This is a genomic window from Micromonospora sp. NPDC005171 (assembly GCF_040608575.1).
Taxonomy (GTDB): Bacteria; Actinomycetota; Actinomycetes; order Mycobacteriales; family Micromonosporaceae; genus Micromonospora.
This window is the reverse complement of record NZ_JBEXIM010000004.1, coordinates 259,207-314,680: the sequence shown is the minus strand read 5'-3', so window position 1 is coordinate 314,680 and position 55,474 is coordinate 259,207. Positions and strand designations below refer to the sequence as shown.

Sequence of the window (55,474 nt, the reverse complement as noted above, 5' to 3'; positions counted from 1 at the left end):
GCGCTTGGCCGCTTGGGCCGCTTGGGCCGCTTGGGCCGCTTGGGTCGCTTGCGTCGCGCTTGGGCGCTTGGGCGGCTGGGGCGGCTGGGCGGCGCTCGAGCCTCGCTCGTCGGTTTGGGCGGCCCATCCGCGAGGGCTGATGTCGCAAACGATTCAGCTCCAGACGCCATGGAACTGTCCGCCCGGCCTCGACGACGATGCTCCAACCCCGGACCCCCGGACTCCCGGACCCCCGGACCCCGGACCTCGGGACGCGCTGGGACCTCGGGACGCGCTGGGACCCCGGACCCCGCTGGGACCCCGGGACCCCGCCGGGACCCCGGGACCCCGCCCGGACCCCGGACCGCGCCGGGACCCCGAACCCGCCCGGGCGTCGGCGGCTCCGCCGCTGCCTGAGTGATCGACATTGCAGGGGGCGCGCCTGAGTTGGGCCGGGCGGCATCCCACCACTAAAGTCCCAGGAATGCCGGACATGGTGCAGCCCCAGGTCAAGTTGATCGCGTGGACCCAATTCGCCGCCCCGGACGACGTGCCGTGGTCGACCGACGCGGAGGGTGGTCAGGCGCTCGCCGAGTTCGCCGGCCGGGCCTGCTACCAGTCGTGGAAGAAGCCGAACCCGGCGACCGCCACCAACGCCGGCTACCTGGCGCACATTCTTGAGGTGGGTCACCTGAGCGTGCTGGAGCACGGGTCGGTCACCTTCTACTTCACCGGGGTGTCCCGCTCCTTCACCCACGAGCTGATCCGGCACCGGCACTTCTCGTACTCTCAGCTGTCCCAGCGCTACGTCCCGGAGCGGGACGCGGCGATGGTCGAGCCGGCGGTCATCGCTGACGACCCGGAGCTGCACAAGAAGTTCGTGGAGGCCGCCGAGGCGAGCGTTCGGGCGTACACCGAGTTGCTGGAGGGCCTCGAGCAGCGCTTCTCCGACGAACCGAACCCGACGCTGCGCCGCAAGCAGGCCCGGCAGGCGGCCCGGGCGGTGCTGCCCAACGCCACCGAGACCCGGATCGTGGTCTCCGGCAACTACCGGGCCTGGCGGCACTTCGTCGCGATGCGGGCCACCGAGCACGCCGATGTGGAGATCCGTGAGCTGGCCGTGGAGTGCCTGCGCCAGCTGCAGGGTGTCGCCCCGAACGTGTTCGCCGACTTCGTGATCTCCACGCTGCCGGACGGCACCGAAGTGGCGGCCAGCCCGCACGAGGCGTCCTGAGCCCTTCCCCGGCGGGCCCCGGCTGGTCGTCCGCTAGGTTGGAGGGTATGACGCACGACCACCTCGACGCCGCGGCCCGACCGGCGTCCCGCCCCTTCGGCCGGCTGCTCACAGCCATGGTGACCCCGTTCACCCCCGACGGTTCCCTCGACCTCGACGGCGTTGCCCGGCTGGCAAGCCACCTGGTCGACGAGCAGGGCAACGACGCGCTGGTGGTCAACGGCACCACCGGCGAGTCGCCGACCACCACCGACGCGGAGAAGGAACAGCTGATCCGGGCCGTGGTGGAGGCCGTCGGTGACCGCGCCAAGGTGGTCGCGGGCGTCGGCACCAACGACACCCGGCACACCATCGAGCTGGCCACCGCCGCCGAGAAGGCCGGCGCGCACGGCCTGCTGGTGGTCACCCCGTACTACAACAAGCCGCCGCAGAGCGGGTTGCTGCGCCACTTCACCGCGGTGGCCGACGCCACCGGCCTGCCGGTGATGCTGTACGACATTCCGCACCGCTCCGGCGTGCCGATCGACACCGAGACGCTGGTCCGGCTCGCCGAGCACGGCCGGATCGTCGCGGTCAAGGACGCCAAGGGTGACCTGACCGCCACCAGCTGGGTCACCAGCCGCACCGCCCTCGCCTTCTACAGCGGCGAGGACGCGCTCACCCTGCCGGCGCTGGCCGTCGGCAGCGTGGGTCTGGTCGGCACCTCGACGCACTTCACCGGGGCGCTGACCGTACAGATGATCGAGGCGTACGACACGGGGGACATGCCGACCGCGCTGGCCCTGCACCGGCGGCTGCTGCCGCTGTTCACCGGCATCTTCCGTACCCAGGGCGCCATCCTGGTGAAGGCGGGCCTGGCGTCGCTGGGCCTGCCGGCCGGCCCGGTGCGACCCCCGCTCGTGGACGCCACCGACGACGAGATCGCCCAGCTGCGCGCGGACTTCGCGGCAGCGGGCCTGGAGCTGCCCGAATGAACGAACGACACGATGGGCGCCGAGTGACGGCGTCGCAGAATGAGGTGGACGCGTGACCGAGGCGCACATCGAGGCGGAACTACCCCCGCCGCTGCCGGAGGGCGGCCTGCGGATCATCCCGCTCGGCGGGCTCGGCGCCATCGGTCGGAACATGACCGTCTTCGAGTACGACGGCAAGTTGCTGATCGTCGACTGCGGGGTCCTCTTCCCCGACGTCGAGCAGCCGGGTGTGGACCTGATCCTGCCCGACTTCGGTCCGATCCTGGACCGGCTGGCCGACGTCCAGGCGATCGTGCTGACGCACGGTCACGAGGACCACATCGGCGCGGTGCCGTACCTGCTCGCCCACAAGCCCGACATCCCGCTGGTCGGCTCACAGTTCACCCTCGCCCTGGTCGAGGCGAAGCTGGCCGAGCGGCGGATCCAGCCGTACACGCTCACCGTGCGGGAGGGCGGCCGCGAGCGGCTCGGCCCGTTCGAGTGTGAGTTCTTCGCTGTCAACCACTCGATCCCGGACGCCCTCGCGGTGGCCATCCGCACCCCCGCCGGCCTGGTGCTGCACACCGGCGACTTCAAGATGGACCAGCTGCCGCTGGACGGCCGGATCACCGACCTGGCCGGTTTCGCCCGGCTCGGCGCCGAGGGCGTCGACCTGCTGCTGTCCGACTCCACCAACGCGGAGATCCCCGGCTTCGTCACCCCGGAGCGGGAGATCGGCCCGGTTCTCGACTCGATCTTCGCGAAGGCCAAGGGTCGGATCATCGTGGCCTCGTTCGCCTCGCACGTGCACCGCGTGCAGCAGGTCTTCGACTCCGCCGCCGAGCACGGCCGCAAGGTCGCCCTGATCGGCCGGTCCATGGTCCGCAACATGGGCATCGCCCGGGACCTCGGCCTGCTCAACATCCCGGCCGGCCTGGTCATCGGGATCGAGGAGGCGACCACGCTGCCGCCGGAGCAGATCGTGCTGATGTCCACCGGCTCGCAGGGTGAGCCGATGAGCGCGCTGGGCCGGATGGCCAGCGGCGACCACCGGCACATCACCATCGCCCCCGGTGACACCGTCGTGCTGGCCTCCTCACTGGTGCCCGGCAACGAGACCTCGGTCTACCGGGTGATCAACCGGCTCGCCCGGGCCGGCGCGGTGGTCGTGCACAAGGACGTGGCCAAGGTGCACGTCTCCGGGCACGCCCCCGCCGGGGAACTGCTCTACCTGCTCAACGTGGTCCGGCCCAGCAACCTGATGCCCGTGCACGGCGAGTGGCGCCACCTGCGGGCCCACGCCCGGCTCGGCATCGAATCCGGTGTCGCCGCCGACCGGGTGGTGATCTGCGAGGACGGCGACGTGGTCGATCTGGTCGAGGGCCGCGCCAGCCTGGTCGGGCACGTGAAGAGCCGGTACGTCTACGTGGACGGCCTCGCCGTCGGTGACGTCAGCGAGTCGCTGCTCACCGAACGGCGGATCCTCGGTGACGGCGGTTTCATCGCCACCACAGTGGTCGTCGACTCGGTCACCGGCAAGGTGGTCGCCGGCCCGACGCTCTCCGCGAAGGGCTTCTCCGAGGACCCGGAGGCGTTCAACCCGGTGGTGCCGCTGGTCACCGAGGCGCTCAACCGTGCCGCGGCGGACGGCATCACCGACCCGCACCAGCTTCAGCAGATCGTCAGGCGGACCGTGGGGCGGTGGGTCAACGACAAGTACCGTCGTCGGCCGATGATCGTGCCCACCGTCGTCGAGGTCTGAGCAACTCCCGCTGACGCCGGTCCACCCCGAACGGGGTGGGCCGGCGTCAGCCGTGCCGGGGAGGTCAGGGCAGGCCGGCGACGGCCTCGGCGTACGCGACGCCGGTGGCGATGGCGGCTTCCATGAGGACCCGCAGCTGCGCCGGGGCGACCCCGTGCGCCAGGTCGGTGGCCAGGTCGCCGGCCAACACCAACTCGTCGCCGAGATCGTGCGCGTACGCCTTGGGCAGCAGCCGGTCGTGGTTCCACGCGTTGCAGAAGGCGTACGCCTCGGCGCGGCGGGCCGCCGGCAGGCGGCGGTTGGCCATGGCACGGGCGTGCAGCACCTCACCACGTTCACCGGCCCGCCGGAACTGGATCACCGCACCCTCCCAGTGGCCGACAACGGTCTCGCCCTCGTCCACCAGGTACCTGTCGCCGCGCCCGTTTAAAATCGCGGTGATCATGGCGAGGGAGAGCGCCGACAACTCGCGTTCACCCAGCTCGGCCTCATCGTCGGAGCGGTCGGCGTCGGAGGGGTCGGTGTCGGGCTCGTCGAGCCCGTCCGGTTCGTCGTCGGTGGGCAGCGGAACCGGCGCCGCGAGCGGGCGCTCGGCCAACCAGGCGGCCATCCGTCCGGAGTGGTGCCCGGTGCCGTTGCGCGCGTCGAAGCTGCCGGCCAGCTCGCTGGCCACCCCGACCAGCAGCGCCCCGAGCGTGGCGACGTCCAACTCGGTGGCCGTCCGCTCGCCGTACGCCGGGCGGGGCATCGTCCGCCCGCCCAGCCCGGCCTCCACGGCCAGCCCGCAGACCAGCGCCCCGGCGGCGGCGAACTCCATGGCGGCGAGATCGTCGGTCGGCCGGTCCAACCGGGGCAGCTGCTCGGCCAGGATGGCCAGCCCGCGTTCCAGGTGCCCGCCCAGCGCGCAGAACCGCAGGTGCACGGCGAGGTGCGGGAACGCCGCGCGCTCGTGCCGGTGCCGGCGGTACGCCCGCACGTGTGCCGCCGCCGCCCGCCCCGCCTCGCCGGTGCGCAGTGCGGGCAGCAGACCGGCGACCAGGTCCCGCTCGGGCTGGTCGGTGCAGGACAGCGGGTCGTCGTCGGATTCGGCGAGCTCGGTGAGCGCGTCGGTCCACTCGCCCCAGCCGGCCAGCAGCTCGGCGCGCCGGGCCGAGGCGCAGCCCGGGCAGCCGCCGGCCGGGCCGGGCCGTTTGCCGGACCATCGCTCGTACCAGTGCCGGGCGGTGGGCTCGTCGCCCAGGTGATCGGCGATCCGGCAGTGCAGCTCCGCGACGGTCGGTGTGTCCGGACCGTCCGCGCCGACCCGGTGGGCCAGGTCGTGCAGCAGGGCCCGGGTCTGGTCCAGCCCGACCCGGGGGGTGCCGAGCAGCGCCTCCACCGCGTACCGCTGGTAGCGCAGCAGCAGCCCGGTCTCCGGGTCGGTGAGCAGGTCGGGCCGGTGGTCGGCGGCGGCCCGGCAGCGCCGGACCGGCTCGACCAGTCGCCACCGCTCCCCGTGCAGCAGGTACGCCTCGATCAACGCGAACCGCGCGTCCATGCCGGACCGGACGTCGCCGGCCGCGTCGGCGCGCTCGGCGAGCCGTTCCAGTGCGCCCTGCCGGGCCGGGCCGTCGGGGAGGTCCCGGGCCTCGGCGAGCGCGGCCTCCAACGCCGGTACGCGGCCCCGCGCGAGACGGTCACCGGGGCCGGTGGGTGGCGTGCCGGTGCGGCTGCCGGTGAACTCGTCCCGGCTGGTCACGACGGCACCGCGCCGGGCAGTCGACGGACCGCCACCGCCAGCTGGCAGCCGGTGGAGATGCCACAGTCGAGCAGTTGGTCGAGTTGGTGTGGGGTCACTCCGCGTTCCAGGTCGGTGATCACCTCTCCGTACACCCGGGCCCGGCCGTTGTCGTCGACGTGCACGAACGCCTTCGGCCAGAGCCGGTCGTGGTTCCAGGAGTTGCAGAACGCGTACAGCTCGGGCACCCGTTCGATGCCGAAGGTCGGATCGACCATTGTGCGGATCTGGAGTAACTCCCCGTCGCCGCCGACGCGGAGGAACCAGATCAGGTTGTCGTCGAACTGGCCCACCAGCTCGCCGTCCGGGGTCGGGCCGACGGACCGGCCGCGGGCAGCGAGCACCGCGGCGACCAGTTCACCGGTCAGTGGACGCAGTGCGCCAGGGTGCCCGGCCAGCGGATCGTCCGGATCACCCTCGATTTCCGGCGACGCCATGGGGCATCCCTTCTGAGGCGGATATCACGACCGGCGGTGGGGTTCGTGTTACGACGCGCGGACACGACCCGGAAAAGCGGGGATCTGACCGGCCCCACCGTTACCGTGACTCTATGGCGGGCCGTACCTCTCAGGCGAGCCGGCGGCGCGGCGCGTCGCCGCGCGGTGGCACCAACAGTCGTGCCCGTCAACCGGCGAAGAAGACCACCCGGGCGCCGGTCCGACGTCGCACCACGCCGCCCCGGCCCGGCCCGGCGGTCTACGTGGGCCGTGCGGTAGGTGCACTGTGGATGGGGCTGGCGCACGGGATGGGCTGGGCGGTGCGTGCCGCCGGCCGGCAGGCCGCCTCGGCTCGTGACCTCGACCCTGAGCATCGTCGCGATGGCGCGGGTCTGCTCATGTTCGGGCTCGCCCTGCTCTCCGCGGTGGCGCTCTGGCTGTCCGGGGCGGGGCCGGTGGGCGCGCAGTTGGCGAGCACGATCCGGCTGTTCCTGGGCGCGATCTCGGTGGTCGTACCGGTGCTGCTGATGATCGGGGCGTGGCGGCTGATGCGTCAGCCGGCGGATCCGGAGCACCGGGGCCGTGGGTTGATCGGCTGGGGTTCGCTGCTGGTGTCGACCGCCGCGCTGCTCCAGATCGGTCAGGACCCGGCGGACCCGCTGGAGCGTGACTTCGCGGGCGGACTGGTCGGCGCGGGCGTAGGCGGGCTGCTGGAGCGGGCGGTGACCGCCTGGGTGGCGGTGCCGCTGCTCATCCTGCTGCTGCTCTTCGGCCTGCTGGTGGTGACCGCGACGCCGATCAACAAGATTCCCGAGCGGCTGGGACTGCTCGCCGGTGGGCTGGTCAGCAGCCCGGAGGCCGACGAGGAGGCGGACGAGCCGGCCGCCAAGCCGGCGCGCAAGCGACAGTCGAAGCGGATGCCTGCGCCACTGGACCCGGACGACTTCGAGGACCTGGACGGCGCGGACCTCCAGGAGACCATGGTGCTGCCGCGCAAGTCTCCGGCGAAGGTGCCGGCGAGCCGCAAGCCGCCGGCCGACCCGCCGGAGCACTCGCCCGCTCCGACCCGGGCCGAGCAGCTCGCGTTGACCGGGCTGGCCGGGGACTACACGCTGCCACCGGCCAACATGCTCAGCGCCGGGGCCGCCGCGAAGACCCGCAGCAAGGCCAACGACGAGGTGATCGCCGCGCTCACCGGCGTGTTCGACCAGTTCGATGTGGACGCCGCGGTCACCGGCTTCACCCGTGGCCCGACCGTCACCCGCTACGAGGTGGAGCTGGGGCACGGCGTCAAGGTCGAGCGGATCACCCAGCTGTCCCGCAACATCGCGTACGCGGTGAAGTCGCCGGACGTGCGGATCCTCAGTCCGATCCCGGGCAAGAGCGCCGTCGGCGTGGAGATCCCGAACACCGACCCGGAGAACGTCGCCCTCGGCGACGTGTTGCGCTCGCGGGCGGCGACCAGCGATCACCACCCGATGGTGGTGGCGCTCGGCAAGGACATCGAGGGCGGCTACGTGGTGGCCAACCTCGCCAAGATGCCGCACATCCTGATCGCCGGCGCCACCGGCGCGGGCAAGTCGAGCTGCCTCAACACCCTGCTGGTGTCCATCCTCACCCGGGCCACCCCGGACGAGGTACGGCTGCTGCTGATCGACCCGAAGCGGGTCGAGATGACCGGCTACGAGGGCATCCCGCACCTGGTCACGCCGATCGTGACCAACGCCAAGAAGGCGGCCGACTCGCTGGACTGGGTGGTCCGCGAGATGGACATGCGCTACGACGACCTCGCCGCCAACGGGGTCCGGCACATCGACGACTTCAACCGCAAGGTCCGCAACGGCGAGATCAAGGCTCCGCCGGGCAGCGAACGCGAGATGCGCCCGTACCCCTATCTGCTGGTGATCGTGGACGAGTTGGCCGACCTGATGATGGTCGCGCCGCGCGACGTGGAGGACTCCGTCGTCCGGATCACCCAGCTGGCCCGGGCCGCCGGCATTCACCTGGTGCTGGCCACCCAACGCCCCTCGGTCGACGTGGTGACCGGTCTGATCAAGGCGAACGTGCCGTCCCGGCTGGCGTTCGCCACCTCGTCCCTGGCGGACTCCCGGGTCATCCTCGACCAGCCGGGCGCGGAGAAGCTGCTCGGCCGGGGTGACGGGCTCTTCCTGCCGATGGGCGCCTCCAAGCCGGTCCGCATCCAGGGTGCCTGGGTCACCGAGCGCGAGATCGCCGACGTGGTGAAGTTCTGCAAGGACCAGCGTGAGCCGGAGTTCCGCAAGGACGTGCTGGCCCCGGCGCAGGAGAACAAGAAGAAGATCGACGAGGACATCGGCGACGACCTGGACCTGTTGGTGCAGGCGGTCGAGTTGGTGGTCACCTCGCAGTTCGGCTCGACCTCGATGCTGCAACGCAAGCTGCGGGTCGGTTTCGCCAAGGCGGGCCGCCTGATGGACCTGATGGAGACCCGGGGTGTGGTCGGGCCGTCCGAGGGGTCGAAGGCGCGTGACGTGCTGGTCAAGCCGGACGAGTTGGACGAGGTCCTGGCCGGCCTGCGCGGCGACGTGGACTGACCGACAGCCGACCCTGGACGCACGACGGGCCCGCCGGTGTCCGGCGGGCCCGCGACGGGGGAGTGGTCAGTTGTTGATCAGCGCGCCGATGATCACCAGGCTGATGATCGCGGCGACGACGCTGGCCGCGGCGGCGTACCAACCCAGCGGCTTGTCACCGAGCACCGCGCCGACGACGCCCGCGATGACGCCGAGCACGCCGAAGATGATCGGGTTCAGCAGCAGGGCCAGGACCGCGAAGACGAAGCCCACGATGGTGAGGATGCGGGCGGCGTTGCTGCGGGGACGGGCGGTGCTCGGCATGTCGGCCATGATCTTCCTCCGGGTGAGAGCCTGTCGTGACGAATCGATCACTACCCACTGTGGGTGCTGGTCACGCCTGCCGACGGGGCACCTCAGTGGAAGATCTTCAACCCGATCACGCCCGCCACCACCAGCAGGAGGCAGAGGATTCGGGGCAGGCTCGCCGACTCGCCGAGCGCCAGCATCCCGACCAGCGCGGTGCCGACCGCGCCGATGCCCACCCAGACCGCGTAGCCGGTGCCGACGGGGATGTCCCGGAGCGCGTACGACAGCCCGGCCATGCTCAGCAGCAGGGTCGCCACGAACACCACGGACGGGATCAGCCGGCTGAAACCGGCGCTGCGGTCCAGGGCGATCGCCCAGGCTGTCTCCAACAGTCCCGAGATCACCAGTACGAGCCAGGCCATCGGTTCACCTCACCGGAAGCGCCCGGGGCTGCCGCGCCGGGACGAGTCGAGTCTGCACGTCACGCGGGGCGTCTTGGCCTGACCGGGTACGCCCACCACTCGTCGGGAGCGGCCACGAGCACCCGGCCGCCGGAGCCGACGCTAGCACCGGCCCCGGCGGGGTGGCGGTGACCACCGTCACGGTCCGTTGACCTCTACTTGACTTCAACTTGCAGTATCGCCAGCATGACCATGCTCTACGCCGACCCCGAGGTCGCCGCCGCGCTGGACGCCGCCACCACGGTCGACGCCATGCGCGCTGCGCTCCTGGCCGCGTACGAGGGACGCCTGATCGCGCCGCCCCGGGCCGCCGCACCGCTGAGCGGCGGGCGGCTGGTGCTCACCGCCGGGCACCTGGTCGGCGAGTGGTACGGCTTCCGCTCGTACGACACCTTCGGCCACCCGCAGGGCGAGCAGTTGGTGGTGCTGCACGACGCCCGGACCGGGGCGATCCGGGCGGTCGCGGTCGGCGAGGAGCTGGGCTCCCGTCGTACCGGAGGGTTGGGGGGCCTCGCGGTCGACGCGCTGGCCCGTCCGGACGCCGCGACCCTCGGGGTGATCGGCTCCGGCCGGCAGGCGTGGACCCAGGTCTGGGCCGCCGCCGCGGTCCGCCCGCTGCGCGAGGTGGTGGTGCACAGCCGCTCCGCCGCCCGCCGGGACGCCTTCGTCGCCCGGGTCCGCGCCGAACTGAGCGTGCCGGCCCGTGCGGTGGCCGACCCGCGTTCGGCAGTCGCCGGGCGGGACCTGGTGGTGCTGGCGACCACCAGCCCGACCCCGGTGCTCTGCGCCGCCGACCTCAGCCCCGGCACGCACGTCAACGCGGTCGGCTTCAAGCAGCGCGACCGCAGCGAGTTCGGCACCGACCTGCTGGACACCGCCGACGTGCTGGTCACCGACTCACCGGCCCAGGCGGCGGAATACCAGCCGCCGATGCTCGCGGCCACACCCCCGTACGCCGGGCGGTTGCGGGACCTGGGCGGTGTCCTGGCCAACGCGGTCCCCGGCCGGACCACCGCGGACCAGATCTCCGTCTTCTGCTCCACCGGCCTGGCCGGCACCGAGGTGTTCCTCCTCGATGCGCTGACCCGGGTGGCCGCCGCCGCGCGCTGATCCGAACGCGGGCGGGACTGACCGAACAGTGGACCGTCGCATGGGCGACCGGGCGGGTCGCCGGTTGTGCGAACCGATCATGATGAGGGTGACCGTCGCGATCGCTGGCGGAGTAACCCGAACGTGAGGTGCCATGGTCCTCGGGCTGGTGCGGGTAACTGTTCCGTCGGTGCTCCTCGTCGCCGCGTCGACACGTGGTGGCCCATCGCCCGGCACCGTTGTCGCCGCGACCCGTGCCCTGACCGGCGGCGGGCGCGCCGACGTCTCCGTCCGGTTCTAGCCTCCCGCCGCGATGAGCGTTTCCCATCGGGTCATCGAGATCGGCCTGCCGGTCGCGGGTCTCGCCCTCTGGGCAGTGGTCTACGGGATCACCCGGCTGGCCAGCCGACCCTCCGCCGTGAGTCCGGCCCCGGCCGCCATGGACCTTCCCGGCGCCGAGCCTCCGGCCGTGGTCAGCCTGCTCGTCAACCGGTGGCGGTACACGGTGGACGCCGCCGAATCCACTCTGCTCGACCTCGCCGCGCGCCACTACCTGGATCTGCGTCAGGCCGACCCGGATCCCCGCCACACCACCGTGCATCTGACCGGACGCGCCACCGACGACCTCAACCCGTACGAGCGGCAGGTCTTCGACCGGGTGACCGCCCGGGCGGTCGACGGAATGGTGCCGCTGACCGCACTAAGCTTCTCCGACGCCGACCGGTCCGCAGCCTGGTCCAAGCGGCTGCGCCTGGCGGTCGTGGCCGACGCCCAGCGGCGCGGGCTCTCCCGCAGGCGGTTCTCCCGCCCGCCGGTCGTCCTGCTCACCGTGCTCGGGGTGGTCGTCGCCGCCGGGGTCGGAGTCGGCAGCTGGCACTACGTGACCCGGGTCGGCGAGGACACCTTCGGCAGCGTCGTCGCGTTCCTCGTCACCATGGCGGTGCTCGCCAGCCTCGCCAACCGGGACCTGGGGGAGCGCGACACCCCCGCCGGCCGGGCCGCCGCCGCCCGCTGGCTCGGGCTGCGCGCCTGGCTCGCCGGGCAGGAGGGCTTCGCCGACCTGCCGCCCGCCGCCGTCACGGTCTGGGGTCGCCACCTGCCGTACGGGGCCGCGCTCGGCGTCACCCGGGTGACCTCGCAGGTGATCGACCTCGGCATGGCCGACCGTCGGCGGCTCTGGTCGTCGTACGGGGGCCGGTGGCGGCAGGTCAGCGTCAGCTATCCGGGCGGGCTTCCCCGGTACGGCCAGCCGCTGGGCTGGATCGTCTTCTGGGCGCTCCTCGGCGGCCTGCTGGGCGGGACGTTCGCCCGGGTGATCGGGGGGTCGCCGATCGCCTGGACGCGGTTCACCGACGTCGGCCCGGTCACGCTCGGCTTCGCGCTGCTCGGCTTCGCGCTGCTCGTCCTTGCCGGATACCTCCTGCTCCGGGCGGTGCTCGACCTGGCCGCCCCGGCCACTGTCACCGGCGAGGTGCTCTGGCACGAGGTGTGGCAGCGGCACACGTCGGACGACGGGCCGGGCCGCATCATCAACCGATACCTCGTCATCGACGATGGCCACGCGGACCGGCTCCGCGCGTGGATCATCCCGGAGCAGATCGCGGGGGACTGCCGCCACGGAGACGTGGTCACCGCCCAGGTCCGGCCGTGGACCCGGCGGGTGCTCGGGGTGACCGTTCACCGCGCCGCCCCCGAGCCGGCCGACGACGCCGCGTACGCCGATGCCGACCTGCCGTCCGGCACCGCCCTGCCCGCCACCGCCACCCACGGCGCAATTCGGCCGGAGCGCCTGCTCAGCGCCGACGAGGTGGGCGCCGCGACCGGCCGTCGGGTCTCGCTTGTGCGACCGACCGGGAGCACCGGTCAGGTGCGGGGCATCGCCTCGTTCGTTGACGGTGGCGGAACGACAGTCCTCGCGCTCCAGGTCACCTGCGGGATGATGGCCCGGTTCACCCTGACCCTCGGGCGGGGCGGGGGAGTCCCGCTGCCCGGCGTGGGTGACGACGCGTACACCGGGCCGGACCGGGCGGTCGGCCGACGGGGTGACCTTGTGCTGCTGCTGGTCCGGGGGCCGGGCGCCCGCGGGATCGAGGCCGCCCAGCTCGGTGCGCTGCTCGCCACCGCACTGTCCCGGCTGCCGAGCGAGCCCGCGCCGCAGCGCAGCGGGGCGGGCTGACGGACGGTCGGCCCGCCCGCGTGCGTGGGCTTCCCCGGCAGGCCCGGTACCCTCGGATGGTGTCTGCCACCGCTCCTTCTCCGTCTGACAACGCCCAGGGCCGCCGCGTCGCCCTGCTGACCCTGGGCTGTGCCCGCAACGAGGTCGACTCGGAGGAGCTGGCCGCGCGCCTGCACGCCGACGGCTGGCAGGTGACCACCGACGGCGAGGGCGCCGACGTGGTGGTCGTCAACACCTGCGGTTTCGTGGAGAAGGCCAAGCAGGACTCCATCCAGACCCTGCTCGCCGCCGCCGGAACGGGCGCCAAGGTGGTCGCCGCGGGCTGCATGGCCGAGCGGTACGGCCGGGAGCTGGCCGACAGCCTGCCCGAGGCGCAGGCGGTGCTGAGCTTCGACGACTACCCGGACATCGCCGCCCGGCTGAACGCGGTAGTCGCCGGCGAGCAGATCACCGCGCACACTCCCCGGGACCGGCGTGAGCTGCTGCCGCTGACCCCGGTGAAGCGGCGTGACAGCGGGGTGTCGCTGCCCGGGCACGGCACCGTCGCGCGCGCCGTCGTCGACACCGACGAGCACACCCCGGCGCACCTGCGTCAGGTGCTGCGCCGGCGGCTCGACACTGGCCCGGTGGCCTCGCTGAAGCTGGCCAGCGGCTGCGACCGCCGCTGCGCGTTCTGTGCCATCCCGGCCTTCCGGGGGGCCTTCGTCTCGCGTACCCCGGACGAGCTGCTCGCCGAGGCGGAGTGGCTGGCCAAGACCGGCGTACGGGAGCTGGTGCTGGTCAGCGAGAACTCCACCTCGTACGGCAAGGATCTGGGTGACCCGCGTGCCCTGGAGAAGCTGCTGCCGCAGCTCGCCGCGGTGACCGGCATCGTCCGCGTGCGGGCGAGCTACCTCCAGCCGGCCGAGACGCGTCCCGGGCTGGTCGAGGCGATCGCCAACACCCCAGGTGTGGCGCCCTACTTCGACCTGTCGTTCCAGCACTCCAGCGAGCCGGTGCTGCGCCGGATGCGGCGCTTCGGCTCCACCGACCGGTTCCTGGAGCTGCTGGCGGGTGCCCGCGCCCTGGCCCCGGACGCGGGCGCCCGTAGCAACTTCATCGTCGGTTTCCCCGGCGAGACCCGCGCCGACGTCGACGAGCTGGTCCGGTTCCTGACCGAGGCCCGGCTCGACGCGATCGGCATGTTCGACTACAGCGACGAGGACGGCACCGAGGCCGCCGGCCTGCCCGGCAAGGTCTCCGCCGCGACGATTAAGCGGCGCTACGACCGGCTCAGTGCCCTCGCCGACGAGCTCTGCTCGCAGCGGGCCGAGGACCGGCTCGGCTCGACCGTCGAGGTGCTCGTCGACTCGATCGAGGACGGCGTGGTGGAGGGCCGGGCGGCCCACCAGGCGCCGGAGGTGGACGGTTCCACCACCCTGGTCGCCCCGGCCGAGGGTGGCGTCGACCTGGCCGCGCTGCGCCCGGGCGATCTGGTGCGCGCAACGGTGACCGGCACCGAAGGGGTGGACCTGCTCGCTGTGCCGGATGAGATGATCTCGGCGGCGCCCGGCGCGGCACGGTGACGGCGGGCCCGAGCGGAGCGGGGGACCCAGGTGGTGCGGTGCCGGGAACGCCACGGCGGCCCGAGCGGAGTGCGGCGGTGACCGGGGCGACGGAGTCGACGCCGGGCCGGGTGGTGGCCGTGGTGCCGGTGGTCAACGCGGCCAACGCGCTGACCGCCCTGCGGCTGGTGCTGGTGCCGGTCTTCGCCGCCTCGGTGATCATGTCCGGGATGACCCACAGCGGTTGGCGGATGGCGGCCTGCCTGATCTTCGCGGTGGCCTCGGCGACCGACCTGGTGGACGGCTGGATCGCCCGCCGCTTCGGGTTGGTCACCTCGGTCGGCAAGGTGGCCGACCCGATCGCCGACAAGGCGCTCACCGGCGCGGCGTTGGTGCTGCTCTCCTGGTACGACCAACTGCCCTGGTGGGTGACCGCGCTGATCCTCGTCCGCGAGCTGGGCATCACCGGGCTGCGGTTCTGGGTGATCCGGCACGGCGTGATCGCCGCCAGCCGAGGCGGCAAGGTCAAGACGGCGCTCCAGATCCTGGCCATCGCCTGGTACCTCTGGCCGATGCCGGCCGCGCTCGCCGCCGTCGGCCCCTGGATCATGGCCGCCGCCGTCCTGGTCACGGTCGCCACCGGCTTCGACTACATAGCCCAGGCCCTCCGCCTCCGCCGTCCCCGCTAACCCCCCACCCGCCCCCCGTTGATCATGACGTTATTGCGATCCGGGGCGGCGTGTCGTGACGCCAACTTCATGATCGACGCGATTGGGTCGGGGGTTGGGGGCAGTTGGGTTGGGGACTGGTGGGTGGGGAAGGACTGGTCGGGTGTCGGTGGACGGTGGCGAGGGTGGGTGGTGCTGGGGTGGGTGGTGCTGGGGTGAATGGCGCTGAGCTGGACGGTGCTGAGGTGGGTAGTGCGGCGGCGGGGGTCGTGCACCGGCTCGCCGAGCGGCACGAGACCCTGGCCACCGTCGAATCGCTCACCGGTGGGTCGCTGGCCGCTTCGATCGTGAACATCGCCGGGGTCAGTGGGGTCTACCGGGGTGGCCTCGTGGTCTACGCCACCGAGTTGAAGGCGACCCTGGCTGGCGTGCCCGCTGACCTGCTGTCCGAGCGGGGGCCGGTGGACCCGGAGGTGGCGGCAGCGCTCGCCGAGGGTGGCCGGCAGCGGTGCGGCGCGGACTGGGGGCTGGCCACCACCGGGGTCGCCGGCCCGGAGCCGCAGGACGGAAAACCCGTGGGCCTGGTCTACGTCGCGGTCGCCGGCCCGACCGGCGGTGAGGTCCGCCAGCTCGACCTGGGCAGCGGGCGGGACCACGTCCGCACGGAAGCGGTTGTCGAGGCGCTGCGGCTGCTCGCCGAGCGGCTCACCACCGCGACCTCCTGAACGCCAACGCCGGAGCTGTCAGGGCCGCGCAAGCCGACGCCGACGCCGCGCAAACAGCCGGAATCGCGCCCAGGACCATTCCGGGGCCGCTCCGGGACCGACGCCGCGCAAACAGCCGGAACCGTGGCCGGAACCCGCCGGAACGGGGGCGGGAACGGACGGCGGCGCGCCCCGGTGAGCCCGTCCCGGCGAACCGACGGGCGGGGCGGGATGTCGCCCGGGCCCGCAACGGGTACGGTTGCGGGAAGGCTCCGACGTTCGGGGCCGGCGCGGTCCGCCGCGACCGGCTGCCCAGCGGCGGGCGCGAGGTATCCCTCAGGGGGAGGTGCGATGATCCTGCTACGCCGGGTGATCGGTGACGCACTGCGAGCGCGCCGGCAGGGCCAGCAGCGCACGCTGCGTGAGGTCTCCACCGCCGCCAACGTCAGCCTCGGCTACCTCTCCGAGATCGAACGGGGGCACAAGGAGCCGTCGAGCGAGCTGCTCGCCGCGATCTGTGACGCCCTCGGTGCCCGCCTGTCCGAGCTGCTGCGTGAGGTGAGCGACACCGTGGCGCTCGCCGAGCAGATGCCCGGGGTGCTCGTCTCGATGCAGGACGAGCCGGCCGACGCCGCAGCCAAGAGCTCCAACCGGGGTGTCCGTCAGGTCACCTCCGACGGCAAGGTCGCTGTCTCGGTCCGCCAGGATTCGCCGCTCAAGGCCACCCTGCGCAGCACCCGGGTCCGCCCGACGGAGCGCGACCGGGACGTGGTCTGCGCGGCCTGAGCCGCCGATCCGGTTGACCATGGGCGGTCTGGCCCCGGCCGCGTAGGGTTGCTCACAGGAGCCGCCGGTGCTGTCGACAGCCCGGTACGGATGCCCCAGTGGCGTTCGGCTGGGACGATGGAGATCGGCCGGTCACGGTTGGTCGGTTCCGCCGGCCCGGCCGTGGTGGAGCGACGCTACTGAGGGGATACCACGGAGATGGCGAACCCGTTCGTCAAGGGTTGGAACTACCTGATGGCGCTCTTCGGTGCGAAGATCGACGAGCATGCCGATCCCAAGGTGCAGATCCAGCAGGCCATCGAGGATGCCCAGCGGCAGCACCAGGCGCTGGTTCAGCAGGCTGCCGCGGTGATCGGCAACCAGCGTCAGCTGGAGATGAAGCTGTCCCGGCAGATGTCCGAGGTTGAGCGGTTGCAGGGCAACGCCCGGCAGGCACTGGTGCTCTCCGACCAGGCCCGGGCCAAGGGCGACGAGGCCGAGGCGGTGCGGTTCGAACAGTCCGCCCAGACGCTGGCCAGCCAGCTCGTCTCCGCCGAGCAGGCCACCGAGGACCTGAAGACCCTGCACGACCAGGCGCTGGGCGCCGCCGCCCAGGCCCGCCGAGCGGTCGAGAACAACTCGATGATCCTCCAGCAGAAGCTCGCCGAGCGCACCAAGCTGCTCAGTCAGCTGGAGCAGGCCAAGATGCAGGAGACGGTGGCCCGCTCGCTGGAGTCGATGTCGTCGCTGACCGCGCCGGGCAACACCCCGTCGCTGGACGAGGTGCGCGACCGTATCGAACGGCGGTACGCCAACGCGATGGGGCGCGCCGAACTGGCCGGCAACTCCGTCGAGGGCCGTATGTTGGAGATTCAGAAGGCCACGATCGACTCGGCCGGCTCCGCCCGGCTGGAGCAGATCCGGTCCAGCATGGCGGGGGAGCAGCTCGGCGGCGCAGCCCAGCGACCGGCTGTGCCGCAGGCCGAGAAGACCGGCCCGGCCAACGACCCGACGGCCGCCGCCCGCCTGGACGAGCTGCGCGCCAGCATGGCTCGCGAGCGGGGCACCGGCGACCCGACCGCCGCCGGCTGAACGACCGGATCGAGGGGGTCACTGTGGCAGACGAGCGGACGCGGTACTTCCGGAGGCTGGGTCGGCTGCGCCGGTCGGCCCGACGGTGGAGTGTGCTTGCCGGTGGGCTCGGCGGTGCGGCGGTGGTGCTGACTCCGTACGCCGGCCTTGGTCTGCCGGACGCGGCCTGGGCCGGCGCCGCGGGCAGTGCGGTGGCGCTCGCCGCCTGGCGCTGGATCGATGTGCGCGCCCTGGCCGCCCAGCCGGCGCCTCCCGCGCTCGACCCGGCCGAGGCGGCGGCCCGGTCGCGGGCCCGGTTGATCGCCGCCGTCGAGCGGCTGCCGGTCGGCCCGGGCGTGCTGGCCGAGGTGCGTCGGGTCCGCTCCCGGATCGCTCTGCGCGGCACCAGCGCCGGGGAGCAGTGGGCCCGCCTGGACCGGGCGGCGCTCACCCTGGCCGGGATGGCCCCCCGGCTCACCGGGCTGGCCGAGCCGGCGGTGCTGGAGGCCGCCGCCGCCGACCGCTCGCTGCGCGAACTGGCCACACGGGTGGCCAGCGTCGAACGCGCGCTGCGGCTCGCCCCGACCGACGCCCGGCCCCCGCTGGCCGAGGCGCACGCCGCGCTCACGGCTCAACTGAAGGGCGGGGTGGCGGCGTACGAGCGGCTGGTGGTGGCCGCCGCCGGTTATCTGGCCGAGGACTCCCGACCGGAGACCGCCCACCCGGCCGCCGACCGGCTCACCGAGGCGACCGACCTGCTGCACGGGGTGGCCGGGGCCCTTGCCGAGCTGCGGGCCGTCGGCACCCCGCTGCGCGCGCCGACGCGCTGACGGCGCACGCCCCCGGGCCGGTCACTGTGGTGTCGTCACCAGGACCGGACCGGTGTACGGCGAGGTGCCCACGACGTTGAACGACCGGATCCGGTAGTGGTAGGTCACGCCCCGGGCCAGTCCCGTGTTGGTGAAGCCGCGGCCGGTCACCGTGAAGGTGGCCACCTCGCGGTCGAAGGCCGGGTCGAGCGCCCGCTGCACGGTGAACCCGGACCCCGGGCCGCCGGGTGTGCTCGCCGCCCAGGCCAGGATCACCGTCGCGGTGTCCGGGCCCGGTGCGCTGGCGGTGGCGCTCACCCCGGTCGGGGTGCCCGGCGCGGGAGGTGAGGTCACAGTGGCGACGGTCGACCACGCCGAGGCGGCGCCCAGGTAGGTGGTCCGCACCCGGTAGTAGTACGTGGTGTCGGGTGCCACTGTCGCGTCCAGGTGGTTGTCGCCGACCCCGATCGCCGTGGTGCCCGGGCCGCTGGTGAACGTCGGGTTGGTGGCCCGTTGCACGTCGATACCGGTGGCGAACGAGCGGTTCATCCAGCGCAGCGCCACCCGCAGCGGCGCGGCCGGCGGGAGCGTCGCGACCAGACCGCTCGGCGCGGCCAGGTGCACCGAGGCGGGCACGCCGTTCGACCAGGACGAGTAGCTGACCGCGTTCTCCGCCCGGATCCGGTAGTGGTAGGTCACTCCGGGGGTGACCGTCGCGTCGGTGTACCGGGTGGCGGCGGCCGCGACGGTGATGGTGGTGACCTCACCGCCGAAGGTCGCGTCGGTGGCCCGTTGCAGCAGGTGGCTGGTGGCGGGCGGTCGTCCACCGTTGCTGGTCCAGGCCAACGTGATCGCGGGTAGCGCGGTGGCGGAGCCGGGCACCGGTGTGGCGGTCAGCCCGGTCGGTGCCTTCGGCGCCACCCGCAGCACCAGCGGTCGGCTCATCCCGCCGTCGCGGTGGCCGGCGAGCTGGCTGTGCCAGCGGTACTCCCAGCCCAGGTTGACCAGTTGGTTGACCACAGTGGCGGGTCGCCCGTCGGCCGGGCTGACCGGCGTCGACCCGGTTCGCGCTCCGGCCGGCCGACCCGGGTCGAGCAGCCGGACGCTGTCACCCAGCTTGAACGGCAGGGGCGGCGCGACCGGGCGCAGCGCCACCACCACGTCCTCCCGGGGGTTGACCCGGATGATTGCCTTCCAGCCCAGCTCGGTGCCGTGCGGGAGGCGCAGCGTGCCGTCCCAGCCGACCCGGTTGATCACCTGCACGTCGCAGCCGCCGACGTGCAACGGCTCGGTCTGCCGGACGTTGCCGCTGATCCGCCAGAGCTGCGTTCCGTCGGTGGGCGCGCCCACCGGCACGGCGGGGTCGGTGGCGAAGAGCACCTCGGTGACCGGGTCGGTCGCACCGAGCGGCAGCGTCGTCGGGTTGAGCGGCCCGGCGTGCGGGTGCCCGACGCCGAGCCGGCCCGCCAGCCGGCCATGGTCGGGTTCGAAGATCTGCTGTGCGGCCTTGACCGCGATCGGCAGGGTCACCGGCCCGGTGCCGGCCGTCGGCGTGAATGTCACGGTGGTGGCGTGCACCGGCACCGTCGTCTGCGCCGCGGTCCGGGTGCCGAACGCCGGGTCGTACGCCGGCTGCGGGACGATCGGCGGGCGCTGGCTGGCCGCGTACGCCTGGGGGAGCCGTTCGCGTAGCCGGTTCAGGTCGTACGGCGGCGCGGGCGTCCCGGTGACCCGGAACTGGAGCAGGGTGCGGGTGTTCGGGCCGTACCCCGGTCGGGTCGGGGGTGGGCCACCCTCGGCGCTGCGGTCCGGGGCGTGGGTGTGCTGGTCGTAGCGGGGGTCGAAGCCGGGCAGCGGGGCCGGGGCGTCGTTGTACAGGATCAGCGTGCTGCCCGCCGGCACGGCGGAGAAGTCGACGAGCACGTCGGCCCGTTCGCCCGGGGCGAGCAGCAGGGTGTGCCCGTCGACGTTCAGCACGGTCGGGTCGAGCCGGTCGTAGCGGTAGCCGATCGGTCGGTTCGGCAGCACCACCGGCGCCGGCAGGAGGCCGGCCTCGTTGCCGATCTGGATGAACTCCGGGCCGGCGGCGCGGGGGTCCGGCACACCGCCGTCGCGTCCGTCGGTCGGCCACCCGTCCGGACGGTCCGCGGCCCGCGCGGCGGGCACCATCGGCACCTCACCGGCGTTGGGGTCGGCGAGCGCCCCGTCGGCCGTCCACATCGGCGCGTCGGAGCAGGCGCGGTAGAGCTGGAGGTTGAGGCTGCGGTCCAGGCAGGCGTTGAGGATCCGGAACCGGTACGCGCGTGGTAGCACCTCCAGGTACGGGTAGGCGACGCCGTTGACGAGTGGGGTGTCGCCGTACGCCTCGGGGACGGCCGACGGGTGCGGCACGCCGGGGCTCAGCGGCGGCTCGTCCGGGGCGCCGACCGGGTCGTGGTACGGGTTCGGCACCCAGCCGTCGGCGTGGGCGTCGTCCGGGGCGGAGTTGCGGGCCCAGGGGCCGTAGTCCCACCGGCCGGTCTGGTTGCGTCCGCCGGACCGGTACGGGTTCTGCCGGGGTTGGTAGACGTGCGGGTGCCAGAGGCTGCCCCGGGCGCCCCAGCGTTCCCGGTCCCAGGTCGGGTCCTCGGCGGCGAGTTGGGTGTCGTCCGGAACGAACGTCTTGTCCTCGATGACCAGGGGCAGCTGGTCGGCCGGCAGCACCGCGTCGGCGACGAGCTGGTCTTCGGCCGGGTCGGTGAGCAGGTAGAGCGCGAGCTGTCCGCCGTAGACGGTGAGGCGGGCCAGGCCGAGGGTGTTGTCGTGCAACCACAGCAGTCGGCCGCTCTGCTCGTTCGGGAAGTAGAGCGTGGTGGCCCCGGCGCCGGGCGCCGGCATGTCCGGCACGTGGGCCAGGCCGGGCCCGGTCGGGTACGGGGTGATCTCCCCGGCCGGCGTGATCCACTGCCCCGGGTTGCCCGCGCTGGTCCAGCCGGTCTGCGCCCCGGCCAGGTGCAGGACGGCCCGGTTCTGCGGGTACGGCGCCGGTCCGTCCAGTGGGCCGAGGCCGGCCCCTTCGACGGTGTCGTCGACAGGCAGGAACAGTTCGCCGGCCCGACCGGTGGGGAGCTGGTTGATGAACTTCACCCGGACCGGTCGACCCCGACGGGCGAGGATCACCGGCCCGAGGTGCCACTGTCGCTCCGGAGGCACCACAGTGTTGTGTCCGGCCGGGTCGGTGCCGAGGTTGAGCTGCCGGTAGCCGCGCAGTCGGGTGGCCGGCAGGTCCCGGTGCAGCCGCTGGGCGTACTCCTGGAGGCCGATCTCGTAGTAGTCGCAGCCCGGGTAGCTGATGGCGTCCGGCGTTGCCGCCGGCAGGTGGCTGCCGAGATCGCCGTGGCCCGGCTGGCCGGGCAGGGGCAACGGGTCGATGAACTTGCGCAGCCCGGTGCCGGCTGCGATCTGCCCGTCGGGGTCCCGCGCCGGGCGGGGGCTGTGGGCGAAGTTCGGCACCGGGCCGAAGTAGCGGGGCACGACGGCCGGGTCCAGGCTCGGCGTGACAACGGCCTCCTCGGCGGTACGCGCGGCCGGCACGGACGCCGCCCGGCCGTCGGCGTCGGTGTCGCGGGTGGTCCGCTCGAAGAAGGTGGAGCGGAGTCTGCGGAACATCGCCATGACTCTCCCCGGTTCGGGGCGCGAGGTCCGCCACCCCGGCGTGGGAACCTCGGCACTCTGCTGACGGTCGGTGAGCGCTCAACCGCAGCATGCGACTCCGGCGGCCGGTTAGGAATTACCCAATCGTCCGTTTCTGCCATGTGTCTCGTCTGGCGGGAGCCTGGTCAGCCGGATGATGCCGGACCTGGACGCTCGGGCTGGCAGACCGGGCACCAGTAGGTGACCCGCTCGCCCAGCTCCTCCTTGCGGATGGCGGTGCCGCAGCGGCGGCAGGGCTGGGCGCGGCGGCCGTACACGTAGCTGGTCTGCCCCCGGTGCAGCGAGCCGGTGCTGCTCTGCGTCCACCGGCCTCGGTTGGCGGCGAGCAGCCGTTGTGCGAGGGCCACCAGGCCCGGCAGGTCGGGCACCCCGCCGACCGGGGTCCACGGTGACACGCCGCGCAGGAACAGCACCTCGCACTTGTAGAGGTTGCCCACGCCGGCCAGGTTGCGCTGGTCGAGCAGCGCCTCGCCGATGGTTTGCTCCGGGTGGCCGGCGAGCCGACGGACGGCCTCGGCCGGGTCCCAGTCCGAGCCGAGCAGGTCGGGCCCGAGGTGGCCGACCAGTTGGTCCTCCTCGCCGGTCGGCACCAGGGTCAGGTCGTGCAGGTGGTAGCCGACCGCGACCGCGCCGGGGCTGCGCAGCACCACCCGGATCAGGTGCGCGGGCCGACCGCTCCAGCGTTCCCCCGGGGCGTACGCCCGCCAGGCGCCGTCCATCCGCAGGTGGGAGTGGAGGGTCCAGTGCTCCTCGGTCGGGGCGTCGAGCCGCAGCAGCAGGTGCTTGCCCCGGCTGGCCGACTCGCGGACGGTCCAGCCGGTGAGGTCCGTGGTCGCCAGTTGCGGCACCCGGAAGTCACTGCCGGTGATCCGCGCGCCGGCCAGCGCGCGGTGCAGCACGCGCGCGGTGTTCCAGACGGTGTCGCCTTCGGGCACCCTGCCATCCTCCCTCTTTCGAGCAAGATTCGCATGTGTCGCTATTTGTACTCAGGTTCCTCCTGATCTCCCGACATGCGAAGGTCAGGGGGTTCTGAGGAGAATGCCCATGACGCGACCCCGTTGTCGTATCCCATCCGTCGCCCTCATCGCCACCCTCGCCCTCCTGCTCGTCGCAGCACTCCTACCCGCCACCGGCCCCGTCCCGGTCGGGTCCAGCGGTGCCCCGCTCACCCTCGTCGCCGCCGCACCCGGCGACGAACGGTGGACCGCCGACCTCACCATCGTCGACCGCGACGACGTGAATGTCCGGCGCACCGCCGCCGGCCTACGTCTGCGGGAGGCCCGGTCCACCGGGCGCGGCGCCCGCAGCCCGCACAGCGCGCTCGCCGAGGGGATGCTGCTGACCGCTCCCCGCACCCTCGCCCGGCCGGCCACCCGGGTCCGGGCCGAGATCAGCGCCGCGGTCCCCACCGGGGCGACAGTGGAGGCGCAGGTCCGCGGCTGGCGGGCCGCCGGCTGGACGGAGTGGCGGGCGGCCACCGCCGGCGCGGTCTTCGACCGGCCCGTCACCCGGGTGCAGACCCGGGTGGTGCTCACCACCCCGAACGGCGGCGCCACCGCGACGGTCCGGGCCGTGCAGCTCACCGCCGACGCGAACGCCGCCGTGTCCGCCGCCACGCCCGGCCTCACCTACCGGGTGTACGCCACCCGCATCGGGCTGGTCGGTGAGGTGACCGCCAACGGCCGTACCGTGCAACCCCGGGACCACTTCGCGGCGTTGCCGTCGCGGCGGGGTCTCTCCCCGCTCAACACCGGCGACTACACAGTGCGGGTCTGCACCACCAGCGGCTCCCGCTGCGAGTACGCCCCGGTCTGGGACGTCGGGCCGTGGAACACCCGCGACGACTACTGGAACCCGTCATCGGTCCGGGAGAACTGGAAGAACCTGCCGCAGGGCCGGCCCGAGGCGCAGGCCGCGTACCAGTCCGGCTACAACGGCGGACGGGACCAGTTCGGGCGGACGGTGCTCAACCCGGCCGGCGTCGACCTGGCCGACGGCACGTTCTGGGACGGGTTGCGGCTGACCACCAACGCCTGGGTGGACGTCGCCTACCTGTGGACCGGAGGCGGGCCGCGCGGTGTGGTCGGCGACGGGCCGCTCAACATCCGCACCGGGGCCAGCACGGCGTACGCGACACGCGGCCTCGCCGCCCGGCTGGCCCACGTGCCGATCCAGTGTTACGTCACCGGCCAGTCGGTCGCCGGCCCCTACCGGACCACCACCCGCTGGAACCGCCTGGCCAGTGGCCAGTACGTCAGCCACGCGTACATCTCCACCGTGTACGGCGGCAGCGTGCCGGCCTGCTGAGCCATGCTCACCCCGTCGGGCGCCCCGCCAGCGTCAGGGGCGCTCGTCGGGGCGAGCCGTGCGCACCATGTCCTGGTAGCGCGGGTGGCTGGCGCCGTAGACGGCGTAGTTGAGGCGGGCGTGGGTGAGGCTCAGGTCGCCGTTCGGGCCACCGCGGACGGTGTCGGCGTCGGCGTCGGTCTGGCCGTCGTCGGTCCAGAAACAGACGGGGCAGGTCCCCCCGCCGGTCCGGGATGCACAGCAGGGACAGCCTACAGGAACCACATGCTCACCCACCGGAGAAGCATTCCACAGTCGAACATCAGCCCGATACCCGCAGGAGGTCTCCCGGGGACACCGCGAGGAGGTCCGCGGCCCGCCCGCCGTTGACCGCGACCGCCACCAGACCGGCCGAGTCGACGTACGCCACCAGGCCACCGGTCGGGGCGTCGCCGAACGTCCGCCCGTGCACCGCCGCACGGGCCGGCGTCGGTCCCGGCGGACCCACCCGGACGTCGGCCGGCAGCGGATCGAGCAGCTCGGCCGGTGCGGCGAGTTGGACGTTGCCGAAGTGGTCCACCGTCAGCACCTCGGCGGTGAAGCCCTCGGCGTCCCGGCTCACCGTCGGCTTCGGTAGCCGCACCAGCCCAGCCGGGTCGACCGGTGGGCCCGCCTCGGCCAGCGGCGCGCCGAGCGCCAGCCGGGCCGCCACCGGTGCGAAGACGTCCCGGCCGTGGAACGTGTCGGACACCCGGGTGGCCAGCCAGCGCGGCTCGGTCAGCTCGACCGCGTCGGTCACCCCGCCGAGCGCGGTGGCCGCGTCCAGCAGCAAGCCGTTGTCCGGGCCGACAAGCAACCCGCCCGGGGTGCCCAGCGCGACACCCCGTCGGGCGGTGCCCACGCCCGGGTCGACCACCGCCACGTGCACTCCCACCGGCAGGTACGGCACGGTCTGCGCCAGCACGGCGGCACCCCGCCGGACATCCGCCGGCGGCACCAGGTGGGTCACGTCGATCACCCGGGCGGCCGGCGCGATCCGGGCGATGGCCCCGTGGCAGGCGGCCACGAAGCCGTCGGTGAGGCCGTAGTCGGTGGTGAGCGAGATCCAGGGCACGGCGGACATGCCCGCAGGCTAGTAGAACCACGGGTGCTGGCGGATACGGGACAGTGCAGTGGCCGACCGGCCCCTCCCGTCGGCGGATGATGTTGGGCAGACTGCCCTGGTGACAACTCGGAACCTCCCCGCGCTCGGAATCCTGCTGGTCGCGGTCGCCCTGACCGCCGGCTGCGGCAGTGACGACGACGGCACACCGAACGCGACCCCGTCCGTCTCGTCCGAGGCGGCCCCGACCGGTCTGCCGACGCCGCAGGCCGCGCCCTCTGCCGACGGTGCGACTCCGCCCTCCGCCCCCACCGCGCAGGGCACGACGGAGCGTAGGCCGTCCAGTCCGCCGCCGGTGGTGCTGCCCAAGCGTCCGACCAGTGCCCCCGGGGCCAAGCAGGTCATCGAGGCGTTCCGGGCCGCCGGCCTGAAGGTGCCGCACCCGAAGGACCGCTCGGTCGACTGTGGGCCGGACGGCCTCGGCCTGGGCTGTTCCGAGCTGATGGCCACTGATGCCGTCACGGTCTACGTGTTCCCGGATGAGACCAGCGCCAGCGACATCGCGGAGACCTGGAGCGGCCAGTCGTACCAGCGCGGCGCGGTGGTGCTGAACTACCTGGAGGCGAAGACCCCCGCCGCCGACCGCCCGCGCTACGAGAAGGTGCTCAACGGCCTGCGCTGAGGGCGAGCAGGAGGGCGGGTCAGCCCCGCAGGCGTAGGCCGCGGGGAGTGGCCCGGAAGCCGGCGGTGGTCAGCGCGTCCCGCAGCGGCGAGGAGTGCACCGCCTCACCATCGGCCCGCTCCACCGACATCGCACCCAACGCCCCGGAGTGGACGGCGTCGGCGAGCGCCTTGCCGGCCGCGGCGAGGGTGTCGGTGTCGTCGGTGAAGGAGAGCAGCGTTCGGCCGCCGCGTTCGACGTAGAGGACGAGGTCACCGCCGACCTGCACCACCAGGGCGCCCGCCTTGCGCCCGGCCCGGTGCCCGGTCGCCGGGGCGGCGCCGTCGCCGGAGTCGACAACCCGTTCCGGCCAGGGCAGCGCCGCGCCGTACGGGTTGGCCGGGTCGGTCGCGGCCAGCACGGTGGCCACCGAGCCCCGCCCCCGGGCGCCGTCGGTCGGCTCGGCCAGCGCGCGCAGCCGGTCCACAGCACCGGGTACGGCGAACTGCGCCGCGCCGAGCCCTTCGACGAAGTAGCCCCGGCGGGCCGCGCCGCGCTCCTCCAGCGCCGACAGCACCGGGTAGACCGCCGAGAACCCACCGACCACCTGCTCGGCCATCACCGCCCCACGGGTGACCACCCCGTGCCGCTCCAGCAGCAGGTCGGCGAGCGCGGCGGCCCGCCGGGTCGGGTCGAGATCCCGCTCCGGGAGACGTGACCAGCGGCCGGCGACCGTCGGCGGGCCACCCCGGGTCGGCAGCGCCACCCGACCGGGCCGCCGGTAACGGGTGCGGGGGGCGGACGGCCGGGAACGGTGCGCGCCGCCCGCGCCGAGCACCGCGCGCAGCGGGGCGAGGGTGTCGTTGCTGAGGTGCCCCGCCCAGACCAGGTCCCAGATCACAGCGGTCAGCGCGGCGTCGTCGGTCGAGCCGACCCGGTCGGCCAGCGGACGGAAGAACAGCGCCTGCCCGTCGCCGAGCGCGTCGAGCACCGCGTCGTGCAGCGGGGTACGGGTCAACGCCTCGTCGGGCGGCGGAAGCAGCAGGGGCGCGGCGTCCGCGTACGCCAGGGTGACCCAGCCGTCGCCTCCGGAGATCGCGCCCGACCCCGCCCAGAGCACCTCCCCGCTCGCGCACAGCTCGTCGAGTTGGGCGGGGGAGTAGTCCGCGACCCGGGCGGGCAGCACCAACCGCTCCAGGGCGGACGCCGGCACCGCCGCGCCCTGCAACTGCTCCACGGTGGCGGCGAGCGCCTCGACACCTCGGGCGGACGAGCCGACCTGCTGCCAGCGGGGCAGGAACGTGGCCAGCGCCCGGGGCGGCACCGGCTCGATCTCCCGGCGCAGCGCCGCGAGCGAGCGGCGGCGCAGCATCCGCAGCACCTCGGCGTCGCACCACTGGGCGCCTGCCGAATCCGGGGTGAACTCCCCGGAGACCACCCGCCCGGTGGCGCCGAGCCGGCGTAGCGCCTGCTCGACGACGAACACGCCGAGGCCGAACCGGGCCGCGCAGCTGGCCGCGGCGAACGGCCCGTGGGTGCGGGCGTAGCGGGCCACCAGGTCACCGAGCGGATCGGCCACCGGGGCGAGGTACGCCTCGGCCACCCCCATCGGCAGCGCCACGCCGAGGGCGTCGCGCAGGCGGGCGGCGTCCTCGACGCCCACCCAGCGCTGCTCGCCCGCGATGCGGACCCGCAGCACCCGGCGGGTCGCCTCCAGCTCGCTGAGCCACGTCTGCGGCACCCCCCGCTCGGTCAGCTCGGCGTCGCTCAGGTCACCGAGCACCCGCAGCAGCTCGACGACGTCCTCGGCGTCGCGGGGGCGGCGCTGCTCGGTCAGCCACCGCAGCTGCCGGTCGGTCTCGGTGAGCACCGCCGGGTCGAGCAGCTCCCGCAGGTCGACCCGGCCGAGCAGCTCGCCGAGGAGCGTGGAGTCGAGCGCGAGTGCGGCGGCGCGTCGCTCGGCGAGCGGGGCGTCGCCCTCGTAGAGGAACGCGCCGACGTAGCCGAAGAGCAGCGACCGCGCGAACGGGGACGGCGCGCTGGTCTCCACCTCGACCAGCCGCACCTTCCGGGTGGCCAGGTCGCGCATCAGCCCGGCAAGCGCCGGCTGGTCGAAGACGTCCTGAAGGCACTCCCGGGCGGCCTCCAGGGTGACCGGGAAGTCCGCGTATTCGCGGGCGACGTCGAGCAGCTGCGCGGCGCGTTGCCGTTGCTGCCAGAGCGGTTGGCGGCGGCGCGGGTCGCGGCGCGGCAGCAGCAGCGACCGGGCTGCGCACTCCCGGAAACGGGCGGCGAAGAGGGCGGAGGTGCCGACCGACTCCTCCACGAGCTGGGTGATCTCGTCGGGCTCGAAGACCACCACGTCGGCGCCGGGGGGCTCGTCGGCGGTGTCCGGAAGTCGCACCACGATGCCGTCGTCGGAGGGCATCACCTGGGCGTCCACCCCGTACCGCTCGGCCAGCCGCCGGCCCACCGCGAGGGCCCACGGCCCGTTGACCCGGGCACCGAGCACGCTGTGCACGGCCATCCGCCAGTCACCCAGCTCGTCGCGGAACCGCTCGACCACGACCGTGCGGTCGTCGGGCAGCGAGCGGGTGGCCTCCCGCTGCTCGCGCAGGTAGGCCATCAGGTTGCCGGCGGCCCAGTCGTCCAGCCCGCCGTCGCGTAGCGCGGCCAGCGCTGCCTCGTCGGTCTGTCGCAGCAGGGTGCGCACCCGGGCGCCGATGGCCCGGCCCAGTTCCACCGGCCGACCCAGCTGGTCGCCCTTCCAGAACGGCATGCGCGCGGCCTGCCCGGGGGCGGGCGAGACCAGCACCCGGTCAGGAGTGATTTCCTCGATCCGCCAGGAGGACGAGCCCAACAGGAAGACATCCCCGACCCGGGACTCGTAGACCATCTCCTCGTCCAGCTCGCCGACCCGGGCGGCCCGCTCGGCGCCGGCCAGGAAGACCCCGAACAGGCCCCGGTCGGGAATCGTGCCGCCGCTGGTCACCGCGAGCCGCTGCGCGCCGGGCCGGCCGGTGAGCAGGTCGGTGGCCCGGTCCCAGACCAGGCGGGGGCGCAGCTCGGCGAAGGCGGTGGACGGGTAGCGGCCGGAGAGCATGTCCAGCACGGCGTGCAGCGCCGAGTCGGGCAGCTCGGCGAAGGGCGCGGCCCGGCGGACCAGCACGGCCAGGTCGCCGAGCGCCCACGGCTCCAACGCCACCATCGCGACGATCTGCTGGGCCAGCACGTCCAGTGGGTTGCGCGGGTAGTGCAGCTCCTCGATCGCGCCGTCGGTCATCCTTTCCGCGACCACCGCGCAGGAGAGCAGATCGCCGCGGTGCTTGGGGAAGACCACCCCACGGGAGACGGCGCCCACCTGGTGCCCGGCCCGGCCAACCCGTTGCAGCCCGGCGGCCACGCTCGGCGGGGCCTCGATCTGCACCACCAGGTCGACAGCGCCCATGTCGATGCCGAGCTCCAGGCTGGAGGTGGCCACCACCGCCGGGAGCTGACCGGACTTGAGCGCCTCCTCGATGTGCTTGCGCTCCTCCCGGGAGACGCTGCCGTGGTGGGCGCGGGCGATCACCGGCGCCGCGCCGGTGGCCGCGCCGGACTGGGCCATCACCTCGGCCGGCGGCCTGTTGCGCACCGGACCGGCGGGGCCACCCCAGCGCTGCGCGCCGGACGCCGGGTCGCCGTGGCCCGCCGGGTCGTCGCCCGCCGGCAATCCCTCGGGTACGCCGATCGCGCCCTCGTCCGACGCGGATGCGGCCACCGCCTCGGCGGCCAGCTCGTTGAGCCGGGCGCAGAGGCGCTCGGCGCTGCGCCGGGAGTTGGTGAAGACGATTGTCGAGCGGTGCTGCCCGATGAGGGTGAAGACCCGCTCCTCCACGGCCGGCCAGATCGACGCCCGACGTGGGCCGGGGCCGCCGAGGTCGTCCTCCGGTGGCTGCTCCTGCTCGTCGAGGCGGGTCATGTCCTCCACCGGGACCTCGACGCTGACCTCGATGGTCTTCGGGGTGGCCGGCTGGACCACGTCGACCGGGCGGGCGCCGCCGAGGAACTGCGCGCAGGCGTCGATCGGCCGGACGGTGGCGGAGAGGCCGATGCGTTGGGCCGGGGCGGGCAGCAGCTCGTCGAGGCGTTCGAGAGAGAGGGCGAGGTGGGCGCCGCGTTTGCTGCCGGCCACCGCGTGCACCTCGTCGACGATCACCGTCTGGATGCCGCGCAGCGAGTCGCGCGCCGCGGACGTGAGCAGCAGGAACAGCGACTCGGGTGTGGTGATGAGGATGTCCGGCGGGGTGCGGGCGAAGGCTCGTCGCTCGTCGGCGGGGGTGTCGCCGGTGCGCATCCCGACGGTGATGTCGGGCGGCGCGACGCCCAGCCGGGTGGCCGCCTGCCGGATGCCGGCGAGTGGGGCGCGCAGGTTGCGTTCCACGTCGACGGCGAGGGCCTTGAGCGGGCTGACGTAGAGCACCCGGCACCGCTGGCGGGCCTCGGTCGGAGCCGGCTCGCGGGCGAGTCGGTCCAGTGACCAGAGGAAGGCGGCGAGCGTCTTGCCCGAGCCGGTGGGCGCCACCACGAGCGCGTTGCGACCGGCGGCGACCGACCGCCAGGCGCCGGTCTGCGCGGCGGTCGGGGCGGCGAAGGCGTTGTCGAACCAGGCGCGGGTGGCCGGGCCGAACCCGGCGAGCACCGCGCCGGCGTCTGCGTCTGCCCCGGTCACCGATCCATCGTGCCCCGCCGGTCCGACATCCACGAGCGACCTCACGACGGAATGAACCAGCAAAAGGCAAAAAGCGTGGAACGTGCGCTTAATACGTTAAGTCTCACTTAACTGCTTGCTTCCAAGGAGCAACATAAAGTAACTTCACTCGCAACGCGAACCGGGGTGAGGGGATTTGATGGCCGGCGAGCCGCGCACCGTCGAACCGGGCACCGACGTGCTGATTCGCAAGGTCGACAGCCACCTCGCCGCGCTCCGCACCGGCCTGCACGGCCCCGAGCTCGAGCTCGCCGAACGCCTCGCCCGCTGCCTGCGCGAACTGGTCCTCTGCACCGCCCAGGCCAGCGCCGCCGACCGGGGTCAGGTCCGCGTTGCCGTCCACTACTTCGTGTTGCGTCGTGAGAGCCGTGGCCGCCTGCTGTCGGTGCGGTCGCTGACCGCCGCCGAGCGGGTGGTCGACCGGGTCGCCCGCCAACTCGGCCGCCCCGACCTGCTGGCCGAGCTGCGCCACGACCGCCCCGCACCCGACGACGCGCAGCCCCTCAACAGCGCCCTGCTGCGCTGACCCGCCCGCCCTGCCGCGTCGATCAAGGGCTTCGCGTCGGAAAGGCGGGCCTGGACGCGCACATCTGTTGATCAAGGGCCTTGGGTCGGGCGGGGCTCTGGCGAATTCCGGCAAAACCGCCCGGTGTGGAGCGAACTGGCGTCTGATCGCTGCTAGGCGCCACCGCTGCCACGGGCGTCGGCCATGTCGATCGGGAGTGCAGGTGCTGGTACTGCTCATCCTCCATCTCGTGGCGGCCCTCGCCGCGCCCCTGCTCGTCCGCTGGTGGGGTCCGCGCGCGTGCTACCCGCTGGCGCTCGCGCCGGCCGCCGCCTTCTGCTGGGCGGTGGCCCGCACCCCGGCCGTCGCCCACGGCGGCGCGGTGGTTGAGACGTACCCGTGGATCCGGCAGTTGGATCTCGACATCGCGTTCCGGCTCACCACGCTCTCCTGGTTGATGACGTTGCTGATCGGCGGCGTCGGCGCGCTGGTGCTGGTCTACAGCGCCCGCTACTTCAGCGCCGGCTCCACCGGGCTGGCGCGGTTCGCCGCGGTCCTGGTCGCCTTCGCCGGCGCGATGCTCGTCCTCGTCTTCGCCGACGACCTGCTGCTGCTCTACGTCGGCTGGGAGCTGACCACGATCTTCTCGTACCTGCTGATCGGGCACAGCACCGAACGGCGGTCCAGCCGCTGGGCGGCGGCGCAGGCGTTGACCGTCACCACGCTGGGCGGCCTCGCCATGCTTGTCGGCTTCATCATGCTGGGCGAGCACGCCGGCACCTACCGCTGGTCGGAGATCAGCGCGCAGCAGCTGCCCGGCGGTGGGTACCTGGTGGGCGCCGTGCTGCTGATCCTGGCCGGGGCGCTGTCCAAGTCGGCGGTGCTGCCATTCAGCTCGTGGCTGCCGGTCGCGATGGCGGCGCCCACGCCGGTCAGCGCCTACCTGCACGCCGCCGCCATGGTCAAGGCCGGCGTCTACCTGGTCGGGCTGCTCGCGCCGGTCCTCGCCACGGTCGGCCCGTGGCGGCCGGTGGTGCAGGTCGCCGGTGTGGCGACCATGCTGCTCGGCGGTTGGGCCGCGCTGCGTCAGACCGACCTCAAGCTGCTGCTGGCGTACGGGACGGTCAGTCAGCTCGGCCTGCTGGTCGCGGTGACCGGGTCAGGCACCCCGGACGCCGCGCTGGCCGGTACCGCGATGCTGCTGGCGCACGCCCTGTTCAAGGCGGCGCTGTTCCTGGTCGTCGGCATCATCGATCACGGTGCCGGCACCCGTGACCTGCGCGAGCTGTCCGGGCTGCGGCACTGGTCCCGGCCGCTGTTCGTGGTCGCCGTGCTGGCCGCGGCGTCGATGGCCGGGGTGCCGCCGCTGGTCGGCTTCGTGGCCAAGGAGGCGGTGTTCGGGGCGTTCACCGAGCAACCGGTGCTCCTCACCGGCCTGGTCGCCGGGACGGTGCTCACCGTCGCGTACAGCGCCCGTTTCCTCTGGGGCGCGTTCGCCGACCGGCCGGGTGTGGCACCGGTCCCGCCGGGCTCGATCGCCGCGTCGCTGCTGGTCCCGCCCGCTGTCCTCGCCGGTGTCGGCCTGCTCGCCGGTCCGGCCGCGAGCGTGCTGGACCACCTGCTGCGCCCGTACGCCGATCTGCTCGGCGGGGTCGACGCGCACCTGGCGCTCTGGGCCGGACCGACCCCGGCGCTCGGCCTGTCCGTGCTGGCGCTCGTCGGCGGCGGCGTGCTCTTCGCGGTGCGCGGGCCACTCGCCCCGGTGCTGGAGCGGCTTCGGTCACCGGTGGGCGGCAATCGGGGGTACGAGTGGATCATCGGCCGGTTCGACCGGCTGGCCATCGAGGTCACCAGCGCGACCCAGCGCGGCTCCCTGCCGCAGTATCTGGGCATCATCCTGGTCAGCCTGGTGCTGGTGCCCGGTACGGCGATGCTTTCCGCCAGCCCCTGGCGGGCGCGGATTCCGCTCTGGGACAGCGCGCTGCAACCGGTGGTCGTGGTGGTGATCGCGGTGGCGGCGGTGTTGGCGGTCGGCGCCCGTCGCCGGCTGACCGCGATGTTGCTCGTCGGCATGACCGGTTACGGCACGGCGATGCTGTTCGTGCTGCACGGAGCACCCGACCTGGCGCTCACCCAGTTTCTCGTGGAGACCTCGACGATCGCGGTCTTCGTGCTGGTGCTGCGTCGCCTGCCCCAACGGTTCTCGGCCCGCCCGCTGCGTCGTACCCGGTGGGCCCGTCGAACGATCGGTGTGGCGGCGGGGGCGGTGGCCGCCGGGTTGGCCCTCACCGCCGTCGGCGCCCGCCGGGCGCCGGACATCTCCACCGTCTTCCCGGATCTGGCGGTGGCGCAGGGGTACGGCCGCAACGTGGTCAACGTGACCCTTGTCGACATCCGGGCCTGGGACACGATGGGTGAGTTGGCGGTGCTCGTGGTGGCCGCGACCGGGGTGGCGAGCCTGATCTTCGAGCGTTCCCGCACCGGGCCGCGGCCGCGCCGGCCCGAGTCGGACCAGCGGGCGGGTGGGGGCGGCCGGCCGGTGTGGCTGCGCGGTGGTCCCACCCTCTACGAGGAGCGCCGCTCGATCGTGTTGGAGGTGGTCATCCGGCTGATCTTCCACACCGTGGTGCTGTTCTCCCTGTTCCTGCTCTTCTCCGGGCACAACGCGCCGGGCGGCGGGTTCGCCGGCGGGCTGGTGGCGGGTCTCGCCCTGGTGGTCCGTTATCTGGCCGGCGGCCGGTACGAGCTGACCGAGGCGGCGCCGATCGGTGCCGGCGCGATTCTCGGCGCCGGGCTGGCCGTGTCGGTGGGAAGCGGCGTGGTGGCGCTGCTGGTCGGTGGGTCGGTGCTGGAGAGCGCGAAGATCGACCAGGCCCTGCCACTGATCGGCGACGCCCACCTGGTCACGTCGATCTTCTTCGACATCGGCGTGTACCTGGTCGTGATCGGGTTGGTGCTGGACATCCTGCGCAGCCTCGGTGCCGAGGTGGACCGGCACATCGAGGCCACCGGAACGGCCACCGGCGGGTTGGCCGTCAACAAGGGGGACCGGGCATGACGGCGAGCGGTGCGGGGCCGACGTTGGTGCTGGTGGTGGCCGTCGCGGTGCTGGTCGGGTGCGGGGTGATCCTGCTGTTGGAGCGCAGCCTGACCCGGATCCTGCTCGGGGTGATCATGCTCGGCAACGGGGTGAACCTGTTGATCCTGTTGGGCGGGCGGTCGGGCGGCGCGCCGATCGTCGGCACGGGGCCGGTGGAGCGGATGAGTGATCCGCTGCCGCAGGCGATGGTGTTGACCTCCATCGTGATCACCTTCGGGTTCACCGCGTTCCTGCTCGCGGTGGCATACCGCAGCTGGTATCTCTCCGGCGACGACGAGGTCCCCGACGACCTGGAGGACCGGCAGATCATCGGCCGGGCCGAACGCAACGAGGTGGGTGCCGTCGATCGCGGTGGGGAGGGTCCGAACGGTGACCCGGAACAGGTCGATCCCGAGCCGGCCCGCCGACGGCTACGACGCGGGGATGATTCGTGATCAACACGTTGGTGCCGCTGCCGGTGGTGGTGCCGCTGCTCGGTGCGGCGCTGACCCTGCTGCTGGCCGGCTATCCCCGACTCCAGCGCGCGACAAGCGTGCTGTGTCTGAGCGGCACGCTCACAGTGGCGGTGCTGCTCCTGGTGCAGGCGTACCGGCACGGGCCGGTGGTGGTGGCGGTCGGGGCGTGGCCGCCGCCGGTCGGCATCGTCCTGGTGGCCGATCAGCTGGCCGCGCTGATGCTCGTGGTCTCCTCGGCGGTGACCCTCTGCGTGCTGCTCTACTCGATCGGGCAGGGGCGCAGCGACACGAGCGAGAGTTCGCCGGTGTCGATCTTCCACCCGACGTACCTGGTGCTCACCGCCGGCGTCACCAACGCGTTCCTGGCCGGTGACCTGTTCAACCTCTTCGTCGGGTTCGAGATCCTGCTGGCCGCCAGCTTCGTGTTGATCACCCTTGGGGGCACCGAGACCCGGATCCGGACCGGGTCGACGTACGTGGTGGTCAGCATCCTCTCCTCGATGATCTTCCTGGCCTCGGTGGGTCTGGTGTACGCGGCCACCGGCACGCTCAACCTCGCCCAGCTCGCTCAGCGCCTCGACGACCTGCCCGGCGGCGTCCGACTGGCCCTGGAGCTGATGCTGCTGCTGGCCTTCGCGATCAAGGCGGCGGTCTTCCCCCTGTCGGCCTGGCTGCCGGACAGCTACCCCACCGCGCCGGCCCCGGTCACTGCCGTCTTCGCGGGTCTGCTCACCAAGGTGGGCGTCTACGCGATCATCCGCACCGAGACGTTGCTGTTTCCCGGTGGGCGTGCCCACGTGCTGCTCATGGTCCTCGCCGGGTTGACCATGGTGATCGGCATCCTCGGTGCGGTGGCCCAGTCCGACCTGAAGCGCCTCTTCTCGTTCACCCTGGTCAGTCACATCGGCTACATGATCTTCGGGGTGGCGTTGAGTACCGCCGCCGGCCTGTCCGGCTCGATCTTCTACGTGGTGCACCACATCACCATCCAGACCACGCTGTTCCTCGTCGCCGGGCTGGTCGAGGAGCGCGCCGGCAGCACCGACCTGCGCCGCATCGGCGGCCTGGCCCGGGTGGCGCCGCTGCTCGGTGTGCTCTTCTTCGTCCCGGCCATGAATCTCGCCGGAGTGCCACCGTTCTCCGGTTTCCTCGGCAAGCTCGGCCTGCTCCAGGCCGGGGTGGCCGTCGGCGGGCCGCTGCCCGGTGTGCTGGTCGCGGCCGGCACGCTGACCAGCCTGCTCACCCTGTACGTGGCGTCCCGGGTGTGGAACATCGCCTTCTGGCGTGCGCCCCGGCTGGCCACCAGCGCGCCGGTAGTCCAGTTGCCGAGGCTGATGGTGGGCGCCACCGTTGCCCTGGTCGCCCTCGGGCTGGCGTTGACCGTGCTGGCCGGTCCGCTCTTCGACGTCACCGCCGACGCAGCTGCGGACCTGCGCCTGCGTACCCCGTACGTGCGTGCCGTGCTGCCCGGCGGCGTGCCGTGACCGGCCCCCCTGAGCCGGCTCCCGACGCCCCCAGGCCCGCGGTCGTTGGGCGCGGCCGGCTCGGGCGCTGGCGGGACCAGGCGGTGGCGCTGGGCTGGCTGGTGCTGGTCTGGAACCTGCTCTGGGGCGACATCACCTGGGGCAACCTGGTGGGCGGCCTGCTGGTGGGCGGAGCCGTGCTGGTGTTCTTCCCGCTGCCGGCGGTCAGCTTCGGCGGCCGGCTGCGACCACGGGCGCTGCTGGTGTTCGCGGGCCGGTTCGTCGTCGAGTTGGTCAGCGCGAGCCTGCACATCGCCCGGATCGCCGTGCAGCCCGGCTACCGGCCGCGCGGGGCGATCATCGCGGTCCGGTTGCGGGTGCCCACCGACCTGAACCTGGCGCTCACCGCCGAGGTGGTCTCGTTGGTGCCGGGCACGCTGATCCTCGAGGTGGATCGGGACGCCGGAACGCTCTACCTGCACGTCCTGGACACCCACGGCCCGGCGGACCTGGACGTGTCCCGGGACCGCACGCTCGCCGTCGAGCGGCGGATCGTCCGGGCGGTGGGCTCCACCGCCGAACTGCACCGCGTCGAGACCACGTCACCGCAGAAGGGAACCCGCCCGTGACCACGTTGCTGGCCGTCGTCCTCACCGTGCTGCTGTCGGTCACCGCGCTCCTCGCGCTGGCCCGCCTCTACCGGGGCCCGTCGCTGCTGGACCGGGTGATCGCCGCGGACATGCTGCTCGCCACGATGGTCGGCGCGGTGGGCGCCGAGGCGGCGGTGAACCGGCACGCCAGCACCCTGCCCGTGCTGGTGGTGCTCTCCCTGCTCGGCTTCGTGGGCTCGGTGTCGCTGGTCCGCTTCGCCGTCCGGGAGCAGCAGTGATCGCCACCATCGCGGACTGGCTCGGCGCCGGCTGTCTGGTGGCCGGCGCGCTGCTCAGCCTGGCCGCCGGGATCGGCGTGCTGCGCTTCCCGGACGCGCTGTCCCGGATGCACGCGGCCACCAAACCGCAGGTGCTCGGGGTGCTTCTGCTGCTGCTGGGCATCGCGTTCAGGCTGCGGTCCCCGACGGACCTGGGCATGATCCTGCTGGTGGCGATCTTCCAGTTGTCGACAGCGCCGGTCGCGGCGCAGATGATCGGCCGGGCCGCGTACCGGTCGGGGCGGCTCGACCGGAGCCTGCTCGACGCGGACGAGCTGGCCGAACGCGGACCAGGCGGCGGGTCGGCGGGGCCGGCGTGACGACCGGTGAACCGGACGATCCGCTCCTTCGGCCCACCCCCAGCGGAGTCCCAGCCAACGCCGATAAAATGACGGCATGATCGACTCTTCTGCCCAGGAGGGCAGCAGTAGCCAGCCGGGTCGTGCCCGGCATATTCCCGTACCGACGACCCCGGGAGCCCTGAGCAACCCGTGTTGATCGTCGTTGGTCTCCTTCTGATCATCATCCTCACTGCCGCCACCGGATACTTCGTGGCGCAGGAGTTCGGCTACGTCGCCGTGGACCGGGGCAAGCTGCGCCAGCTCGCCGATGACGGCGACCAGGCCGCCGCCCGGGCCCTGACCGTCACCAGCCGGCTCTCCTTCATGCTCTCCGGCGCCCAACTCGGCATCACCGTCACCGCGCTGCTGGTCGGCTACGTCGCCGAGCCCTACCTGGGCGGTGGCCTCGCCGACCTGCTCGGCGTGGCCGGCGTCAGCGAGGCGGTCAGCCTGCCGCTGTCGGTGGCGTTGGCCCTGGTCATCGCCACCATCGTGCAGATGGTCCTCGGTGAGCTGGCCCCGAAGAACCTGGCCATCGCCCGGGCCGAGCGACTGGCCCGGGCGCTGAGCCGATCCACCCTGATCTACCTGGCCGTCGCCGGGCCGCTGATCCGGCTGTTCGACCGGGCCTCGGTCCGGCTGCTGCGCCGCATCGGCATCGAGCCGATCGAGGAGCTGCCCAGCGGCGCCACCCCGGCGGACCTGGAACAGATCATCGCCGAGTCCCGCGAGGAGGGCAGCCTCGACGCCGAGATGTCCACGCTGCTCGACCGAGGTCTGGACTTCCGCGAACTCACCGCCGGCGAAGCGATGGTGCCGCGGGTCGACGTGCACACCGTCCGGGCGCACGAGCCGGTCAGCCGGGTGGTCGAGCTGCTGGACACCGGCCACTCCCGCTTCCCGGTACGCGGCGCGGAGGGCGTCGACGACCTGCTCGGCATCGTCGGCATCGCCGACGTGCTCGGCGTACCCCCGGCGGAGCGGGCCACCACCCCGGTGAGCGCGGTGGCCGGGCCGCCGCTGCTCGTACCGGAGACGTTGCCCCTGCCCACGGTGCTCGACCGGCTGCGGTCCGGGCACCGGCAGATGGCGTGCGTGGTCGACGAGTACGGCGGCTTCGCCGGCGTCATCACGCTGGAGGACATCGCCGAGGAACTGGTCGGCCCGATCCGCGACGAGGACGACCCACCGGAGCGGGCACCGGCCCGGCAGGACGACGGGTCCTGGGTGGTGCCGGCCCGCTGGCGGATCGACGAGGTCGCCGACAGCACAGGCATCGCCCTGCCCGAGGCCCCCGAGTACGACACCCTCTCCGGGTTGGTGATGCGGGAGCTGGGCCGGGTGCCGGAGGTCGGCGACCGGCTGGAGATCAGCCTGCAACCCGAGGGCGCGGACGGCGAGGAGAACGAGGCGGAGCCCCGGGCGCTGGTCGAGGTGCTGGCCGTGGACCGGCACGTGGCGGACTCGGTGCGGCTGCAGCTGACCAAACCCGAGGTGACCGCATGAGCCCCGGGATCGCACTGTTCAGCTCGGTGATCCTGCTGGCGCTGAACGGGTTCTTCGTGGCCGCCGAGTTCGCCCTGGTGGCCAGCAAGCGCTACCGCCTGGAACAGGCGGCGGCGAACGGCGGCCGGGCGGCCCGGGCCGCACTGGACGGCGTCCGCGAGCTGTCACTGATGCTGGCTGGCGCACAGCTCGGCATCACGCTGTGCACCCTGGGCCTCGGCGCGCTGGCGGAGCCGGCGATCGAACACCTGCTCAGCCCCCTGCTGCACGCGGTGGGCCTACCGGACGCGGCCAGTCACCTGATCGCCCTGATCTTCGCCCTCGGGGTGGTGACCTTCCTGCACCTGGTGGTGGGGGAGATGGCGCCGAAGTCGTGGGCGATCACCGACGCGGAGCGCTCGGCGACGCTGCTCGCGCTGCCGTTCCGCGCCTTCGCCCGGGTCTCCCGGCCGGTGCTCTCCGCGCTGAACGCCCTGGCCAACGCGATCCTGCGGCTGTTCGGCGTCAACCAGCAGGACCAACTCGCCCAGGTGCACGGCCCGGACGAGCTGCGGATCCTGCTGGAGCAGTCCCGTGAGCACGGGCTGCTCGGCGCCGAACAGCACCAGCTGCTGACCAGCATGCTGGAGTTGCAGGGCACGTCGGTGGCGCAGGTGATGGAACCGTTCGCCACCATGGTCACCGTCCGCCGGGACGACTCGGCCGGGCGGATCGAGGAGGTCAGCCGGGACAGCGGCCGATCGCGGCTCGCCGTGCTCGACGAGGCGGGCGACGTGTGCGGGCTCGTGCACGTCCGGGAGGCGGTACGGGTGGTCACCACCGGCCGGGTCGCCACCGCGGGCGAGCTGATGACGCCCGCGTTCACCCTGCCCGCGACGTCGTCGGTCACCGAGGCGGTGGCGGCGATGCGGGCCCGGCAGTCGCAGCTCGCGTTGGTCCGCAACGGCGGTGGCCCGGCACGGCCGATCGGTTTCGTGGCCCTGGAGGACCTCCTGGAGGAGGTCATCGGGGAGTTCGACGACGAGACCGACACGGTGCCGCGCGGGCGGCGGTTGCGCTGACCTGCCGACCCGGCCGCACTGACGACGTGCGGCCGGGTCGACGCTCGGCATGGCGGCGCGGTTCGGCGTCGGCGGGCTTGAGACCACCTCGACGGGGTAGGCGCGGCTGGTGCGGGGCGTGCTGCCCCCGTTCCGGGAGGGGGCGCGCGGTGCGGTTGACGGGGGTGTCACCGGAGTCCGGCGGGACTGGGCTGTCCGTGCAGACCACGCTCCCCAACCCGAGCACCCGGCCGGGCCTGCGCCTGCCCGGGCGGGTGACCCTCGCGGCCGGCCCGGAGGACGTGCTGGTGCGGCACATCCGGCTGGGCCTCGTCACCACTGTCGAGCCGGACGATCCGGCCGCGGCCCGACGTCTCGTGCAGTTCCACCACCTGCCGATCGCCGGCCGGTTCGTCGTACCGGCCGGTCGGCGACGGGCTGTCGACTTCGCGTTCCCGCTGCCCTGGGAGACCCCGGTGACCACCTTCGGCGGGGTGCCGCTGCTGAGCCTGCGGATGGGCCTGCGGACCGAGGTGTCGCTCGACCCCGACCTTGACCAGGGGGCCATGGTGCCGGTCTTTGTGCACCCGATCCCCACCCAGCAGCACGTGCTGGCGGCGTTGGACACGCTGGGCTTCATGATCCGCCAGTCCGGGTTGCAGGAGGGCGGGTTGCCGGGTGTGGAGCACACCCTGCCGTTGCACCAGCGCTGGGGCTACTGGGTGGGGCCGCTCTACGCCGGCCCGATCACCGAGTTGGAGGTGATCTTCGTGACCAACTCGGCGGGCCTGGAGGCGATCCTCTGGGTCGATCGCCGGCTGGCGTTGGCCGGAATCACGCACCAGAGCATCAGTCGGTTCCGGATCTGGCACGAGGACGCCGGGCGGCGGGACTGGGTGGCCACCGTGGACGGCTGGATTCGGCAGACGATCAACCGGCACGCGGCCGCGGCGGCGCACGCCGACTGGTCCGCGCAGATCGGGGGGTCGGCCCACGTCAGCCGCCATCCCGACGAGCCGATCCGACCTGGCTACGGCCTCGGCGGCACCGCCGGCGGCGCCGGGGTAGGTGGCGGCGGCTCCGGCGGCGACGGCACCTAACCACCCCCCCCCGGGCCCAACGGGGGTGGAGCGGGGCCGAGCGGGGTAGGGGGTCAGCCGGCGCTGGCGGTGGCCAGTTTGAGGCTGAAGGCCAGGAACAGGGCGGCCACGGCGGTGGTGCCGCCGGCCGCCAGGCGGCGGCGTTGGCGGAACTGGGCGGCCAGGAAGGTGCCCGCGAAGATCAACGCGGTCAGGTAGAGCGCGCTCGTCACCTGCGCGATCAGGCCGAGCAGCAGGAACGACAGCGCCGGCCAGGCGTAACCGGGGTCGACGAACTGGATGAAGAACGAGATGAAGAACAGGATCGCCTTCGGGTTCAGCAGGCTGATCACCAGCGCCTTACGGAACGGGCTGCGCATCGCCGCCGGCTCTGCGGCGTCGATGAGCCGCGGCGTGCTCGGGTCGTTGCGGTCGCGCCAGCGCCGCACGGCGCCGAGCAGCATGGTCACCCCGACATAACCGAGGTACGCGGCACCGGCGTACTTGATCACCAGGAACAGCGGCGGGTACGCCTTGAGCAGCGACGCCACCCCGGCGGCGGAGAGGAACATCAGCACCCCGTCGCCGACGAACACGCCACCGGCGGCCCGGTAGCCCACCGCGACGCCCCGCTTGGCCGCTGTGGAGAGCACGAACAGTGAGTTCGGCCCGGGCAGCAGGATGATGGCCACGGTGCCCAGCACGTACGTCCAGATGTCGGTGATCCCCAGCACGCCCGCCATCATCACGCCACCGGTGCCGTCCGCCGAAGTCTTTCTCGCAGCCTGGCCTGTGCGTTCGGCCACTCGTCGACGGTCATCGCGTACTGCACGGTGTCCCGCCAGGAGCCGTCCGGGCGTTGCCGGTGCATCCGCAGCACCCCTTCCCGGGTCGCGCCGAGCCGTTCGATGGCCGCCTGGGAGCGAACGTTGCGGATGTCGGTGTGCCAGGCGACCCGCACCGCGCCCAGGTCGTCGAAGGCCCGGCTGAGCAGCAGCAACTTCGCCTCGGTGTTGATCCCGGTACGCCACCACGGCCGACCGAGGAAGGTGTGCCCGATCGCCACGGCCCGTCGCTCCGGGTCGATGTCGTAGTAGGACGTGCTGCCCACCACCGCCCCGGTGGCCGCGCACCGCTGCACCCAGGCCACCCGTTCGCCCCGGTGCTGGGCGGTCAGGGCGGCGCCGATCACCTCTGCGGTTTCGGCGGGGGCGGTGGGCGGCGCGACGCTGAGGTGCCGCCACACCTCCGGGTCCGCCGTGGCGGTGTGCAACTCGTCGGTGTGCGCCAATTCCAGCGGCTCCAGCCGAACGTGCTCGCCGTGCAGCGGCACCGGCTCGTGCCAGGGTGTGCGGGGCGTCCGCAGGTACGCCGGCAGCGGCGCGGTGACCCCGGCGTCCGGCTCGGGCGCCCCGGCGGTGAGTCGCAGCGGCAGCACGCCGGCCCAGTGCGGCAGGTGCAGGTCGGCCTCGTCCTCGCGGACGCCGCCGGTGCGGGCCCGGACGGACACCTCACGCAGTGGCAGCGCCAGTACTGAGGTCTCGGCCAACTCGCGACGGCTGGGCGGACGGGTGGCGGTGCTACGTCCGGCGCCGACCTTCTCGACAAGCGCGGTGAGCATGGCGAGCTTCTCCCGCTCGTCGGTGACCAGTCGGGCGGTGCCGTGCGCGACCACCGAGCGGTAGTTGGCGCTGTGGTGGAACTGGGAGCGGGCGTAGACCAGCCCGTCGAGCAGTGTCACCGCGACGCAGACCGGCAGCCCGTCGTCGCCCCGGGCGGCGAGCAGCGGCCGACTGCCGGTGGAGCCGTGCAGGTAGAGCGTGTCGCCGATGCGGACGTGCAGGGTGGGCAGCACCCGGGGCTGGCCGTCGACGGTGAAGCTGAGCGCGCAGTCGTACGCCTCGTCGAGCACGGCGTGGGCGGCTGCCTGGTCGTAGCTCATCTTGTCGCGGGAACGGTGGGGTGTGGTCCGGGCGGTGGGTGGATACATGCGCGCGCCCCTTTGTTCTAGTACAATCTCGTATTTGTGTCAGCACACTATCAGCTCACCGGTACGACAGCCGTCGAGATTTCGGCCAGCATCGAGTCGGGCATCCGTACCGGCGCCCTGCCACCGGGGGCCGCCCTGCCACCCGTGCGGGCACTCGCCGCGCAGTTGGGAGTCAGCCCCGCCACCGTCGCCCGCGCCTACCAGGAGCTACGCCAGCGCGGCCTGCTCGCCACCGCCGGTCGGCACGGCACCCGGGTACGCCCCCGCCCGCCGGTGGCCGCCCGCCGCTCCGCGCTGCGCCCCCCGCCGTTGCCCGGCGCCCGAGACCTGTCCCGGGGTGAACCCGACCCCCGGCTGCTTCCCCCGCTGGGCCCGCACCTGGCGGCGCTCGCCACCGCCGGCGGTCCTTCGGTCGGCTACTCCGACGCCGGAGTGCTGCCCGAACTGGCCGAGGCGGCCCGCGCCCGGCTGCGCGCCGACGGCGTACCGGCCGGGGAGTTGACCCTCACCGGCGGTGCGCTGGACGGCATCGAACGGCTGCTCGGCGCTCACCTGCGCCCCGGCGACGCGGTGGCGGTCGAGGACCCGGGCTGGGCCAACCTGCTCGACCTGGTCGCCGCGCTGGGGTTGCGCCCGATCGGGGTGCCGCTCGACGACGAGGGGCCGTTGGTCGCCGGGGTGGAAGCGGCGCTCGCCGCCGGAGCGCGGGCGCTGATCATCACCAGCCGGGCGCAGAATCCGACCGGCGCCGCCGTCTCCGCGGCCCGCGCCGAGGCGCTGCGGACACTGCTCTCCGGCCGCCGGGACCTGCTGCTGATCGAGGACGACCACGCGGCCGAGCTGGCCCGCGTACCCCTGCATCCGCTCGCCGGTGCGACCGCGAGTTGGGCCTTCCTCCGCTCGGTGAGCAAGCCCTTCGGCCCGGACCTGCGGCTGGCGGTGCTGGTCGGGGACGAGACGACGGTGGCCCGGGTGAGTGGCCGTACCCGGGTCGGCGCCGGCTGGGTCTCCACAGTGCTGCAACGCCTGGTGCTCGCCCTGTGGCGGGACCCGGCGGTCACCGAGTTGGTGCAGCGGGCGGCGCTGAGTTACGAGCAGCGGCGCGAAGGGCTGCTCGCCGCGCTCGCCGAGCACGGCCTGACCGCACACGGTCGCAGCGGCATCAACGTCTGGCTGCCGGTCGCGGACGAGACCAGCACGGTGACCGCGCTCCGTGACGCCGGCTGGGCGGTGGCCCCCGGCGCTCTCTACCGGATCGCCGCCCCACCGGCCCTGCGCATCACCGTCAGCTCCCTGGACACCACCGACCTGGCCCCCCTCGCTACCGCAGTGGCCCGAGCCGAAAACCCACCCCCCACCCAAGGCTTCCCCACCTGACCCATCCCGCCCTCGCCCCCGCCCTCGCCCCCGCCCCCGCCCCCGCCCCCGCTCCCGCTCCCGCTCCCGCTCCCCGCGATCTTGCAGCTTGTGTTGGCTGAATGTCGGACCTGTGCATGGTGGTCCGGGCAGAAAGTGCGACATCGCGAGGATTCGGGGCGGCGGAGACGGGTATGCGGGCGCCCGGAGGTGTGGGGACATGGCGTCTGGTGGGGCTCGTAAGGGGATTTGGATCGCCATCGCGGTGGCGATCATCATCATCATCATCGTGCTGATCGCGATCGCGTCCGGCGGCGACGGCGGCGGTAACGGTTACTGACCCGAAAGCCGCCGATGCGCCCGGGGCGTACCCGGCAGTGAGCATCGAACGGGTATATAACAGTCGGCATGGCCGAGCAGACCGGGAGCGCCCCGGGCGCCCAGCGGTTCATCCCGCCCGACGCCGACACCATCGACGACCTGCGCACCGCCGCGGGCGGCTGTCGGGGCTGTGAGCTGTACCGGGATGCCTCGCAGACGGTCTTCGGCCGGGGCGACGAGAGCGCCCGCGTGGTGCTGGTCGGCGAGCAGCCCGGCGACATGGAGGACCAGAAGGGGCTGCCCTTCGTTGGCCCGGCCGGACGCCTGCTGCGCCGCGCCGTCGACGACGCCGGGTTGGACCCGGGTCACCTGTACCTCACGAATGCCGTAAAGCACTTTCGCTTCGTGCAGCGCGGCAAGCGGCGGATCCACCAGACCCCGGACCAGGTGCACATCACCGCCTGCCGGCCGTGGTTGGTAGCCGAGTTCGCCCGACTGCGTCCGGAGATCGTGGTGGTGCTCGGCGCGACCGCCGCCAAGGCGCTGCTCGGCCCGTCCTTCCGGGTCACCCGGCAGCGGGGTGAGCTGCTGCCCTGGCCAGAGTCGGCGCAGCACCCCGCCGACTTCGAGCAGGTGCCGGTGGACAACGCCGGAAAGCGCGCCGACGCGCCACAGGCCCGGCTGCTGGCCACCATCCACCCGTCCGCCGTGCTGCGCGCCGACGACCAGGACAAGGCCTACGAGGGCCTGGTCACCGACCTCACCGTCGTCACCCGCGCCCTGCCCGGGTAGCCGGCGACCGAGGCCGCCCCGACCCGAGCCGGCGGGAGATGTCCGCCCGGATCGCACGGTGAGGCGATACCCACCGGAAACGGCGATGCGTGAACCGCGTAACAGATCCTCTGCAGACTCATGCGAGTCGATCTTGTAGGGGAGGCCGTTATGAGCGATCAGACGCAGTCGATGGTCAGCAGGCGCGGGTTCTTGCGTACGGTCGGAATCAGTGGCGGTGCCGGAGCGATGCTCGCCACGATGGGTGCCATGGGGCTGGCCCCCAGCGCGGCGGCGTCGGTCACCCCGGCATTCCGGCCGCCGGAGCGGTCCGACTTCACTCTCACCGGGCGCTCGGGTGCCAGCGTGGTCGTGCTCGGCGGCGGCATCGCCGGGCTGACCACGGCGTACGAGTTGGGCAAGGCGGGCTACCACTGCACCATCCTTGAGGCGCGGCACCGCGTCGGCGGTCGGAACCTGACCATCCGGGGCGGCGACGTCGAGACGGACCTCGACGGACGCACCCAGCGGGCCGGCTTCTCCGACGGGGTCTACTTCAACGCCGGGCCGGGCCGGATCGCACAGTGGATGGTCACGATGGACTACTGCCGGGAACTCGGCGTGCCCATCGAGGTCTTCACCAACCAGAACGCCGACGCCTGGATCTACAACGAGTCCGCCGGGATGACCGAGCCGGTCCGGTACCGCACCGCCAAGGCCGACGTGTACGGCTACGTCTCGGAGCTGCTGGCGAAGGCCACCGACCAGGGCGCGCTGGACGCCCGGCTCAGCACCGAGGATCGCGACCGGCTGCTGTCGTTCCTGCAGAGCTTCGGCGCGATCGGCGGACGGACCAGCGACTGGGCGTACACCGGGACGAACCGTCGGGGCTTCTCCGCGTATCCCGGTGCGGGCAACGACGTGGGGAGCCCGCTCGGTGCGCCGCCGGCGCTCTCCGACGTGTTCGCCAGCAACATCGGTCGGTACTTCTCCTTCGAGTTCGGCTACGACCAGGCCATGCTGATGTTCCAGCCGGTCGGCGGGATGGACCAGATCCCCCGAGCCCTGGCCCGGGCGGTGGGCCCGCACCGGATCCGACTCAACGCCGAGGTGACAGCGGTGACCGACCGGGGCAGCCGGGTCGAGGTGACCTATCGACAGGGCGGGCGGCAGTCGCAGATCACCGCCGACTACTGCGTGGCGGCGCTACCGCCGCACCTGATGGCCCGCGTACCGCACAATCTCGGCACGGCGGTGACCGCGGCCCTGGCCGACTTCCCGGTCACCGCCTCCGGCAAGATCGGTCTGGAATACCGCAGCCGCTGGTGGGAGACCGATCAGCGGATCTACGGCGGCATCACCGAGACCGACCTGGACCTGTCGCACATCTGGTACCCGTCCTACGGCTTCCACGGGAAGCGCGGCCTGGTCGTCGGCTATTACAACACCGGGGCGAACGCCAGGGCGTACAGCGGGCTGACCCCGGAGCAGCGCGCCGAGCGCGCGGTCAGCCAGGGTGTGAAGATCCACGGCGACAAGTACCGCAGTGAGCTGGTGACGTCGTACTCCCACGCCTGGGACCGGACCCGCTACATCGAGGGCGCCTGGACCTCACCCCGGTACGGCACGGCCGGCTACAACCTGCTGCTCCAGCCGGCCGGGCGGGTCTACTTCGCCGGGGACTGGCTCAGTCACGAGGTGGCCTGGCAGCACGGCGCGTTCGTGGCGGCGCGCTCGGCGGTCTCCGCGCTGCACCAGCGGGTGATGGCCATCTGACCGTGAGCTGTCCAAGATTGACAGTGCGTCGCAGATCGCGTGGGTAGGGCGGATCGGCCGCCCGTCATCGGCGAGACCCACTGCCGCTGGTCGGCGCGGGTGCGCGAGGATGAGGCACCCCTTCCGACAGGAGCGCCGATGGCGACCGACCTGACCGCGCCGCGTACCGCCGCCCGACCCGACGTCGCGTCGATCCAGCGGCGAACCCTGCGGCTGCTCTTCACCACCCAGATCATCGGCGGGATCGGCGTGACCATCGGCATCTCCGTGGGCGCGCTGCTCGCGGCACGGATCGCCGGGACCGCGGTGGCCGGTGTCGCACAGAGCGCCGGGGTGGTCGGTGCGGCGCTGCTCGCCGTCCCGGTCACCCGGATCATGGCGCGGCACGGTCGCCGGCCGGGCCTGGTGCTGGCGTACGCGGTCGGCGCCGTCGGCGGCCTGCTCGTGGTGCTGGCCGCGGCCACCCGCTGGGTGCCGCTGATCTTCGTCGGCATGTTGCTCTTCGGCGGGGGGACCGCCGCGAACCTGCAGGCCCGCTACACGGCAGTGGATCTCGCCGAGCCGGCCCGTCGGGGGCGGCAGCTCTCCCTGATCGTCTGGGCGACCACCATCGGTGCGGTGGCCGCGCCGAACTTCGCCGCGCTGGCCGACCGGGTCACCACCGGCTGGGGGCTGCCCCCGCTGGCCGGCCCGTTCGCGTTCAGCGCGGCCGCGTTCGTGCTGGCTGCCGTCGTACTCCTCGGGTTGCTCCGGCCCGACCCGCTGCTCACCGCGCGGCGGCTCGCGGCCGCCAAGGCGACGGCCGCCGACGCGACGGCGGCTGAGGCGTCGGCGACCGCGGCGGCGGGCGAGGCATCGGCGGCGGGCGGCGGCGCGACACCGGCCCCCGCGCCGGTCGAGGCCCGCGTGCCGCGCGGCGCCGGGATGCGTGTGGCCTGGTCGGTGGTACGCGGACAGCCCGCCGCCCGACTCGGCATCGCCGCCGTGGCGGTGGGTCACCTGGTGATGGTGGCGGTGATGGCGATGACTCCGGTCCGGCTCGGTGAGTCGCACGCCGACGCAGACGTGTTGCGGCTGGTCGGCATCGTGCTGAGCCTGCACATCGCCGGCATGTACGCGTTCTCCCCGGTGGTCGGTTGGCTCACCGACCGGCTCGGTCGACGGGCGGTGATCCTCGGTGGGGTCGGGATGCTGCTGGCCGCCTGCGCGGTCGCCGGCACCGCCGGGCACCACACCCCTCGGCTCTCGGTCGGTCTGGTCCTGCTCGGGCTGGGCTGGTCGGGGACGATGGTGGCCGGATCGACCCTGCTGTCCGAGTCGGTGTCGGCCGGGGTGCGGCCGAGCGTCCAGGGGCTGTCCGACCTGATCATGGGACTGGCCGGGGCCGGGGCGGCCGTGGCCAGTGGGTTTGTCATGCAGTTCGCCGGTTATCCCGTGCTCACCCTGCTCGCGGCGGTCGCCGCGGCGCCCCTGGTGGCGCTAGCGTTGCGCCCGGTGCCGACCGGGGCACCGGACGAGGAGGGCTGATCACTGTGCGGCTGACCGACTTCTGGACGCGGTTGGACGAGGCGTTCGGGCCCGGCTACGCGGCCAGCATCGCCCGCGATCAGGTGCTGTCCCAGCTCGGCGGGCGGACCATCGAGCAGGCCCTGGCATCGGGGGAGCAGACGCACGTGGTGTGGCGGGCGGTCTGCGCCGCGTATCCCGACCGAGTGCCCGCTCGACTACGCTGAGCAGCCTTTTCGCCGGTTCCGCGTGTCGCTTGTCGAGTCGTACACATGTTCGGCTATTGTCCACAGCGGGGTGCTCGTCCACAGCTCGCGGCCCGTCGGCTGGTTTTCTGTCGGACCTAGCGCCTAGCGTGTCCGCGTGACGCGAAGCTCAGCAAAGACGCCGGCGAAGGCAGGGGTGGCAACCATGGCAGCAGGGCCTGACCGGGAGAAGGCACTCGACCTTGCTCTCGCTCAGATTGACAAGCAATTCGGCAAGGGCTCGGTGATGCGGCTGGGTGACCGGCCGGTCGTCCAGACCGCAATCATTCCGACCGGCTCCATCGCGCTCGACGTGGCCCTCGGCATCGGTGGTCTGCCCCGTGGCCGGGTGGTCGAGATCTACGGTCCCGAGTCCAGCGGTAAGACCACTGTGGCACTGCACGCGGTGGCCAACGCCCAGCGCAACGGCGGCATCGCCGCCTTCATCGACGCCGAGCACGCGCTCGACCCGGAGTACGCGAAGGCCCTCGGCGTCGACACCGACGCGATGCTGGTCTCCCAGCCGGACACCGGCGAGCAGGCGTTGGAGATCGCGGACATGCTGATCCGCTCCGGCGCTCTGGACATCATCGTGATCGACTCGGTGGCGGCCCTGGTGCCGCGCGCCGAGATCGAGGGCGAGATGGGCGACAGCCACGTGGGCCTCCAGGCCCGGCTGATGAGCCAGGCGCTGCGGAAGATCACCGGTGTGCTCAGCAACACCGGCACCACGGCGATCTTCATCAACCAGCTGCGGGAAAAGATCGGCGTCATGTTCGGCAGCCCGGAGACCACCACCGGTGGTCGGGCGCTGAAGTTCTACGCCTCGGTCCGGCTTGACGTGCGACGCATCGAGAGCCTCAAGGACGGCACCGACGTCGTCGGTAACCGCACCCGGGTCAAGGTCGTGAAGAACAAGGTCGCCGCGCCGTTCAAGCAGGCCGAGTTCGACATCATGTACGGCAAGGGCATCTCGCGTGAGGGCTCGCTGATCGACGTCGGCGTGGAGCAGGCGATCATCCGTAAGTCCGGAGCGTGGTACACGTACGACGGCGACCAGCTCGGTCAGGGCAAGGAGAAGGCCCGGGAGTTCCTGAAGGAAAACCCGGACGTGGCCGCCGAGATCGAGAAGAAGATCCTGGAGAAGCTCGGCGTCGGGGTCGGCGCGGGTGACGCCGCCGGTGGCCCGGAGCTGCCGCCGGTCGACTTCTGACCGGTCGCTGACCCATGGCAGGACGACGCGCTCGTACGGGGCGGGGCTGGGATGCCAGTCCGCCCCGTACGGGCGACGCCACCGATCCGCCTCGTCCTCGGCGAGGCCGCCGGGGTCGGTCCGAGGAGGCCGACACCGTCGAGTCTCCGGCGCCTCCGCGCGACGAGTCCGAGGTGGCCCGCGAGATCTGCCTGCGCCAGCTTGCCGTCCGGCCCCGCACCCGGGCCGAGCTGGCCGGGGCGTTGGCCAAGCGGGGCATCTCCGAAGAGGTCTCGGCCGAGGTCCTCGACCGGTATGACGAGGTCGGCATCATCGACGACGCCGCGTTCGCCCGGGCCTGGGTGTCCAGCCGGCACGCCGGGCGTGGCCTCGCTCGCCGGGCGCTCGCCAACGAGCTGCGCCGTAAGGGCGTGGACGGCGAGGTGGCCACCGAGGCGCTGGATGAGCTGGACGAGGAGACCGAGGCGGACACCGCCCGTGGCCTCGTGGAGCGCAAGCTGCGCACCGCCCGAGGCGAGCCGGACGTGGTCTTCCGCCGGCTGGTGGGGATGTTGGCCCGCAAGGGCTATCCGCCTGGCGTGGCCATCCGGGCGGTGAAGGACGCGCTCGCCGCGCAGAGCGCCGAGGCGGCCGAGTTCGCCGAGCAGATCGACGCCGACGCGCTCGCCGACGCGGAGGGCGAGTTGGAGCGCGACAACCGTCTGGTCGAGTGAGCGCTTGGTCGGCTGTCCGTTGCGACTCCCGATGGGGGTGCGGGCCTCATGTTGAAGGCATGTCTGAACGGCGGGCGTGACCGGCAGGCCCATCCGGCTGTGCCGCTCACGGCGGCGGAGCTGGCCGCCGATGCGGCCCGCTGCGCGGCGCTCGGCGTCGCGGCCGTGCACGTCCATCCCCGGGACGAGACCGGGGCCGAGTCGCTGCGGCCGGCGGTGATCGCCGACGCGCTGACCGCGATCCGTGCCGCCCGACCGGGGCTGCCGGTCGGGGTGAGCACAGGCGAATGGATTTCGCCGGATCCGGCTGCCCGGGTGGCCGCCGTCCGGGCCTGGCCGGTGCTGCCCGACTTCGCTTCGGTCAACGCGCACGAGCCCGGTGCCGAGGCGGTCGCGGCCGCCCTGCACGAGCGCGGGGTGCTCGTCGAGGCAGGGCTGTGGACGCTTGACGCGGTAGCGGCGTACCGCAGGTGGCGGGTGCCGGCCGGGCGGGTGCTGGTCGAGTGCATGGCTGAGGACGCGGAAGTCGCGTTGGCCGACGCCTCCGGGATTCTCGCCGCGCTGCCGGCGGACGCGCCGTCGGTGCTGCTGCACGCCGAGGGTCCGGCGACCTGGCCGGTCCTCGCCGAGGCGGTACGCCGGGGCCTGGCCGCCCGAATCGGGCTTGAGGACACCCTGTGCCTGCCGGACGGCTCACCCGCCGCTGACAACGCGGCGCTGGTTGCGGCAGCGGTGGCGATGGGAGCCAGCTGACGTCTGATGAGACGGATGGGTCACACCTGGCTGGGTCGCCGGCCTTGTCCGACAACCGGCTGGGCGGCGCTGAGCAGGCCCGACACGTCCAGAGAGCAGCACACCTCGCGGAGTTTGTCCCCTCCTGTCCGGCGCCAGATCAGCGCGCGGTGACCGTTCAACTTCTCTCCGTTCGGGGGGTTTGATCATGAGTCCTTGACCAGAGCACCCCCGGCGACCTAGCCTCGCCATACAGGCTCACATTGCCCGACCAGCGCAGGCTAAGCGCACAACATAGATCGCGTAACAGAACAGCATCACTTTGGCCGACTCCACGGCCTTTGGCGGCAGTTCCGGACAGGCCGGTCCGGAACGCTGCGACAACTGCACCCGGTCGCCGACGCTGCCCGAGGGCACCGCCGGCGGAGAAAGCTACCCACGGCCAGCCGCTCCGGTCGGGCGTCCACAGCCGCAGGAGTGTGCCCCCGGCACGGTCGCTGCGGTCTCGACGTTAGGGGAGGCGGCCATGGCGGGGCGGCGGCACAGGTTCATCGGTAGACCCGACGGGGTCCCGGCATGAACGCGTTCGACGTCGTGCTCCTCGCGGCTGTCCTCGTCCTCGCGGTGGTGGTGATCGGGGCCCTGCTGGTAGGCATCCGGACACTGCGCCGGATGGGCGCCGCGCCGGCTCCGGAGGATCCCGCGTTCATCGCCGAGAAGGACCGCCAGGAGCAGTCCCTCGCTGCCCTGCGGAGCGCGGCCGACGAGGCGAACAGCACGATCGACGTGGCGAAGTCCGCGGCCGCCGCGGCCCGTACCGAGGCGGCGGCGGCGAAGGCCGAGGCGAAGGCCGCCCGCGCCGAGGCGCGTCGGGTCCTCGACGACGCCCGGGCCGAGGCGGACACCGTCCTGGAGCGCGCCCACAAGCAGGCCGAGGCGGATGCCGAGCAGCTGCGGACGGCAGCCCGGCGAAGCGGCGAGCGGGAGGTGGCGGTGCTCGCCGCCACCACCCGGGAGCAGGCCGCCGAGGTGGAACGTCGGGCGGCTCGGATGGACGAGCGGGAGCGGATGCACACCGAGGAGGTGGAGCGGTTCGCCGAGCGGGAGCGGCAACTCACCGCCGCGAAGGCCGCCCTCGCCGCCCGGGAGGCCGCGCTCGCCCAGCGGGAGGCCGAGCTGACCGAGTCGGAGGAGCTGCGCCGTCGGGAGCTGGAGCGGGTCGCTGGGCTCACCGCCGACTCCGCGCGACTGGAGCTGGTCGACGCCATCGAGACGCAGGCCAAGCGGGAAGCGGCGCTGCTCGTGCGGGACATCGAGTCCGACGCGCGCAACACGGCCGAGCAGCGCGCCCGGCACATCGTGGTGGACGCGATCCAGCGGGTCGCCAGCGAGCAGACCGCGGAGAGCGTGGTCAGCGTCCTGCACCTTCCCGGTGACGAGATGAAGGGGCGGATCATCGGCCGGGAGGGGCGCAACATCCGCGCCTTCGAGTCGGTGACCGGCGTCAACCTGATCATCGACGACACCCCCGAGGCGGTGCTGCTCTCCTGCTTCGACCCGGTCCGCCGGGAGGTGGGCCGGGTGACACTGGAGAAGCTGGTCCTGGACGGGCGCATCCACCCGCACCGGATCGAGGAGGTCTACGACCTGGCCCGGCAGGAGGTCGAGCAGCTCTGCCTCCGCGCCGCCGAGGACGCCCTGGTCGAGGTCGGCATCACCGAGATCCACCCGGAGCTGGTGACCCTGCTCGGCCGGCTGCGCTACCGCACCTCGTACGGGCAGAACGTGCTCAAGCACCTGGTCGAGACCGCCCACATCGCCGGCATCATGGCCGCCGAGCTGCGGTTGGACGTGCCGATCATCAAACGGTCGGCGTTCCTGCACGACATCGGCAAGGCGCTCACCCACGAGGTGGAGGGCAGCCACGCCATCATCGGGGCGGACCTGGCCCGCAAGTACGGCGAGCACGAGGACGTGGTGCACGCCATCGAGGCGCACCACAACGAGGTGCCTCCGCAGACCATCGAGGCCGTGCTCACCCAGGCCTCCGACGCCTGCTCCGGTGGTCGGCCGGGCGCGCGCCGGGAGAGCCTGGAGGCGTACGTCAAGCGGCTGGAGCGGATCGAGGAGATCGCGGCCGGCAAGCTCGGCGTGGACAAGGTCTTCGCCATGCAGGCCGGCCGGGAGATCCGGGTGATGGTCAAGCCGGACGACGTGGACGACATCGGGGCGGCCGTGTTGGCCCGCGACGTGGCCAAGCAGATCGAGGAGGAGCTGACCTACCCGGGTCAGATCCGGGTCACAGTGGTCCGCGAGTCCCGGGTCACCGAGATCGCCCGATGAGTCAGACCGGCAGCCCACACCGGGCGGACGCTGGCAGATGACCGAAGGCCGCCCCGAACTGCTCGGGGCGGCCTTCGGGCCTTCTGGTCGGTGTGACGGGCTCAGACGCCGCCTCCGCCGCCTCCGCCTCCGCCCTCGGCCTGGGAGATCAGGGCCGCCGCCGGCGGGTTCTGCGCCGGGGTGCCGGCGGTCTTGCGACCCCGGGCGAGCCGCCGCTGGACGTACTGGGCGAGCTTCGACAGCGAGTAGTTCACCACGATGAAGAGCACGGCGATCACGACGTAGACCTGGATCGGGTTGCCCAGCACGCCGATGATCTGCTTGCCGATGTTCAGGGTCTCCTCGTAGCTGATGATGAACCCCAGCGAGGTGTCCTTGAGTACCACGACCAGCTGGCTGATCAGCGCCGGCAGCATGATCCGGAAGGCCTGCGGCAGCAGGATCATCCGGGTGGTCTGCGTCGGCGAGAGACCGATGGCGGCAGCGGCCTCCGCCTGGCCGCCCGGCAGCCCCTCCATGCCGGAGCGGAGGATCTCGCCGATCACCACCGAGTTGTAGATGGTGAGGCCGATGACCAGATACCAGAGGTTGTCGAAGTAGAGGCCGAACTCGGGGAAGCCACGGGCCACGAAGAAGATGGTGATCACAACGGGCAGGCCGCGGAACACCTCGACGCAGACGCGGGTGATCGCCGACAGCAGCGCGCTCAGCCCGCGCAGCAGGTACGCCAGCGGCGTCGCCACGCCGACGAACCGCCGTCGGGTCAGGCTCTTGAGCTGGATCCGCAGCACGGCGAGCAGCGTTCCGACCACCAGCGAAGCCACGATGGCCAGGGCCGCCGCGAACAGGGTGTTCTTGAAGCCGAGACCGATCCGGTCCCACACCTGGGAGAAGTTGTCGTTGGAGGGATCGACAAGCGGACCCCACAGCTCCATCGAGAGCTGGCCGTTCTCGTCCAGGGGCCGGTAGATCAGGAAGTATGCCCCGACGAGCAGGACCAGTCCGGCGACGATGCTGCTGATCAGGGTGATCCGCCGCTGCCGGGGGCCGGGGATGTCGTAGAGGACGCTGGTCTGCTGACTCATCGGGCCACCGCCTGTCGCTTCTCGATCCGGTCCAGCAGGGCGCCGAGCGGCACCGTCATGATCAGGTAGCCGATCGAGATGCCGATGGCGACCGGGACGAAGGCGTAGCCCTCGGCTCCGGTGAGCTGGTCGGCAGTGGCCGACAGGTCACCGACCACGCCGAAGAAGCCGGCCAGGGCCGAGTTTTTGATCATCGCGATGATCACCGAACCGAGCGGCACCAC

47 protein-coding genes and 1 riboswitch (1 of these 48 cut by a window edge) are annotated in these 55,474 nt (G+C 72.9%); of the genes, 34 read left to right on the top strand and 13 right to left on the bottom strand.

Annotated features, from left to right (window positions below):
• The first annotated feature begins 472 nt into the window (after positions 1-472).
• Genes thyX through ABZU74_RS09730 form a run of 3 tightly spaced genes read left to right on the top strand, consistent with a single transcriptional unit; the run spans position 473 to position 3,928 of the window.
• Entirely contained in the window at positions 473-1,213 is a 741-nt protein-coding gene (gene thyX / locus ABZU74_RS09740) for an FAD-dependent thymidylate synthase (RefSeq protein WP_030336847.1), read from the top strand.
• 47 nt (positions 1,214-1,260) lie between these two features.
• Complete coding sequence (gene dapA, locus ABZU74_RS09735) at positions 1,261-2,187, top strand: 4-hydroxy-tetrahydrodipicolinate synthase (protein WP_355420438.1); 927 nt, start codon at positions 1,261-1,263, stop codon at positions 2,185-2,187.
• Positions 2,188-2,239: 52 nt separating this feature from the next.
• Positions 2,240-3,928 (top strand): ribonuclease J, encoded by a 1,689-nt coding sequence (locus tag ABZU74_RS09730; RefSeq protein ID WP_124854118.1) that lies wholly within the window; start codon positions 2,240-2,242, stop codon positions 3,926-3,928.
• Positions 3,929-3,992: 64 nt separating this feature from the next.
• On the opposite strand, the gene ABZU74_RS09725 is transcribed toward ABZU74_RS09730, so the two are convergent.
• Together ABZU74_RS09725 and ABZU74_RS09720 are read right to left on the bottom strand one after the other, a co-directional pair.
• Positions 3,993-5,576 (bottom strand): YbjN domain-containing protein, encoded by a 1,584-nt coding sequence (locus ABZU74_RS09725; RefSeq protein ID WP_355420551.1) that lies wholly within the window; start codon positions 5,574-5,576, stop codon positions 3,993-3,995.
• An 86-nt stretch (positions 5,577-5,662) separates the two neighbouring features.
• A complete protein-coding gene (locus tag ABZU74_RS09720; RefSeq protein ID WP_355420434.1) occupies positions 5,663-6,142 on the bottom strand; it encodes a YbjN domain-containing protein in 480 nt (159 codons plus the stop codon).
• Positions 6,143-6,255: 113 nt separating this feature from the next.
• Here ABZU74_RS09720 and ABZU74_RS09715 point away from each other — a divergent pair, with 113 nt between their 5' ends.
• Positions 6,256-8,715, top strand: coding sequence for a DNA translocase FtsK 4TM domain-containing protein (locus tag ABZU74_RS09715; RefSeq protein ID WP_355420431.1), 2,460 nt, complete (start codon positions 6,256-6,258; stop codon positions 8,713-8,715).
• Between the two features lie 66 nt (positions 8,716-8,781).
• Here ABZU74_RS09715 and ABZU74_RS09710 read toward each other — a convergent pair whose 3' ends face one another.
• Together ABZU74_RS09710 and ABZU74_RS09705 are read right to left on the bottom strand one after the other, a co-directional pair.
• Positions 8,782-9,027: a hypothetical protein gene (locus tag ABZU74_RS09710; RefSeq protein WP_238659633.1), complete on the bottom strand. Its 246-nt coding sequence runs from the start codon at positions 9,025-9,027 to the stop codon at positions 8,782-8,784.
• An 83-nt stretch (positions 9,028-9,110) separates the two neighbouring features.
• Complete coding sequence (locus ABZU74_RS09705) at positions 9,111-9,425, bottom strand: SMR family transporter (RefSeq protein ID WP_355420427.1); 315 nt, start codon at positions 9,423-9,425, stop codon at positions 9,111-9,113.
• 62 nt (positions 9,426-9,487) lie between these two features.
• Positions 9,488-9,559, bottom strand: a riboswitch (guanidine-III (ykkC-III) riboswitch).
• A 91-nt stretch (positions 9,560-9,650) separates the two neighbouring features.
• Between ABZU74_RS09705 and ABZU74_RS09700 the strand changes: the two genes are divergently transcribed.
• The 9 genes from ABZU74_RS09700 (at position 9,651) to ABZU74_RS09660 (ending at position 18,311) form a co-directional block, all read left to right on the top strand.
• Positions 9,651-10,574 (top strand): ornithine cyclodeaminase family protein, encoded by a 924-nt coding sequence (locus ABZU74_RS09700; RefSeq protein ID WP_355420424.1) that lies wholly within the window; start codon positions 9,651-9,653, stop codon positions 10,572-10,574.
• Positions 10,575-10,707: 133 nt separating this feature from the next.
• Positions 10,708-10,854 carry a hypothetical protein gene (locus ABZU74_RS09695; protein WP_355420421.1) on the top strand — a complete coding sequence of 49 codons (147 nt, stop codon included), beginning with the start codon at positions 10,708-10,710 and terminating at the stop codon, positions 10,852-10,854.
• A 12-nt stretch (positions 10,855-10,866) separates the two neighbouring features.
• The gene (locus ABZU74_RS09690; protein WP_355420419.1) at positions 10,867-12,729 is read left to right on the top strand and encodes a hypothetical protein; all 1,863 of its coding nucleotides are present in this window, start codon (positions 10,867-10,869) and stop codon (positions 12,727-12,729) included.
• A 56-nt stretch (positions 12,730-12,785) separates the two neighbouring features.
• On the top strand, positions 12,786-14,294 hold the full coding sequence (gene rimO, locus ABZU74_RS09685; RefSeq protein ID WP_355420416.1) for a 30S ribosomal protein S12 methylthiotransferase RimO: 1,509 nt from the start codon (positions 12,786-12,788) through the stop codon (positions 14,292-14,294).
• Positions 14,295-14,371: 77 nt separating this feature from the next.
• On the top strand, positions 14,372-14,962 hold the full coding sequence (gene pgsA / locus ABZU74_RS09680; RefSeq protein ID WP_112625907.1) for a CDP-diacylglycerol--glycerol-3-phosphate 3-phosphatidyltransferase: 591 nt from the start codon (positions 14,372-14,374) through the stop codon (positions 14,960-14,962).
• A gap of 194 nt (positions 14,963-15,156) precedes the next feature.
• Entirely contained in the window at positions 15,157-15,666 is a 510-nt protein-coding gene (locus ABZU74_RS09675) for a CinA family protein (protein ID WP_355420413.1), read from the top strand.
• 330 nt (positions 15,667-15,996) lie between these two features.
• The gene (locus ABZU74_RS09670) at positions 15,997-16,431 is read left to right on the top strand and encodes a helix-turn-helix transcriptional regulator (protein WP_355420411.1); all 435 of its coding nucleotides are present in this window, start codon (positions 15,997-15,999) and stop codon (positions 16,429-16,431) included.
• 198 nt (positions 16,432-16,629) lie between these two features.
• Entirely contained in the window at positions 16,630-17,502 is an 873-nt protein-coding gene (locus tag ABZU74_RS09665; RefSeq protein WP_355420409.1) for a PspA/IM30 family protein, read from the top strand.
• Between the two features lie 23 nt (positions 17,503-17,525).
• The gene (locus tag ABZU74_RS09660; protein ID WP_355420406.1) at positions 17,526-18,311 is read left to right on the top strand and encodes a hypothetical protein; all 786 of its coding nucleotides are present in this window, start codon (positions 17,526-17,528) and stop codon (positions 18,309-18,311) included.
• 21 nt (positions 18,312-18,332) lie between these two features.
• On the opposite strand, the gene ABZU74_RS09655 is transcribed toward ABZU74_RS09660, so the two are convergent.
• Positions 18,333-21,944, bottom strand: coding sequence for a hypothetical protein (locus ABZU74_RS09655; protein ID WP_355420404.1), 3,612 nt, complete (start codon positions 21,942-21,944; stop codon positions 18,333-18,335).
• Between the two features lie 164 nt (positions 21,945-22,108).
• Positions 22,109-22,918, bottom strand: coding sequence for a DNA-formamidopyrimidine glycosylase family protein (locus ABZU74_RS09650; RefSeq protein WP_355420401.1), 810 nt, complete (start codon positions 22,916-22,918; stop codon positions 22,109-22,111).
• A gap of 109 nt (positions 22,919-23,027) precedes the next feature.
• On the opposite strand from ABZU74_RS09650, the gene ABZU74_RS09645 reads away from it, so the two are divergent.
• Complete coding sequence (locus ABZU74_RS09645) at positions 23,028-24,290, top strand: hypothetical protein (protein WP_355420398.1); 1,263 nt, start codon at positions 23,028-23,030, stop codon at positions 24,288-24,290.
• 33 nt (positions 24,291-24,323) lie between these two features.
• On the opposite strand, the gene ABZU74_RS09640 is transcribed toward ABZU74_RS09645, so the two are convergent.
• Both ABZU74_RS09640 and ABZU74_RS09635 read right to left on the bottom strand, forming a co-directional pair.
• Positions 24,324-24,566, bottom strand: a complete 243-nt coding sequence (locus ABZU74_RS09640) for a CPCC family cysteine-rich protein (RefSeq protein WP_347815105.1) — start codon at positions 24,564-24,566, stop codon at positions 24,324-24,326.
• A 25-nt stretch (positions 24,567-24,591) separates the two neighbouring features.
• Positions 24,592-25,392 (bottom strand): SAM-dependent chlorinase/fluorinase, encoded by an 801-nt coding sequence (locus ABZU74_RS09635; RefSeq protein WP_355420394.1) that lies wholly within the window; start codon positions 25,390-25,392, stop codon positions 24,592-24,594.
• Between the two features lie 100 nt (positions 25,393-25,492).
• Here ABZU74_RS09635 and ABZU74_RS09630 point away from each other — a divergent pair, with 100 nt between their 5' ends.
• Positions 25,493-26,053 carry a hypothetical protein gene (locus ABZU74_RS09630; RefSeq protein ID WP_355420392.1) on the top strand — a complete coding sequence of 187 codons (561 nt, stop codon included), beginning with the start codon at positions 25,493-25,495 and terminating at the stop codon, positions 26,051-26,053.
• A 19-nt stretch (positions 26,054-26,072) separates the two neighbouring features.
• On the opposite strand, the gene ABZU74_RS09625 is transcribed toward ABZU74_RS09630, so the two are convergent.
• Positions 26,073-30,743 (bottom strand): ATP-dependent helicase, encoded by a 4,671-nt coding sequence (locus tag ABZU74_RS09625; RefSeq protein ID WP_355420389.1) that lies wholly within the window; start codon positions 30,741-30,743, stop codon positions 26,073-26,075.
• 178 nt (positions 30,744-30,921) lie between these two features.
• On the opposite strand from ABZU74_RS09625, the gene ABZU74_RS09620 reads away from it, so the two are divergent.
• The 10 genes from ABZU74_RS09620 to ABZU74_RS09575 all read left to right on the top strand — a co-directional run bounded on the left by ABZU74_RS09620 (position 30,922) and on the right by ABZU74_RS09575 (position 41,220).
• A complete protein-coding gene (locus ABZU74_RS09620; protein ID WP_355420386.1) occupies positions 30,922-31,308 on the top strand; it encodes a hypothetical protein in 387 nt (128 codons plus the stop codon).
• 202 nt (positions 31,309-31,510) lie between these two features.
• The gene (locus ABZU74_RS09615) at positions 31,511-34,345 is read left to right on the top strand and encodes a Na+/H+ antiporter subunit A (protein ID WP_355420383.1); all 2,835 of its coding nucleotides are present in this window, start codon (positions 31,511-31,513) and stop codon (positions 34,343-34,345) included.
• A complete protein-coding gene (locus tag ABZU74_RS09610) occupies positions 34,342-34,821 on the top strand; it encodes a Na(+)/H(+) antiporter subunit C (protein ID WP_355420381.1) in 480 nt (159 codons plus the stop codon). The genes ABZU74_RS09615 and ABZU74_RS09610 overlap by 4 nt, the downstream gene beginning before the upstream one ends.
• A complete protein-coding gene (locus ABZU74_RS09605) occupies positions 34,821-36,326 on the top strand; it encodes a Na+/H+ antiporter subunit D (RefSeq protein WP_355420548.1) in 1,506 nt (501 codons plus the stop codon). Before ABZU74_RS09610 ends, ABZU74_RS09605 begins: the two co-directional genes overlap by 1 nt.
• Positions 36,323-36,934: a Na+/H+ antiporter subunit E gene (locus ABZU74_RS09600; RefSeq protein ID WP_355420379.1), complete on the top strand. Its 612-nt coding sequence runs from the start codon at positions 36,323-36,325 to the stop codon at positions 36,932-36,934. Before ABZU74_RS09605 ends, ABZU74_RS09600 begins: the two co-directional genes overlap by 4 nt.
• Positions 36,931-37,194 (top strand): monovalent cation/H+ antiporter complex subunit F, encoded by a 264-nt coding sequence (locus ABZU74_RS09595; RefSeq protein WP_355420376.1) that lies wholly within the window; start codon positions 36,931-36,933, stop codon positions 37,192-37,194. Before ABZU74_RS09600 ends, ABZU74_RS09595 begins: the two co-directional genes overlap by 4 nt.
• Positions 37,194-37,553, top strand: a complete 360-nt coding sequence (gene mnhG, locus ABZU74_RS09590; protein ID WP_355420545.1) for a monovalent cation/H(+) antiporter subunit G — start codon at positions 37,194-37,196, stop codon at positions 37,551-37,553. Before ABZU74_RS09595 ends, mnhG begins: the two co-directional genes overlap by 1 nt.
• A 171-nt stretch (positions 37,554-37,724) precedes the next feature.
• On the top strand, positions 37,725-39,080 hold the full coding sequence (locus ABZU74_RS09585; RefSeq protein WP_355420373.1) for a hemolysin family protein: 1,356 nt from the start codon (positions 37,725-37,727) through the stop codon (positions 39,078-39,080).
• On the top strand, positions 39,077-40,141 hold the full coding sequence (locus ABZU74_RS09580) for a hemolysin family protein (protein ID WP_355420370.1): 1,065 nt from the start codon (positions 39,077-39,079) through the stop codon (positions 40,139-40,141). The genes ABZU74_RS09585 and ABZU74_RS09580 overlap by 4 nt, the downstream gene beginning before the upstream one ends.
• A 149-nt stretch (positions 40,142-40,290) precedes the next feature.
• Positions 40,291-41,220, top strand: coding sequence for a sporulation protein (locus tag ABZU74_RS09575; protein ID WP_355420367.1), 930 nt, complete (start codon positions 40,291-40,293; stop codon positions 41,218-41,220).
• Positions 41,221-41,273: 53 nt separating this feature from the next.
• Here ABZU74_RS09575 and leuE read toward each other — a convergent pair whose 3' ends face one another.
• Together leuE and ABZU74_RS09565 are read right to left on the bottom strand one after the other, a co-directional pair.
• Entirely contained in the window at positions 41,274-41,945 is a 672-nt protein-coding gene (gene leuE / locus ABZU74_RS09570; protein WP_204943876.1) for a leucine efflux protein LeuE, read from the bottom strand.
• Complete coding sequence (locus ABZU74_RS09565; protein WP_355420364.1) at positions 41,945-43,189, bottom strand: bifunctional pyridoxamine 5'-phosphate oxidase family protein/GNAT family N-acetyltransferase; 1,245 nt, start codon at positions 43,187-43,189, stop codon at positions 41,945-41,947. Before ABZU74_RS09565 ends, leuE begins: the two co-directional genes overlap by 1 nt.
• Positions 43,190-43,225: 36 nt before the next feature.
• Between ABZU74_RS09565 and ABZU74_RS09560 the strand changes: the two genes are divergently transcribed.
• From ABZU74_RS09560 to rny, 9 genes are all read left to right on the top strand, one after another.
• Entirely contained in the window at positions 43,226-44,566 is a 1,341-nt protein-coding gene (locus ABZU74_RS09560) for an aminotransferase class I/II-fold pyridoxal phosphate-dependent enzyme (RefSeq protein WP_355420361.1), read from the top strand.
• Positions 44,567-44,953: 387 nt separating this feature from the next.
• Complete coding sequence (locus ABZU74_RS09555; RefSeq protein ID WP_355420357.1) at positions 44,954-45,658, top strand: UdgX family uracil-DNA binding protein; 705 nt, start codon at positions 44,954-44,956, stop codon at positions 45,656-45,658.
• A 150-nt stretch (positions 45,659-45,808) separates the two neighbouring features.
• The gene (locus tag ABZU74_RS09550) at positions 45,809-47,413 is read left to right on the top strand and encodes an FAD-dependent oxidoreductase (RefSeq protein ID WP_355420355.1); all 1,605 of its coding nucleotides are present in this window, start codon (positions 45,809-45,811) and stop codon (positions 47,411-47,413) included.
• A 138-nt stretch (positions 47,414-47,551) separates the two neighbouring features.
• On the top strand, positions 47,552-48,940 hold the full coding sequence (locus ABZU74_RS09545; RefSeq protein ID WP_355420352.1) for an MFS transporter: 1,389 nt from the start codon (positions 47,552-47,554) through the stop codon (positions 48,938-48,940).
• A gap of 5 nt (positions 48,941-48,945) precedes the next feature.
• Entirely contained in the window at positions 48,946-49,146 is a 201-nt protein-coding gene (locus ABZU74_RS09540; protein WP_030489422.1) for a DUF3046 domain-containing protein, read from the top strand.
• Between the two features lie 184 nt (positions 49,147-49,330).
• The gene (gene recA, locus ABZU74_RS09535; RefSeq protein ID WP_007456801.1) at positions 49,331-50,377 is read left to right on the top strand and encodes a recombinase RecA; all 1,047 of its coding nucleotides are present in this window, start codon (positions 49,331-49,333) and stop codon (positions 50,375-50,377) included.
• Positions 50,378-50,391: 14 nt separating this feature from the next.
• A complete protein-coding gene (locus tag ABZU74_RS09530; RefSeq protein WP_355420349.1) occupies positions 50,392-51,090 on the top strand; it encodes a regulatory protein RecX in 699 nt (232 codons plus the stop codon).
• Positions 51,091-51,138: 48 nt separating this feature from the next.
• Positions 51,139-51,843 (top strand): 3-keto-5-aminohexanoate cleavage protein, encoded by a 705-nt coding sequence (locus ABZU74_RS09525; protein WP_355420347.1) that lies wholly within the window; start codon positions 51,139-51,141, stop codon positions 51,841-51,843.
• Positions 51,844-52,398: 555 nt separating this feature from the next.
• A complete protein-coding gene (gene rny, locus ABZU74_RS09520) occupies positions 52,399-54,165 on the top strand; it encodes a ribonuclease Y (protein WP_355420344.1) in 1,767 nt (588 codons plus the stop codon).
• A gap of 101 nt (positions 54,166-54,266) precedes the next feature.
• On the opposite strand, the gene ABZU74_RS09515 is transcribed toward rny, so the two are convergent.
• Together ABZU74_RS09515 and ABZU74_RS09510 are read right to left on the bottom strand one after the other, a co-directional pair.
• Entirely contained in the window at positions 54,267-55,250 is a 984-nt protein-coding gene (locus ABZU74_RS09515; protein ID WP_355420341.1) for an amino acid ABC transporter permease, read from the bottom strand.
• Positions 55,247-55,474 carry the 3' portion of an amino acid ABC transporter permease gene (locus ABZU74_RS09510; protein WP_355420338.1) on the bottom strand. It continues 480 nt past the right edge of the window, so 228 of the gene's 708 nt are visible here — the last part of the coding sequence; its start codon lies beyond the right edge, outside the window — the gene reads right to left on this strand; it ends in the stop codon at positions 55,247-55,249. Before ABZU74_RS09510 ends, ABZU74_RS09515 begins: the two co-directional genes overlap by 4 nt.

Bases quoted from the DNA above. Each gene is read 5' to 3' on its own strand.
- thyX (WP_030336847.1), top strand. From the start codon at position 473: ATGGTGCAGCCCCAGGTCAAGTTGATCGCGTGGACCCAATTCGCCGCC.
- dapA (WP_355420438.1), top strand. From the start codon at position 1,261: ATGACGCACGACCACCTCGACGCCGCGGCCCGACCGGCGTCCCGCCCC.
- ABZU74_RS09720 (WP_355420434.1), bottom strand. From the start codon at position 6,142: ATGGCGTCGCCGGAAATCGAGGGTGATCCGGACGATCCGCTGGCCGGG.
- ABZU74_RS09715 (WP_355420431.1), top strand. From the start codon at position 6,256: ATGGCGGGCCGTACCTCTCAGGCGAGCCGGCGGCGCGGCGCGTCGCCG.
- ABZU74_RS09710 (WP_238659633.1), bottom strand. From the start codon at position 9,027: ATGGCCGACATGCCGAGCACCGCCCGTCCCCGCAGCAACGCCGCCCGC.
- ABZU74_RS09705 (WP_355420427.1), bottom strand. From the start codon at position 9,425: ATGGCCTGGCTCGTACTGGTGATCTCGGGACTGTTGGAGACAGCCTGG.
- ABZU74_RS09700 (WP_355420424.1), top strand. From the start codon at position 9,651: ATGACCATGCTCTACGCCGACCCCGAGGTCGCCGCCGCGCTGGACGCC.
- ABZU74_RS09695 (WP_355420421.1), top strand. From the start codon at position 10,708: ATGGTCCTCGGGCTGGTGCGGGTAACTGTTCCGTCGGTGCTCCTCGTC.
- ABZU74_RS09690 (WP_355420419.1), top strand. From the start codon at position 10,867: ATGAGCGTTTCCCATCGGGTCATCGAGATCGGCCTGCCGGTCGCGGGT.
- rimO (WP_355420416.1), top strand. From the start codon at position 12,786: ATGGTGTCTGCCACCGCTCCTTCTCCGTCTGACAACGCCCAGGGCCGC.
- ABZU74_RS09670 (WP_355420411.1), top strand. From the start codon at position 15,997: ATGATCCTGCTACGCCGGGTGATCGGTGACGCACTGCGAGCGCGCCGG.
- ABZU74_RS09665 (WP_355420409.1), top strand. From the start codon at position 16,630: ATGGCGAACCCGTTCGTCAAGGGTTGGAACTACCTGATGGCGCTCTTC.
- ABZU74_RS09655 (WP_355420404.1), bottom strand. From the start codon at position 21,944: ATGGCGATGTTCCGCAGACTCCGCTCCACCTTCTTCGAGCGGACCACC.
- ABZU74_RS09645 (WP_355420398.1), top strand. From the start codon at position 23,028: ATGACGCGACCCCGTTGTCGTATCCCATCCGTCGCCCTCATCGCCACC.
- ABZU74_RS09635 (WP_355420394.1), bottom strand. From the start codon at position 25,392: ATGTCCGCCGTGCCCTGGATCTCGCTCACCACCGACTACGGCCTCACC.
- ABZU74_RS09620 (WP_355420386.1), top strand. From the start codon at position 30,922: ATGGCCGGCGAGCCGCGCACCGTCGAACCGGGCACCGACGTGCTGATT.
- ABZU74_RS09610 (WP_355420381.1), top strand. From the start codon at position 34,342: ATGACGGCGAGCGGTGCGGGGCCGACGTTGGTGCTGGTGGTGGCCGTC.
- ABZU74_RS09580 (WP_355420370.1), top strand. From the start codon at position 39,077: ATGAGCCCCGGGATCGCACTGTTCAGCTCGGTGATCCTGCTGGCGCTG.
- leuE (WP_204943876.1), bottom strand. From the start codon at position 41,945: ATGATGGCGGGCGTGCTGGGGATCACCGACATCTGGACGTACGTGCTG.
- ABZU74_RS09565 (WP_355420364.1), bottom strand. From the start codon at position 43,189: ATGTATCCACCCACCGCCCGGACCACACCCCACCGTTCCCGCGACAAG.
- ABZU74_RS09555 (WP_355420357.1), top strand. From the start codon at position 44,954: ATGGCCGAGCAGACCGGGAGCGCCCCGGGCGCCCAGCGGTTCATCCCG.
- ABZU74_RS09550 (WP_355420355.1), top strand. From the start codon at position 45,809: ATGAGCGATCAGACGCAGTCGATGGTCAGCAGGCGCGGGTTCTTGCGT.
- ABZU74_RS09545 (WP_355420352.1), top strand. From the start codon at position 47,552: ATGGCGACCGACCTGACCGCGCCGCGTACCGCCGCCCGACCCGACGTC.
- recA (WP_007456801.1), top strand. From the start codon at position 49,331: ATGGCAGCAGGGCCTGACCGGGAGAAGGCACTCGACCTTGCTCTCGCT.
- ABZU74_RS09530 (WP_355420349.1), top strand. From the start codon at position 50,392: ATGGCAGGACGACGCGCTCGTACGGGGCGGGGCTGGGATGCCAGTCCG.
- ABZU74_RS09525 (WP_355420347.1), top strand. From the start codon at position 51,139: ATGTTGAAGGCATGTCTGAACGGCGGGCGTGACCGGCAGGCCCATCCG.
- rny (WP_355420344.1), top strand. From the start codon at position 52,399: ATGAACGCGTTCGACGTCGTGCTCCTCGCGGCTGTCCTCGTCCTCGCG.
- ABZU74_RS09515 (WP_355420341.1), bottom strand. From the start codon at position 55,250: ATGAGTCAGCAGACCAGCGTCCTCTACGACATCCCCGGCCCCCGGCAG.